The organism is Nocardioides sp. GY 10127 (assembly GCF_004919085.1).
Lineage (GTDB): Bacteria > Actinomycetota > Actinomycetes > Propionibacteriales > Nocardioidaceae > Nocardioides.
Window position 1 is genome coordinate 1 of sequence record NZ_STGL01000013.1, and the last position, 57,671, is coordinate 57,671.

Consider the following 57,671-nt stretch of genomic DNA (forward strand, 5'->3'; position numbering starts at 1 on the left):
CATGGCTGACATTGATCACCTCAGAAGGCTTGATGAGCGTGTCGGCCCCCTTATTACAAGTAAGGCGCTCTACCAACTGAGCTACACCGGCGAGCCCGACCGGCTCGCACCGGACGGGTCGCGGAGCAGGATAGCCAGGACCGTCCGGTGATCGAGCACTCACCCACGCGGTGACCCGCACGACACACTCGTTCGGCACAGTGGCCCCATGACCGACCAGCCCTCGCCCGATCTGCTCCGCGAGCCGCACCACGACGGGTCCCCGCTGTACTGCGACGCCGAGACCCCGACGATCGGCTGGGCCGTCAAGGTCCGCGTCCGCACCGACCCCGCGGACCCCACCACACAGATGTGGATCCGCACCACCTACGACGCCGAGCCGGTCTACCACCAGTGCGTCCAGGTGCACCGCGACGACCTGCCCGCGGGCTCGTCGTGGTGGGAGGGCGAGCTGCCGGTGCACAACCCGGTCACGCACTACCGCTTCCTCCTCGCGGACGACGCGGGCGCGCAGCGCTGGCTGACGGCGGCCGGGCTGGTCGAGCACGACTGCTCCGACACCTTCGACTTCCGGCTCTCCACCCACCCCGAGGCACCGGCGTGGGGCCGCGACGCTGTCGTCTACCAGATCTTCCCGGACCGGTTCGCCCGCTCGGCGGCCGCCGACGAGCGTCCCACCCCGTCCTGGGCCGTGCCGGCCGCCTGGGACGACACGGTGGTCTTCGAGGGCACCGACCCGCGCACGCCGCTGCAGCTCTTCGGCGGCGACCTGGACGGGGTGGTGGAGCACCTCGACCACGTCGCCGACCTGGGCGTGACCGTGCTCTACACGACGCCGGTCTTCCCCGGTGAGTCCAACCACCGCTACAACGCCTCCACCTTCGACGGGGTCGACGAGCTGCTCGGCGGGGACGCCGCCTACGAGCGGCTCTCCGCCGCCGTCCACGAGCGTGGGCTGCGCCTGCTGGGCGACCTCACCACCAACCACACCGGGGACACGCACGAGTGGTTCCGGGCGGCCGCGGCCGACGAGGACGCCCCCACCCGGGACTGGTACTGCTTCCGCCCCCAGGGCGGCTACGAGACGTGGATGGGCCACCACACGCTGCCCAAGCTCAACCACACGAACGCCGACATGCGCGCGGCGATGGTCGAGGGGCCGGACTCCGTGGTGGCGAAGTGGCTGCGGCCGCCCTTCGACGTCGACGGCTGGCGCATCGACGTCGCGAACATGACGGGCCGACTGGGCGCGGTCGACGTCAACCACGAGATCTCGCGGGCGGTGCGCCGCACGGCCGAGGCCGAGCGCGAGGACGCCTGGGTCATCGGCGAGCACAACCACGACGCCTCGGGCGACCTCGACGGGGACGGCTGGCACGGCACGATGAACTACTCGGGCTTCTCCTGGCCGGTGTGGTCGTGGGTGCGTGACCCCGAGACCTCCGCCCGCCCCTTCGGCCGGCCGCTGGCGGTGCCCCGCCGCGGCGGCGCGGCGGTGCTCGCCACGCTGCGCGAGTGGGCCGCCCGGTACGGCTGGCGGGCCACCGCTCAGTCCTGGAACATCCTCGGCAGCCACGACTCCGCCCGCATCCGCACGCAGGTGGGCGGGGACGCCGCGGTGCACCGCGTCGCCGCGGGCCTGCAGTTCACGCTCCCCGGCGTGCCGATGCTCTTCGCCGGCGACGAGCTCGGCCTCGAGGGAGTCCTCGGCGAGGACTCGCGGCGCACCATGCCGTGGGACCGGCCCGACGCCTGGGACACCGCCACGCTCGCGGCCTACCGCGCGCTGGCCGCGCTGCGCACCTCCACCCCGGCGCTCACCCGCGGCAGCCTGCGCTGGGCCTTCGCGGACGACGACACGCTCGCGTTCGTCCGGGAGCACCCGGCCGGCTCGGTGCTGGTGGTGGCCCGGCGGGCCGCCGGGGGCGACGTGTCCCTGCCGGCCTCCGCGCTCCTTCCCACCGGCGCCGCGGGGCTGGACGGCTCGCTGCTGCTGGCCACCGAGGACGGGGCGGGCGACCTCGCTGTCGACGGCGACGCCCTGCGCGTGCCGGCCGCCGGGCCGGGGTTCGCGGTCTGGGCCCTCTGACGGCTCGCCCTCCGGGAGGGTGCTCCGAGACGCACTCGGCAGATGGGCCCACCCGGGGCCCACTACCGACTCCGCCACCGCTGCCCCACCGCACTCAGTAGATGGGCCCGCCCGGGCCCCACTACCGACCCCACCCCCCCTACCTCACCGCACTCGGTAGACGAGCCCACCCGGGCCCCACTACCGAGTGCATCACCCCTACCCGGCCGCACTCAGTAGATGAGCCCACCCGGGCCCCACTACCGACCCCACCACCACTACCCCACCGCACTCAGTAGACGGGCCCACCCGGGCCCCACTACCGACCCCACCACCGCAGCCGCACCGCACTCAGTAGACGAGCCCACCCGGGCCCCACTACCGACCCCACCACCGCAGCCGCACCGCACTCAGTAGACGGGCCCACCCGGGCCCCACTGCCGAGTGCGCGGGATGGCTGCCCCGGCACCACCCTGCGTAGGCTGCGCGGGTGGCACTGAGGATCGTCGCCGCCCGGCCGGACCCGGCCATCGTGCGGCTGCCGTGGTCGACCCCCCTCGAGGAGTGGGGCGAGGAGTTCGTCGTCCCCCTGCCCCGGGGCCTCTCCCGGCACGTCGTGCGCACCGTGCGGCTCGGCGAGCGGGTCTACGCGGTCAAGGAGACCCAGGAGCCGATCGCGTTCCGCGAGTACCAGATGCTCCGCGACCTCCAGCGCATCGGCCTGCCCTCGGTCCTGCCGCAGGGCGTGGTGACCGGGCGGGTGGACAAGGACGGCGAGCCGCTGCCGGCCGCCCTGCTGACCCAGCACCTGCAGTTCTCGCTGCCCTACCGCAGCCTGTTCACCCACGGCGCCCGGCGCACGAGCCTCCCGCAGCTCGTCGACGCCCTCGTCGTCCTGCTGGTCCGCCTGCATCTCACGGACTTCTACTGGGGCGACGTCTCGCTCTCCAACGTCCTGTTCCGCCGCAGCGCCGGCGAGCTCGCCGCCTACCTCGTGGACGCCGAGACGGGCGAGCTGAAGAGCACCCTCTCCCCCGCCCTGCGCGAGCACGACCTCACCGTGGCCTGCGAGAACGTCTTCGCCGAGCTGCTCGACCTCCAGGCCTCCCGCGCCATCGACGACGTCGACCCGTGGGAGGTCGTCGAGCTCCTGCGCACCCGCTACAGCGAGCTGTGGGACGAGCTGACCGGCAGCGAGTCCTTCTCCGCCGACGACATCTGGCGCATCGAGGCCCGCATCGAGCGGCTCAACGACCTGGGCTTCGACGTCGAGGAGCTCGACATCGTCACCGACATCGACGGCGACGAGGTGCGCATCCAGCCCCGGGTCGTCGAGCTCGGGCACCACCGCCGGGAGCTCCAGTCCCTCACCGGCCTGGACGTCGAGGACAACCAGGCCCGCCGGCTGCTCAACGACATCGCGGCCTTCCAGGCCAGCCGCGACCTCGGCCGCGAGGACCGCACCCTCGTCGCCGCCCGCTGGATGAGCGAGGTCTACGAGCCGGTGATCGCGATGGTCCCCCTGGACCAGCGCGGCAAGCTCGAGCCCCCGGAGTTCTTCCACGAGGTGCTCGAGCACCGCTGGTACCTCTCCGAGCAGGCGGGGCACCACGTCCGCATCAAGGTCGCGGCCGAGGACTACATCGTCACCCAGCTGCACGCCCGGCGCGACGAGGCCATCGCCGTCGACCCCGAGGCCGACGACCTCGAGGCCTGAGCCGCCCGGCCTCAACGACCGGAGGAGCGGGACGCGACCTTTCCCGGCGAGGCCGACGACGACCCGCGCGACGTGGGCACCGTGGACGTCGAGACCGACCCCGGTTCCCCGCCGGTCGCCTCGGCCGCGGCCTGCGCCGCCTCCTCGGCTGCGTCGACGTCCGCGTCGAGCCCGGTGAGGGCGACGTAGTCCTCCACGTCCCACGTGCCGTCGGTCTGGAGCAGCACGCCCTGGAGGCCCACCGGCACGCCGTCGCGGTACGTCAGCAGCGTCATCTGCGCCTCCCGCCGCGGTTTGGAGCCGAGCGCGAAGGCGTACGCCGCGCCGCCGGTGGTGCCGGTCGTGAAGGAGTAGCCGAGCTCCCCGTTCTCCCCGGTCACGGCCGTCGGGCCCTCCTGGACGTGGGTGTGCCCGCCGACCACGAGGTCGACGCAGCCGCGCTCCAGCGCCGGGTCGCCGAGGTTCGCGTCGTGCACGAGCATGGTGGTGATCCGCTCGTCGCTGTCGCAGGCGGCGTCCGCCAGCCGGTCGGCCACCTCCGCGAACGTCAGCCCCGTCTCGTCGCGCCAGTTCCCCAGCCCGGAGGCGCGGGGGTCCGCGGTGCCGAGCAGCGTGCTGCCCGCCGGGCCGTCGATCACCTGCCCGTCGAGCTCGGTCCACCCCCGGTCGGCCAGGTAGGAGCTCACGAAGGTGCCGTTGTCGTGGTTGCCGGAGACGGCGAAGCGCGGCAGGTCGGAGAACGCGGCCTGGAGGGAGTCCAGCGAGAACGCCTCCCAGGTGGAGCCCGTGGACGTGTCGTCCCCGGCGTCCATCACCGCGACGGCGCCGCCGGCGTCGCCGACCGCCCGCGCCACGGCGTCCATCCCGATGTTGTCGTGCCGGTCCGAGACGAGCAGCACCACCTGCTCGCCCTCCAGCGGCGTGCGCACGTCGAGGTCGGCCGCCTCCTCGGCGGCCGCGGAGTAGAACTCCTTGGACGTGTCGTAGGTGTCGATCGCGGACTCGATGAGCCGCTGGGTCTGGTTCGTCGTGACGTCGCCGCGCACCTCCACGCCCGCCAGCTCCGCGGCCACCGACGACGGCAGCATCACGTCGTCGCCGAGGAAGTCCGCCAGGGACGTCCAAGACCGCTCGTCGTCGGTCTGGTCGTCGTCGGACTCCCACGGCTGCCAGAACGCGACCACGAGCGCCAGCCCGGTCGCCGCGGCCACCGCGCCCCGGCGGGTCGGCAGGGCCGCCCGCAGCTCCGCGCGCCGGCGGCGCCCCAGCAGGAGCACCGCCGCCACCGGCAGCGCCCCCAGGACGGCACCGCGCAGCGCGGCCGCCCGGGCCATGGAGACCAGCTCGCGGCGCAGCTTCTCCTCGACGCCGTCGGGGGCGGAGGCCAGGTACGCGTAGCGCTTGACCAGCTCGGCCGTGCTGGACGCCTCCGTCTTGCCCAGCTGGACGTCGAGGCCGACGAGGCTGCCCGTGTCGACCCGCAGGTCCGGCAGGACCGGCCCGGTGCGCAGCACCGCGTGACCGGTGAGCGTCGGCCGCAGGACCGCGTCGTGGCTGGCCAGCGTCACGTCCCGCGAGGAGCCCAGGAAGAGCAGCACGGCCGCCGGCGCCGCGACCAGCAGCCACAGGCCCGCGAGCGCCCCCACGGCCGCGACCAGTCGCCGTCGGCTGTACGGCCGGATCCCGCCCGGCTCGGAGGCGGGCCCGGGGGCCGGCTCGGGTGCGTGCTGGTCGGGGTCGGTCATCGGTCCTTCCGGGGTGGACGGGGACGCGCCGGACACGGCCCGCCCGTGGTCGTCATCGACCGCGGCGGGCGGCTCCTGAGTCAGCCCCGCAGGCGGGCGACCTCGTAGAGCGCCACGGACGCGGCCACGCCGGCGTTGAGCGACTCCACCTGGTTGGCCATCGGGATGGAGACGAGCTGGTCGCAGGTCTCGGCCACCAGCCGGGACAGGCCGTTGCCCTCCGAGCCGACCACCACGACGAGCGGTCCGTCCGCGAGCTCGAGACCGGTCACGCCGACCTCGCCGTCCGCGGCCAGGCCGATCACCATGCAGCCCGCGTCCTGGTACTCCTTGAGCTGGCGGGTCAGGTTCACCGTCTGGGCCACCGGGATGCGGGCGGCCGCGCCGGCGGAGGTCTTCCACGCGCTGGCGGTCATGCCGGCGGCCCGGCGCTCGGGGATGACCACGCCGTGGGCGCCGAACGCGGCGGCGGACCGGACGACGGCGCCGAGGTTGCGCGGGTCGGTGACCGAGTCCAGCGCGACGATGAGCGGCGGGCGGCCCTCGTCCTTGGCGCGGTCGAGCAGGTCGTCCGGGTGGGCGTACTCGTACGCCGGGATGCGGGCGGCCAGGCCCTGGTGGACGGCGCCGAAGGTGAGTCGGTCGAGCTCGGTGCGGCTGACCTCCATCAGCGCGATGCCGCGGTCGGCGGCCATCTCGAACGCCTCGCGGAGCCGCGCGTCCCGCTCGGCACCCTCGGCGACGAAGACGGCGTTGACCGGGACGCCCTCGCGCAGCGCCTCGACGACGGGGTTGCGCCCGGCGATCCACTCGACGTCGCTGGTCTTGCGGCCGCGCTGCGGACGCTTGCTCGCGTCCCGCTGCTTGGCCTGCTCGGCCTTGAACGCCTTGTGGTACGGGCGGTCCTTGGCCTTGGGGGTGGGGCCCTTGCCCTCCAGGCCGCGCTTCACGCGCCCGCCGGAGCCGGCGGTGGGGTTGCCCTTGCCCGTCTTCTTGATGGCGCCTCGGCGCTGGGAGTTACCGGCCATGTCGTCACACGCTCCACTTCGGGCCGTCGGGGGTGTCGGTGACCTCGATGCCGGCCGCCTTGATCTGGTCGCGGATCGCGTCCGCGGTGGCGAAGTCCTTCGCCGCGCGCGCCGCCGCGCGCTGGTCGAGCAGGCCGGCGACGAGCGCGTCGACCGCGGAGGTGAGCGCCTCGTCCGCCCCCGCGGAGGCCTGCGGGCCCCACGCCTCGTCGGCCGGGTCGAGGCCCAGCACGCCGAGCATCGCACGGACGGCCGCCACCTGCGCGGACACGTCGGTGCCCTCGCCGAGCAGGCGGTTGCCCTCGCGCACGGTGTCGAAGAGGACGGCCACGGCCGCCGGCGTCCCGAGGTCGTCGTCCATGGCCGCGGCGAACGCGTCGGGCACCTCGCCCGCCGCGGTCGCGGCGCCGAGGGCGGCGTCCGCCCGCTCGAGGAAGGCCTCGATGCGCTGGTAGCCCTTGGCGGCCTCCTCCAGCGCCTCGAAGGAGAACTCGACGTGGCTGCGGTAGTGCGCGGCCACCACGTAGTAGCGCAGCTCGGCGCCGCGGAAGCGCTGGAGCACCGCCGGGATGGTGAGGCTGTTGCCGAGCGACTTGCTCATCTTCTCGCCGGCGGTGGTGATCCACGCGTTGTGCATCCAGAAGGACGCGAAGCCGTGCCCGGCCGCACGGGACTGGGCCAGCTCGTTCTCGTGGTGGGGGAAGCGCAGGTCGAGACCGCCGCCGTGGATGTCGAAGGCGGTCCCGAGGTACTTCCCGGCCATCGCCGAGCACTCGATGTGCCAGCCCGGCCGACCGCGGCCCCACGGGCTGGGCCAGGACGCGGTGCGCGGCTCGGTCGCGGACTTCCAGCCCTTCCAGAGGGCGAAGTCGCGCGGGTCCCGCTTGCCCCGCGGATCGGCGTCCTCGGCGGCCTCCATGTCCTCGACGCCCTGCCGGGTCAGCTCCCCGTAGGCGCCCCACGAGCGGACGTCGAAGTACACGTCGCCGGAGCCGTCGGGAGCCGGGTAGGCGTGCCCGCGCTCGATCAGCTGCTCGATGAGCTCGAGCATCTCCGGGACGTGACCGGTCGCCAGCGGCTCGTAGGTCGGCGGGGCGACGTTGAGCAGCGCGTAGGCCCGGTCGAGCTCGCGCTTCATGGCCGCCGCGTGGGCGTACCAGGGCACGCCCGCCGCCTCGGCCTTGGTGAGGATCTTGTCGTCGATGTCGGTGACGTTGCGGACGAAGTCGACCGCGTACCCGCGGTGCGCCAACCAGCGGCGCAGCACGTCGAAGTTCACAGCGGAGCGGACGTGGCCCACGTGCGGCTCGCTCTGCACGGTGAGACCGCAGACGTAGACCCCCACCCGACCCTCGACGAGGGGGGTGAAGTCGCGGACGTCGCGGGTCGCGGTGTCGTACAGGCGCAGGCTCACGGCGGCCAGTCTAGGAGCGCGGTGGGGTCGCGGTCCCATCCTCGCGCGGGAGGGGCCTGACGCGCGTGCCCGTGGGGCTTGCGTGAAGCCAGGGGCGGAGGGGACGGCTGTGACGTACCGTGCTGCGATGCGCCCTCCCCGACGCACCTCCCCCCGCCGCCGGTCCGCCGCCCCCGGGACCCGCCTGCTGGCCGCCGGCACGCTGCTGGCCACGGCCCTGGTCCCCTCCCTGGTCACCTCCTCGGGGGCGAGCCCGGCGACCGCCTCCACCCCGACCACCTCGGCCGCCCGCGCCACCGCCACCCGGCACGTCCTCCACCGCTCCTTCGACGGCGCCACTGCGCTGCGCCGCGGCACCACCACGGGCGCGACGGTCGTCGGCGGGGCGGGCGGCGGAGCCGTCGTCCTGGCCGAGGACGGCACGGGCACCCGGACGCTCGGCGGCACCCGCTACGACGTGGGCCGCTGGGTCTCGCCGTGGCGCCGGTCCACGTTCGGGTTCACCGAGCTCGTCGCGTCCTGGCGGGCGACGACCCCCGGCGACAGCCTGCTCGTCGTCCAGGTCCGCGGGCGCGACGCGGACGGCACGACGTCCTCGTGGGACACCCTCGCCCGCTGGACGTCGGGCGACGCCCACACCCAGCGCACCACGCTCTCGAGCCAGTCCGACGACCTCGCCTCGGTGAACGTCGACACCTGGGTGGCGGACGACGCCGCGGGGCTGCGCCAGTGGCAGCTGCGCGTCAGCCTCCTGCGCCGGCACGGCGCCACGTCCGCCTCGCCGCGGCTGCAGTCCGTCGGCGCGGTCGTCAGCCGGCTCCCTGCGGGCACGCCGGCCACCTCGGCCCCGGGCGTCGTGGCCCAGGCGGGCGGGACGGTCCTGGCGGTGCCGCGGTACAGCCAGATGATCCACGCCGGCGACTACCCGGAGTACGGCGGCGGCGGGGAGTCCTGGTGCTCCCCGACCTCGCTGTCGATGGTGCTGGCCTACTACGACGCCCTGCCCCCGGCCCGGCACTGGGCCTGGGTCACGGCCGGGCACCGCGACCCCTGGGTGGACGACACCGCGCGCCGCGTCTACGACCACGGCTACGACGGCGCCGGCAACTGGCCGTTCAACACCGCCTACGCCGCGGGGCTGACCGGCACCGCGTACGTGACCCGGCTCAAGAACCTGCGCGCGGCCGAGCGGCTCGTCGCCGCGGGCATCCCCGTGGTGATCAGCATCGCGTTCGCCGCGGGTGAGCTCACCGGCGCGCCCATCAGCGCGAGCAACGGGCACCTGCTGGTGGTCGTGGGGTTCCGGGCGAACGGGGACGTCGTGGTCAACGACCCGGCCGCCCAGCGCAACCGCGGCGTCCGCCGCACCTACGACCGGGGGCAGCTCGAGGCCGCGTGGCTGGACGCCTCCGGCGGGACGGCGTACGTCGTGGCCGACGCCGAGCACCCCGTGCCGGCGGGCGAGAGCTTCGGCTGAGCCGAGGACGAGGGAGGGGGCGCGCGCCCGGTCAGGACGCGGTGAAGCTCACCGAGTCGTAGCCGGTGGCGCCGTTCGGGACGACGTCGTGGACCGTCGCGTCCTGCACGGTGCCGTCGGCGTCGGTCGCGCGGACCTGGACGGTGTGGTCGCCGGCGTCCACCTCGACCGTGGCGCTCCACTGGACCCAGGTGTCGGCGTCGGGCACCGTGCCGAGGTCGCAGGGCTGCCAGGCCCCGCCGTCCACGGACACCTCCACCGCCCGCACGCCGGTGTGCTGGCGCCAGGCGACCCCGCCGAGGGCGACGGTGCCCGCGGACACCGACGCACCGTCGCGCGGCACGTCGATCCGGGAGGCGAGCTTGATCGGGCCCTTGGCCGACCAGCCCCGGTCGGTCCAGTAGGCGGTGAAGTCGGCGAACCGGGTGACCTCGAGGTCGGTGACCCACTTGGTGGCCGAGACGTAGCCGTAGAGGCCGGGCACGACCATCCGGACGGGGAAGCCGTGCTCGATCGGCAGCGGCTTGCCGTTCATCGCCACCGCCAGGAGGGCGTCGCGGCCGTCGGTGAGGGCCTCGAGCGGGGTGCCGCAGGTCCAGCCGTCGGCGGAGGTCTGCTTGACGGCGTCCGCCGTGTCCTGGACCCCCGCCTCGGCCAGCAGGTCCGCGACCCGCACGCCGCTCCACCAGGCGTTGCCGATGAGCGAGCCGCCCACCTCGTTGGAGACGCAGGTGAGCGTCACCCAGGACTCGGTGAGCGCGCGCGCCACGAGGTCGTCGTAGGTGAGGGTGAGCTCGGTGTCGACGAGCCCGTGGATGCGCAGGCTCCACTCGTCGGGGCTCACGGTCGGCACCGAGATGGCGGTGTCGATCCGGTAGAACTCGTCGTTCGGCGTCTGCCAGGGGCCCAGGCCGTCGACGTCGAGGGTGGAGCCGGACGGCGGGTCCGGCTGCGTCACGCCGGCAATCTTGAGCGCGCTGCGGGCCGCCTCGACCGTCCGACGGCCGGCCCCGAGGACCGTCCCGCCGACGCCGACCACCACCGACGCCACCCCCACCAGCCCGGCGCGCACGAGGAACGTGCGGCGGCCCGACGCCAGCGCCGACGCGCCGGGCTGCTGCGTGCCGGCCTGTGGGGCGCCCGACTGCTCGGCGTCCGCCAGCCCCTCGGCCAGCGCCGCGCTCGCCCGCAGCGGCGCGGTGAGGACCGGCAGGAGGAACACCCACGTGGCCGCGCCGACGGCGACGGGCACGACCGCGCCCACGCCGTCCGTGCGGTAGAGGACGGCGGCCAGGCCGATCGCCGCCAGCAGGCCGAACCCGACCTGCGCGGAGCCGTCGGAGGACTCGCGGGCCACCCGCCCGGCGAAGGCGGAGAAGGCGAGGACGAACGCGACGACCCCGATCACGAGCACCGGCTTGTCCCAGGTGCCGAGGGCCTCGATCGCCGGGTGGATCACCTGCTGCGGCGCGAGGTGGATGACCGCCTCCGCGACGGCGCCCACCGGCGAGACCCGGACGGAGAGCAGGCTGGCGGCGGCCAGGGCCGTGAGCATCCCCGCGACGCCGGTGAGCATGCCGGCCAGCGGCCACAGGAGACGGTGCGGGTCGGGGGCGTCCGTCGCCGGCGCGGGCGGGGCGGACTGCTCGGTGCTCACCGGGCCAGTATCCGTGCCGCGCCAACCGTGGGCTCGCCGCGACGCCTCGCCGCGACGCCTCGTCCAGGGCGCCCCCTCATTGAACAAATGTCAATAAAACCCGCCGCGGCTGTTCCGGCCGGGGCCCCGCTGCGGCAGGATGCTCGCGTGAGCAGCCCGCAGCAGCCCCTCCCCCGCACCGGGATCGGCACCGACGTCCACCGCCTCGTCGACGGGGTGCCCATGCACCTGGGCGGGCTCGCCTGGCCCGACGAGCCGCAGGGCCTCGAGGGGCACTCGGACGCCGACGTGGCGGCCCACGCCGCCTGCGACGCCCTGCTCTCGGCCGCCGCCCTCGGCGACCTCGGCTCGAACTTCGGCACCGCCGAGCCCGAGTGGGCCGGCGCGTCCGGGGCCGCCCTGCTCGGCGAGACCGCCCGCCGCGTCCGCGCCGCGGGGTTCGAGATCGGCAACGTCGCGGTGCAGGTCATCGGCAACCGCCCCCGGCTCGGTCCGCGCCGGGCCGAGGCCGCCGCCGCCCTCAGCGAGGCCGCCGGGGCCCCCGTCACCGTCTCGGCCACCACCACCGACGGCCTCGGGCTCACCGGCCGCGGGGAGGGCGTGGCCGCGATCGCCACCGCGCTCGTCGTCCCCACCGGGACCGCGGCCCGGCCGTAGCAGCCGTCCCGCGCCCGCCGCCCCCACCACCGCACAGCCCCCCCACCGCAGACCACCGACACCTCCGCCCCCAGGGAGCCCCGATGCCCACGGTCCTCACCCCCGACGGCGTGCGCCTGCACGCCACCGCCTACGGGCCCGCCGACGCGGACCTCACCGTGCTCCTCGCCCACTGCTGGACCGCGGACGAGGAGCTGTGGCACTACCAGGTGCGCGACCTGCTCTCCCGCCCCGAGGACGGCCTGCGGCTGCGGGTCGTCACCTGGGACGCCCGGGCCCACGGCCGCTCGGAGGTGACCGACGAGGAGACCTGCACGATCGACCACCTGGCCCGCGACCTCGGCGCGGTGGCCGACGCGCTCGCCCCGACCGGCCCGCTCGTCCTCGCCGGCCACTCCATCGGCGGCATGACGCTCATGGCCCTGCCGGAGCACCGGCCCGACCTGGTCGCCCGCACGACGGGGCTGCTCCTGGTCGCCACCTCCGCGGGCGGCCTGGACGCCGGCATCCAGCGGCTGGCGGCGCGACTGCCCCGCGGCGCCTCGCTGACCGACCGCGTGCCCGGCCTGCTCGCGCTCCGGGCCCGCCGGCTCGGCGCCCGTAGGCCCGAGGCCCGGGCACGGCGACGCACCCCCGCCGTGGAGCGGCTGCTCACCGACCGGATGCTCCTCGGCACGCCCGTGCGCCCCCGCGACGCCGCCCTCGTCGCCGACCAGCTCGCCGCGGCCGCCCCGGCGACGATGGCCGGCTTCGTGCGCGACCTGCGCCGGCACGACCGGGCGCACCTGCTGGGGGCGTGGGACGGCGTCCCGACCGTCGTCGTGGCCGGGACGGCGGACCGCCTCACCCCGCTCTCGCACGCGCGGCGGCTGGCGGCGGGCATCCGCGGCGCCCGGCTGCTCGTGCTGCCCGACGCGGGGCACTACCTCCCGCTGGAGCGCGACGCGGTGGTCAGCGAGCACCTGCTGGCCCTGGTGGCCGCGGGGGCACCCACCCGGGCCTGAGTCCCGCGGGCCGGAAGGGTCGGTCGGCCCGGCTCAGGCGGGGACGTGCTTGCGCGCCCCGACGAGCACGACGCCGCCGTCCACCCGGACCTCGAAGGCGGGCACCTGGACGCCCGGCTGGTCCAGGCAGACCCCGGTGCGCAGGTCGAAGGCGTGCCGGTGGGTCGGCAGGGCCACGAAGGGCACGCCGTCGCGGACGCCCACGATGCCGCGGGCGAGCGTGGAGGAGCGGCCGAAGGGGTCGTGGTTGCCGAGGGCGTGGACGACGTCGTCGGCCATCCGGAACAGGGCCACGGCCTGGCCGTGCACGAGCGCGGTCGCCCCGCGCTCGACCTCGAGGTCCTCGAGCCGGCACACCGACTGCCACGCGTCGTCGCCGACGGTGCGACGGGCGCTCATCCGCCTGGCCGCGAGCAGCGGTCCGCGTCAAGCATCTCTGGCATCGGGCCCTCCTTCCGAGGCGAAACTAGGGCCCCGCGTGTACCCGGGACGTTTCGCAGTGTTACGAGCGTGCAAACCCTCGCTCTCGACCCGCACCGCCTGTTCACCGAGTCCGGCGGTAGCGTTCCGCGCATGCCGGACGCAGCCGCCGACCCCGCCCCCGGAGCAGCCACGTCCGCGGGGGCCGGGCCTCACGCCGGCGTGGCCGTCGTCGTCCTGGGCGCCGGCTCCGGCAGCCGCGTGGGCGCCGACCGCAACAAGGTCCTGCTGCCCCTCGGCGACCGACCACTCCTGGCCTGGTCCGTGGGCGCCGCCCTCGGGGTGGCCGGGGCGCGCTGCGTCGTCGTCGTGGCCGCCCCCGGCGAGGCCGGCGAGGTGGCCCGCGCCCTCGAGCCGTGGCTGCCCGTCACCGGCCCGGAGGTCCGACTCGTAGAGGGCGGCGCCACCCGGCACGAGTCCGAGGCCGCCGCGCTCGCCGCACTCGCCGCCGACGTCCGAGCCGGCCTGGTCGACGTCGTCGCCGTCCACGACGGAGCGCGTCCGCTGGCCACCACGGCGCTGTTCGACGCCACCGTCGCCCGTGCCCGCGAGGTCGGCGGGGCGCTCCCGGCCGCGCCGGTCACCGGGCTGGTGGCGCGCGACCTGCGGGGCGCCGACGCGGGCCCGCTCGTCGGAGTGCAGACCCCCCAGTCCTTCCGGGCCGCGCCCCTGCTGGCGGCCTACGCCGAGGCCGACGCGGCCGGTTTCGCCGGCACCGACACCGCCGTCACCTTCACGCGCTTCGCCGGGCTCCCCGTGGCCGTCGTGCCGAGCGGCGCCCGCAACCTCAAGGTCACCTGGCCCGAGGACGTCGAGCTCGCGCAGCGCCTGCTCGCGCGCTGACCTCCGGCCACGCACGGGCCGCCCAGGCGGGGGCCGGACGCGTCAGAGCCCGGCGCGCTCGCCGCGGGTCAGGGCCTCGAGGACGGCGACGTCGTCCAGGTCGGCGACCCGGCGACCCTGCGTCGGGGCCGCGACGGTGAGCACCGGCCACCGCGCCGCCAGGAGCGGCACGAGGGCAGCCAGGTCGTCGGTGGGCAGCCCGTCCGCCAGGGCGGCGACCACGGCCGGGGGCAGCACGACCGGGGAGGTGACGGTGAGCAGGCCGTCGCGGTCGACGGTCTCGCCGAGCAGGCCCGCCGCGTCCACCTGCTTGACCGTGTCCGTGACGGCGCGGACGGCCACCACCACCGCCGAGCGCTCCTGCGAGGTGCGCACGCAGTCGGCGAGAAAGGCCGGCGGCGTCATCGGGCACAGGGAGTCGTGCAGGACGACGGTCTCGCCGGCCGCGACGACGCCGGCCCACTCGGTGCCCTCGTCGACCTGGACCACGCCGGTCTCGCCCAGCGCCCACGCCGCGCACGCGACGAGGGCCTCGCCGTGCAGCAGCGCGAACGGCAGCGACCCGCGGTGGTCGGTGAGCAGGACGCCGAGCGCCTCGAGCGGCTCGTCGTCCTCGTCCCAGTCCCAGACACCCGCCGCGGGGGTGGGCTCGTCGAGCGGCTCGTCGAACGGCTGGTCGGGCGACTCCGCGGCGGCCTCGGCCGGCGGCTCGGCGTCCGCCTCCAGGTCCCGCTCGTCACCGGGCACGTCGAAGGAGAGGTCGAACCGGACGTCGTCGTCGCGCTCGTCCCCCTGCTCGTACTGGCTCACAGTGGTCACCGTAGCGACACACGACGAAGGCCCCGGACCAGCGGTCCGGGGCCTTCGTCGGCGCGGTGGATCAGGAGGCCAGCACCTCGTCGAGGAGGGCCTCGGCCTTGTCCTCGTTGGTGGACTCGGCGAGCGCGAGCTCGGAGACCAGGATCTGACGCGCCTTGGCGAGCATGCGCTTCTCGCCGGCGGACAGGCCGCGGTCACGCTCCCGGCGCCACAGGTCGCGGACGACCTCGGCCACCTTCATGACGTCGCCGCTGTGCAGCTTCTCCAGGTTGGCCTTGTAGCGACGCGACCAGTTGGTCGGCTCCTCGACCTGCTGCGCACGCAGGATGTCGAACACCCGGTCCAGCCCGTCCTTGTCGACGACGTCGCGGACGCCGACCAGGTCGAGGTTGCAGGCCGGGACGCGAACCACCAGGTCCTGCTGGGCCACGATGCGGAGGACCAGGTACTGCCTGTCCTCACCCTTGATCTTGCGCATCTCGATGTCTTCGATGACGGCAGCCCCGTGATTGGGGTAGACGACGGTCTCGCCGACAGTGAAAGTCATGTGCCAGGTTCCCCTTCCTCGGACCGCAACCATAGCACGAGATCGTTGCCATGTGGAACTGTTTGCGCAGGTCAGAGGCTTGAACTGGGCTTGACAAGGACTTTCTGACCGTGCTCACGCTCGCGCGTAGCAAGATCTGGGGGGCCCGACAACCCTCCGGACGGCGACACCGGGGCCCACTACCAGGGCCCCATGACCAGGGGAGCACGAGCACTCCGGCAGGTCGCCGTGATACTGGTCACCATGCCCTCACCGCGCCGCCGGCCGACGCCCGTGCTGCTGGTCCTGGCCGCGCACCCGGCCCGCACCGTCCTCCTGGCCGCCGTGCTCCCCGTCGCCGCGGCCCTCGCCGGACGTCCCGCCCGCGAGGTCTGGCTGGTCGCCGCCACCGCCCTGTGCGGCCAGGTCCTGCTCGCCTGGGCGGGCGACGCCGCGGACGCGGCCCGCCCCGGGTCCTCCGCTCGCCCGGGCCGGCCCGTCGCCGACGGACGGCTCGACCTCGGCACCGCCTGGTTCGCGGCCGCCGTCGCCGGCCTCGTCCTCGTGCCGCTCGCGGTGGCCAACGGCTGGCCGGCGGGCTGCTGCTACCTGGCGTCCGTCGCCGTCGGGCTGCTCGGCACCCGCCTCGGCCGCACCGGCCCCTTCTCCTGGTGGTCGTGGGCGCTCGGGTGGGCGCTGTACCCGGCCTTCCTCTCCCTCGGCGGCTGGGGCGGGCTCCACCGGGGCGACCCGCCCGAGCCGGTGCTCGTGGGGCTGGCCGCCCTGGCCGGGGTCGGCGTCCACGTCCTCGTCTCCACCTGGGAGCTCGTGGAGCAGCGCGAGGACGGGTGGGACACCCTGCCGCTGCGGCTCGGGCTCGCCCTCGGCGCCAACCGGCTGCTCCTGGCCTGCCTCGTCTACCTGGCGCTGGTCGCCGCCGCCACGGCGTGGGCGGGGACGCAGCTGGGACTGGCGGCGGGCGGCTCCTGACGCGCCGGCCCGGCGCACACCCGTGCGGACCCGGCCCTCCCGCAGCCGAACGGGCCGGGCAGCGGTACGCTTCTCCCCGCCGGCACCACGTCGACCAGAAGGCACCGAAACATGTCCCTGCGCCGCAACCTCGCGCTCCTCACCAGCGCGGTCGCGATCGCCACGACGTTCTCGTCGTGCGGCTTCGACCTCGCCACCGACCGGGTGTACACCCCGGCCGCCGGAACCAACGACCGCGAGACGGAGGTGAACGTCCTCTCCGCGATGGTGGTCTCGAGCCGCGACGGCGCCGGCACGTTCATCGCCGGCCTGGCCAACACGGGCACCAGCGAGGACTCGCTGAAGACCGTCGCCCCCACCGACACGGGCATCACGGCCGACGACTTCGACCCGATCGCCGTCACCGCCAACGGCTACACGCACGTCGGCAGCGACGACGCCGCCGGCATCGGCCTGGTCGGCGACTTCTCGGCCGGCCAGACGCTGGAGATCAGCTTCACCTTCTCCAACGGCGAGACCACCACGATGAACGTCCCCGTGGTCCCCGCCTGCCGTGAGTTCACCGGCTACGACACGGCCTCCGACGGCCGCGGCACCGGCGACCTCTACGACTGCCAGGCCCTCGAGCCCGTGACCGAGCCCGGCGGCAACACCGCCGAGGAGGAGACGGCCACCAACGAAGAGGGCGAGGGCTGAGCCGCGTGTCGACCCTCGTGCTGCTCCGCCACGGCGAGAGCGAGTGGAACGCCAAGAACCTGTTCACCGGCTGGGTGGACGTGGACCTCAACGACAAGGGCCGCGCCGAGGCCGTCCGCGGCGGCGCGCTGCTCAAGGAGTCGGGCGTCCTCCCGGACGTCGTCCACACCTCCCTGCTGCGCCGCGCGATCAACACCTCCGCGCTGGCGCTGAGCGAGGCCGACCGTCACTGGATCCCGGTGAAGCGCTCCTGGCGCCTCAACGAGCGTCACTACGGCGGCCTGCAGGGCAAGAACAAGAAGCAGACCCTCGACGAGTTCGGCGAGGAGCAGTTCATGCTCTGGCGCCGCTCGTTCGACGTCCCGCCGCCGCCGCTGGCCGACGACGACGAGTTCTCGCAGGTGGGGCTCCCGCAGTACGCGGACCTCGGCGACGACATGCCCCGCACCGAGTGCCTCAAGGACGTCATCGCCCGGCTGCTCCCCTACTGGGAGTCGGAGATCACCGCCGACCTCGCGGCCGGCAAGGTCGTCCTGGTCGCGGCCCACGGCAACTCGCTGCGCGCGATCGTCAAGCACCTCGACGGGATCAGCGACGAGGACATCGCCGAGCTGAACATCCCGACCGGCCAGCCGCTGGTCTACGAGCTCGACGAGAGCTTCGCCCCCACCGTCAAGGGCGGCCGCTACCTCGACCCGGAGGCCGCTGCCGCGGCCGCCGCCGCGGTGGCGAACCAGGGTCGCTGACCCACCGCACCCAGCAGACGCACGAAGGCGCCGGCACCCCACGGGGTGCCGGCGCCTTCGCCGTTCTCTTCGCTGCTCGGTGCGCCGGATCTGCGCCGATCGGGGCCGCTCCGCCCTGCCGGGCGGGGACGCGGCCTCAGGCCAGGCGGGTGTCGGTCTCGCCGGTCACGACGAAGACGATGCGCTGGGCGATGGAGACCGCGTGGTCGGCGATCCGCTCGTAGTAGCGGCCGAGCAGCGCGAGGTCGACGGCCGCCTCGACGCCGTGCGACCAGTCGTCGGAGAGCAGCTCGACGAAGCTGGCCCGGCGCAGGCCGTCCATGATCTCGTCGTCGCGGCCCAGCTCGATGGCCGCGCGGACGTCGCGGTCGGCGATGATCTGGCTGACCCGGACCACCATGTCCTCCGCCACCTCGGCCATCTTGCGGATGGTGGGGGCGACCTCGTCCGGGATGGCCAGGTTCGGCACGCGCATCCGGGCGATCTTGGCGACGTGGACGGACAGGTCGCCCATCCGCTCCAGCTCGGTGACCATCCGCAGGGCGGCCACCACCGAGCGCAGGTCGCGGGCGACCGGCGCCTGGAGCGTGAGGAGCTCGATCGCGTTCTCCTCGACGTCCTCGCGGGCGAGGTCGATCTCCCGGTCCGCCGAGATGACCTTCTCGGCCATGGTGATGTCGCCGGTGAGCAGCGCCTGGGTGGCGTCGGTGACGGCCACGCGGACCTGGCCGCAGATGCCGACGAGGTCCGTGAAGACCTGACCGAGCTGCTCGTCGAAGGAATCACGCATGCGGACAACCCTAGGCCCAGCGCGGACGCCGGGGCGCCGGGCGGCGCGGATGCGGGATGAATCCCTGGTGAACAGCGCGTACGTCGCTCGTCCGTGGCCATCGGCAGGGGCAGGCTTGCGTACGATCACGCCGTGGACCCGACGACGCAGGCGCTGCTCTCTGCCCTCGTCGGGGCGCTCGTGGCCGGAGGTGCGGTGCTCGCCTGGCACGTCTCCGACCGCCAGCAGCGACAGGTCACGGCCCCGGTGCAGCCCCTGCTCCCGGACGGCGTCGCGACCGTCCTCTCGGTCCTGCGCTCCAGCGCGGTCGTCGTCGACTCCTCCGAGGTCGTCCTCAAGGCGTCCGCGCCGGCCTACGCGCTCGGCCTGGTCCGCGGCACCCGGCTCGTCTCCGACGACCTCGCCGAGATGGTGCGCCAGGTGCGCCGGGACGGGCAGATCCGCGAGACCGAGCTCCAGCTGAACCGGCCCGGCGTGCCCGCCCGCTACGTCAGCGCCCGCGTCGCCCCGCTGGGCTCGCGGCTCGTGCTGGCCCTGGTGGAGGACCGCACCCGCGAGCGCCGCGTCGAGGAGGTCCGCCGCGACTTCGTGGCCAACGTGAGCCACGAGCTCAAGACCCCGGTCGGCGCCATCCGGCTCCTGGCCGACGCGATGGAGGACGCCGCCGACGACCCCGAGGCGGTCAAGCGGTTCGCCGCGCGGATGCTCACCGAGTCCGACCGGCTCGGCAAGCTCGTGCAGCAGATCATCCAGCTCTCGCGGCTGCAGACCGACGACCCGCTGGACGAGCCGGTGCCGGTCGACCTCGACGAGGTCATCGCCACCGCCGTCGACACCAGCGCCATGGCCGCCGAGGACCGGCGCATCCACGTCCTGGTCGGCGGCGTGCCCGGCGTCCAGGTGTACGGCAACGAGAAGCAGGTGACGGCCGCCGTCAGCAACCTGGTCTCCAACGCCGTCTCGTACTCCGAGCCGGACTCGACCGTGGTGGTCACCACCCGCGTCGACGACGGCTCGGTCGACATCTCGGTGGTCGACCAGGGCATCGGCATCCCCGCCGAGGAGCTGGACCGCATCTTCGAGCGGTTCTACCGGGTGGACCCCGCCCGGCACCGCTCCACGGGCGGGACCGGCCTGGGCCTGTCCATCGTCAAGCACGTCGCCGCCACCCACGGCGGCGAGGTCCGGGTCTGGTCCGCGGAGGGCCAGGGCTCGACGTTCACCCTCACGCTGCCGCAGCACTTCGGCGAGGAGACGTCACCGGAGGGCCCCGGGACCACGGAGCCGTCGACACCGACGGCGACGACATCGACGGAGGGCGCCACCGTGGCGCCCCTCGAGCAGGAGGAGGGCCCGTGACGCGGGTACTGGTGGTCGAGGACGAGGAGAGCTACAGCGAGGCGCTCTCCTACATGCTGCGCAAGGAGGGCTTCGAGGTCTCCATCGCCGCGGACGGCAACACCGCGCTGTCCGACTTCGAGCGCAACGGCGCCGACATCGTCCTGCTCGACCTGATGCTCCCCGGCATCCCGGGCACCGAGGTCTGCCGGGTCATCCGACAGACCTCCAACGTGCCCGTGATCATGGTGAGCGCGAAGGACGACGAGATCGACAAGATCGTCGGCCTCGAGCTGGGCGCGGACGACTACGTCACCAAGCCGTACTCCCCGCGCGAGCTCACCGCCCGCATCCGGGCCGTGCTGCGCCGCGGCGTGGAGCCCGAGCTCGCGCCGGCCGCCCTCGAGGCCGGCCCCGTGCGCATGGACGTCGAGCGGCACGTCGTGACCGTGGACGGCACCGAGCAGCGGCTGCCGCTCAAGGAGTTCGAGCTGCTGGAGATGTTCCTGCGCAACCCCGGCCGCGTGCTGACCCGCGGCCAGCTCATCGACCGGGTCTGGGGCTCCGACTACGTCGGCGACACCAAGACCCTCGACGTCCACGTGAAGCGCCTGCGCGCGAAGCTCGAGCCCGACCCCAGTGAGCCCAAGTACCTCGTCACCGTGCGCGGCCTGGGCTACAAGCTCGACCTCTGACGCACGTCCGCGGCCCGGCCGGGGAGGAGACCGGCCGGGCCGTGGTGGACGCGTCCGGAACCCGCGAGACCGCCGTCGGCGCCGGGGCCTACGGTGCTCCGGTGAGCACCCCCCGCCCCGCCGCGTCCCCCAGCTGGCTCCCGCTGCTCGCGGTGGCGGTGACGCTGCTGCTGTGGGCCAGCGCCTTCGTGGCGATCCGCTACCTGCGGGAGGACTTCTCCCCCGGGGCGCTGTCGCTGGGTCGGCTGCTCGTCGCGGCCGTGGCCCTGGCGGCCGCCTCGCAGGTGATGGCCCGCGGCCGCGGCCTGCGCGCGCCCACCCGGCGCGAGTGGGTGCCGCTGGTCGCGGTGGGGGTGCTGTGGTTCGGCATCTACAACCTGGCGCTCAACGAGGGCGAGCGGCGGGTGGACGCCGGGACGGCCGCCATGCTGATCCAGCTCTCCCCCGTCCTCGTCGCGGTGCTCGCGGCCCTGTTCCTCGGCGAGCGGTTCACCCGCTGGCTGGGGCTCGGCCTGGCGGTCGCGTTCGCCGGCGTCGTCCTCATCTCGTTCTCCACGAGCACGAGCAGCGACCACGACGTCCTGGGCGTGGTGCTCTGCCTCGTCGCGGCGGTGGCGTACTCGGTGAGCCTGGTGCTGCAGAAGCCGCTGGTCGGCGCGCTGCCCGCGGTCGAGGTGACCTGGCTGGCGTGCACCGTCGGCGCCGTGGTCTGCCTCCCGTTCGCGCCGCAGCTCGTGCGGGAGGTCGCGGCCGCCCCGCCGGCGTCCACCGCCTGGGTCGTGTACCTCGGGCTCTTCCCCACCGCCATCGCGTTCACCACCTACGCCTACGCGCTGCGCCACCTCTCGGCGTCCTCGCTGGCGGTGACGACGTACCTCGTGCCGCCGCTGACGATCGTGATGGGCTGGGTCGCGCTCGGCGAGGTCCCGCCGACCCTGGCCTACGCCGGCGGCGTGCTCGCGCTCGTCGGCGTCGCGCTGGCCCGCCGGAAGCCGCGCCCCGCTCCTGCTGCCGCCTAGCCGGGACGGCCGCCTAGTCCGGGGCGGGTTGCCCGGAAATGGCGCGACGCGGCGCCGCCCGAAGGGGAGGGGGCGGCGCCGCGTGCGGAGGGGGGAGGCTGTCAGGGCCCCGTGGGGTCGTGTCGGGCCGATCAGCAGATGCCGTCGAGGAGGCCGCCGGCGTCGGAGTCGTAGTGGAACTTGGCGTCGCTAGCGGTGTTGGTGCCGTCCAGGCAGTAGCCGGTGGCGGTCGCGGACGTGACAACAACACTCACGTTCGTGCTGTGCTGCATGTCGTTGAGCTGGTCGCCGGGATTGGTGGCCACGTAGGACTGGTTGTCGACGAACCAGGTCTCCATGAGGGTCGCGGCGTTCTTGAGGTCGGACTGGGTCGCGGCGTCCGCGGCCTTCTGACGCTGGTTCAGGAAGACCGGGATGGCGATGGCGGCGAGGACGCCGATGATGATGACGACGACCAGGAGCTCGATGAGCGTGAAGCCCTGGTCCTTTCGCTGCGGGGTAGTGGTCGGCATGAGGGGATCTCGTTCCGTGAGGGGACTCCGCTGGGCTCCGCCCAGCGACTTGGCAGCCCGGCACGCCGACCGCCCGAGCGGTGGGCCAGCGATCCGGTAAGGCAGTGGATCGGCCGTGCCCACGGGGGCATGAGGAAATCGTGTGGAACTGGTCCGGCTCAGTTGTCCGGACCGGCCGCCGATGGAAGAGGACCGCCTGATCGACCCCGCCTCATCGACCAGCCTCTCGGAGCTGTCCCGTGCCCCTCCGCCACCCCGCCCGCCCCGCGTGCCGCCCGTCCGCGGCCGAGCGCGCGTGCGCGGGCGAGCGGGCGGGCGATCGCGGCTTCACCCTCGTCGAGCTGCTCGCCACCATCGTCGTCGGGAGCATCCTCACCACCCTCGCTATCGCCGGCTGGGTGCAGTGGTGGCGCGCGCAGGCGCAGGTCACCGTGGCCGAGGAGGTCCGCGCCGTCCTGCGGACCACCCAGCAGCGGGCCGTGACCGAGGGCCGCTCGCTCTGCGTCCAGCTCGACGCGCACTCGTGGTCGCTGTGGTCCGGGAGGTGCGAGGACGCCGGTCGCACGCTGCTCTCCGGCCCGACCGCGCTGGACGACGACCACGTCGAGCTCACCGAGGCCGCGTTCACCACGGCCGACGGCGGCTCGCTGGCTGCCGTCACCTTCTCCTCGCGCGGGACAGCGAGCCCGGGCCAGGTCGTCGTCGTCCGGGACGGCGACGCCGTCTCGACCGGCACCGTCATCGCCGTGGAAGGGCTGACCGGCCGTGTCTCGATGCGCTGACCAGGGCGCCCCGGAGGCGCAGCCCCGCACCCGCCCCGCCGACGGCGGCTTCTCGCTGGTCGAGGTGCTCGTCGCCCTGGCCATCCTCGTCGTCCTGCTGGTGGCCTCGCTGCCCGTCGTCCTCGGCGGCATCCGCGCCAACGCGACCGCGCGCAGCCTCACGCAGGGCAAGTCCATGGCGCTGGCCGAGCTGGAGCGGATGCGCAACCTGCCGTGGCACGTCGCGCCCGCCGCGGGTGACTTCATCGACGTCCTCGACCGCTACCACCCCGACCTCGTCGCCCCCGCCGCCGCGCCCACGTGCACCGACGCGAGCGGGGACGTCGTGGAGCCCACCGCCGCCAACGAGGGCTGGGTCTCCGCCACCGCCGGGCGCTGCGACTGGGAGCCGGCGGGGCCCTTCTACCGGACCGTCCTCACCGGCGCCGACCGCGACGACCTCGACGGCTGGGTGCTGGTGCTCTCCACCCAGTTCCTGAACGACTCCACCCCGCCCTCGCCCGTCACCCCGCCGGCCGGCTGGGACAGCGGCGTCGTCGGGCACGACACCCCGCCGTCGGCCCAGGTCGGCGTGGTCGTGGCGGCGCTGGAGGTCGGCGCCCACACGACGCACCCCGTCGTGAGCGCCACCCAGATCGGCCGCGCACGCCGGGCCAGCACCCGGGCCCGCGCCACCGCGGACGCCACCACCCTGGCGATCGGCACGACCACGACGCTCGGCACGGACGAGGCGGCGGAGCTCTCCGTGCAGGCCGGCATCCTCCACCTGTCCGCGGGCCTGTCCTACACCTCCACCGCCTCGGCCGCCCTGACCTCGCTCAACGCCGGCGTCTCCGGCGGCTCGCAGGCCGACGGCGCCTCCGTCAACCTGGCCTCCCCGCCCTCGGTGAGCGCCGCGGCCGGCACCGCCTCCGCCGGACAGCTCACGACGGCCGGCTGCTCGCTGGTGTGCTGGGGCAGCACCTCCACCTCGGCGGTCTCGGTCAACGCGGACGCCGCGGCGCCGTCCGTCGGCTCCCCCGGCGCCCCGGTGAACGTCGCGATCGGCCACGACGGGTCCGGCGCCACGGCGCTCAAGGTCGGCGCGGGCTCGGGAGCGCTGATCGACCCGGCACTGCTGCTCTCCGGGCCGCTGGTGAGCGTGGTCGACCCGGTGTCCGGCTCGGGCACCGGCTCCGACTGCAGCGTCACCACCTCCGGCACCACGATCCGCGTCGGCGCCTCGGGCTGGGCGCAGGTGACGCCGTCGGGCACGGACGCGGCCGCGCTCGGCCTGCCGGCGGACGTGGTCCGCTCCTGCGCGACCGCCCGCGCCGGGCGCATCGCGATCCTGCCCACGCTGTTCGCGCCCAACGGGCTGCTCCAGGTCGACCTGGCCAGTGCGGTCGCCCGCTGCCAGGTCACGGGCGCCGCGCACACGCCGAGCGCCTCGGCGTCCTGGTCCGGCAGCGTGCGCCGCTGGACCCCCCTGGGCTACACAAGCATCGGCACGCTGAGCAGCAGCAACGTCACCGACCCGCTGGCCGCGCTGAACCTCGACAGCCTCGGCCTGGGCGCGCTGTACGGCGACCTCGGCGACTACGTGGAGTCGATCGCCTCGGCCTCCTCCGGCGGCGCCACGATCGAGACCGAGACGGGTCGGGCGAGCGCGTCGCTGCCCGGCGTCCTCACCCTGCGCACCGCACCGGTCCGGCTCGCCGTGGGCGGTTCGACGCTGGCGTCCTCGACGGTGTCGGTGACCGTGGGGGCGGTCGCCTGCTCGGCGGAGGACGCGCGATGAGCGGGGACGCCGGGGGCCGTGTGCACGCAGAGGACGCCGGCAAGGACGCCGGGTACACCCTCGTCGAGCTGCTGGTGGCGATGGGGCTCCTCACCGTCGTGACGACGCTGCTCCTCGGGCTGGTGCTGGCGGCGAGCCAGGCGACGGAGGACGTCTCGGACTCGGCGGACGTGACCCAGGAGTCCCGGCTGGCGATCGAGCGGCTCTCCCGCGAGCTGCGGCAGACCGCGGCGATCGACGCCGTGGAGCTCACCGACCTCGGCGACGCGACCACGGCCCTGACGATCTGGACCGACTTCGACGGCGACGGCCTGCGCGACACGACCATGGCCGACCCCGAGGTGCTCACCTACCGGTGGGACCCGGCGGTCGGCCGGCTGACGCTCACCGCGGACGACGCCTCCGGTGGCGCGATCACCCGGCCCGTCCTCGCCGAGGTCGTGAGCCGGTTCGACCTCGTCCTGCTCAGCTCGGCCTTCGAGGCCGACGCGAACGGCGACGGCGAGACGACGTGGCAGGAGATCGACGCGTCGTCGGCGTTCGGGGGCAACAGCGACGGCCGTCCCGACGGCGCGGAGCTGGCCTGGCTCGACCTCGTCCGCGTCGAGCTCACCGTCACCGACGGGGACGTGGCCCGCGACTTCAGCCTCGCCGTCGACCTGCGCAACCAGGGAGGTTCCTGATGCCCGGACCCAGCGGAACCACCTGCCCGCCCCGTGACCAGGGCGTCGCGCTCGTCATCACGATGATGGTCGCGGCGCTGGTCGTGGTGCTCGGCACCACCGTGCTGCGGGTGAGCGTCGGCAACCTCTCCGCCGCGGACGACTCGCGCGACGCCGCGGCCGCCCTCGACGCCGCCGACGCGGGCGTCACCCAGGCGATCGCCCGGATGCGCTCCGGCGGTCTCGGCGCGCTGGCCTGCTCGCCGTCCTGCACGAGCGAGCCCTGGGGGAACAGCGCCTCCCCCGCGGGCTACGACCTGGGCGGCTGGGCCCCCTCCGGCGGGACGGTGCAGAGCTTCCGCGCCTGGATCCAGCCGATCCTGCCGTGGCCCGCCAACGACCCCGCCGTCTACCGGGTGCACAGCACCGGACGCGCCGGCGACGGCGTCCGCTCGATCGAGGTCGACGTGAGCGTCCGCAAGAACCCGGACCTGCCGATCGCCATGTTCGGCCGCTCCGTCAGCGGCGGCGGCGCGTACGCGGTGACGCGGATCAGCGTGCTCTCGACCGGCTGCGTGTACCGGCGCGACAAGATCTCGGTGATCAGCAGCATCGACCCCGCCTACGGCATCCCGGCCGGTGTCCACTCCTCGCAGGCCATCACCACCGCGAACGGCAACAGCACCTACTGCTCCGACGCGGTGAGCGGCAGCGGCGGCGGGAAGGACCGGGCCATCCACGCCGGCGGCGCGTGCGCGAAGGTCTACCCGTTCGACCAGGACGTGCGGGGCGGCTCGCTCACCGGCCTGTCGGACTGCGCCGCGGCCACCGGCTACCCGGACTTCTACGGGTCCGTCGACACCGACGGCGACGGCGTGGCCGACGTCATCGGCTCGAAGATCACCAGCGAGGCCGCCCTGCGGGCGCTCTTCGGCATCGGCGAGGACCCGTTCGACTCCGAGGAGCTCGACGACCTGCGCGCCCTGGCCCGCAGCCAGGGGACCTACTACACCTCGACGTCGTTCGGGTCCGGGCCGAGCCCGACCGTCCAGCCGCACGCCGTGATGTTCTTCGACCTCCTGGGCACCGCGTCCGAGGGCGGCGTCGTCGACCTCAAGGACCTCTCCACCGCCTGGAACCGGCCCGCCGACGGCACCTGCCCCGACCGGTCCCTGCTCATCGTCGTCGACGGTGGCAACCTGCGGCTCAACGGCAACGCCGGCTCCTCCCCCGGCCTGGCGGCCAGCATCGTCCTCACCTCCCGCGCGCCCTACGGCCAGGTGATGAAGAACAACGGCACGGCCAACCTCATCGGCACCATCTACGCCGACAGCCTCGACCTCACCGGCACCGGCGACGTGTCGCTCGACGAGTGCTTCATGAACAACCTGAGCCCCGCGCTCCTCCGGTTCTCCACCGGGCGGTACGTCGAGGTCGACCGGTAGGACTGGCGGCCTTCGGCCGCGTGTTCGCGCGGCCTACGCAGGGTGGTGCCGGGACAGACCTCCCGTGCACTCGGCAGTGGGGCCCAGACGGGCCCATCTACCGAGTGCGGCGGGGCAGGGGTCGTGAGCTCGGTAGTGGGGCCCGGGCGGGCCCATCTACTGAGTGCGGCCCGGGCACCTCCCCATCTGCACGGCGGAACAGGCGACGCGCGCGAACTGTCTGGGGCCGGGCTGGCGGCCGCAGGCCGGCCGGCGCCGTCACTTGATCAGGTCGAAGACCGAGAAGATCGGCAGGTAGAGGGCCACGATCATGCCGCCGACGACCATGCCGAGGCCGGCGATCATGAGCGGCTCGATGAGGCTGGTGAGCGCCTCGGTGGTCGTCTCGACCTGTTCGTCGTAGGACGCGGCGACGCGGGCGAGCATGTCGTCCAGCGCGCCGGCTTCCTCGCCGGAGGCGATCATCTGCACGACCATCGACGGGAAGACCGGGTGCTTGGCCAGCGGGCCGGCGACGGACGAGCCGGAGGCCACCGAGCGGCGCACGTCGGCCACGGCCTTCGCGATGACGGTCGAGCCGGACGTGTCGCCGACGATGTCGAGCGCGGAGAGCACCGGCACGCCGGCGCCGAGCAGGGTGCCCAGGTTGCGGGTGAACCGAGCCAGGGCGATCTTGCCGATCAGCCCGCCGAAGACCGGCAGCCGCAGCATCAGCGGGTCGACGACCTCCCGCACCCGGCGCTCGTGGCCCCAACGGCGCCAGGCGACGACGAAGCCGATGGCGAGCACGACGACGACCGGCACGATCCACACCATCGCGTGGCTCAGCACGACGAGGATGCGCGTGGGCAGCGGCAGCGTGCCGCCGAGGTCGCTGAACATCTTCTCGAAGATCGGCACGATGAACAGCAGCATGCCGGTGCACATGAGGATCGCCATGATGAGGACGACGGTCGGGTAGGTCATCGCGGAGCGCACCTTGGCCCGCAGCCGCACCTCGGCCTCGAACGTCTCGGCGATCTGGGTGAGCGACTCCTCGAGGAAGCCGCCGGTCTCGCCGGCCCGCACCATGTCGACCATGAGCGGGTTGAAGACCCGCGGCTCGCCGGCGAACGCGGTCGAGAGCGGGTGGCCCGACTCGACCTGCGAGCGCACCACCCCCAGCACACGCCGCAGCTCGGGGTTCTCGGCCTGCTCGGCGACGATCCGCAGGCCGCGCAGCAGCGGCAGCCCGGCCGAGACCATGGTCGCCAGCTGCCGGACGGAGACCGCCAGCTCCCCCAGCTTCACGTGCTTGGCCCAGGGCAGGCTGATCTCCTTGTTCAGCCCCTGGCCGGACTCGCCGATCGCCAGCGGGGTGAACCCGAGCTCGCGCAGCCGCTCGGCCACCGCGGCCTCCGAGGCCGCGCGGACCTTGCCCTCGCGCAGCGCGCCGCCGGCGTCCCGCGCCTGGTAGGTGTAGGTGCTCACGACGCCGCCCCGCTCTCGGGCCCCGAGACCGCGGAGACCGGGGAGACCGGCTCGGGGGCGCCGGGCCGGCTCGGCGCGGGGTCGGACCAGCCGCCGGACCGCAGGCCGCCGGAGGCGATGAGGGCGAGCAGGTCGTCCTTGTGGACGGCGTGCTCGAGGGCCGCGTCGCGGGTGATCCGGCCCTGCTTGACCAGGTCGGCGAGGTGGCCGTCGAGGGTCTGCATGCCGTGGGCGACACCCGCCTGGAGCGCGCCGGGGATCTGCGGCAGCTTGTTCTCCCGGATCATCGCCCGCACGCCGGAGGTACAGATCATCACCTCGAGCGCGGCGACCCGGCCCTTGCCGTCCGTGGTCGGGACGAGGGCCTGGCAGACCACCGCCTGGAGGGCGGCGGCCAGCTGGGTGCGGATCTGCTGCTGCTGCTCGGCGGGGAAGACGTCCACGACCCGGCTCACGGTGTCCTGCGCGGACGAGGTGTGCAGCGTGGCGAGCACGAGGTGGCCGGTCTCGGCGGCGGTGAGGGCAACCGAGATGGTCTCCAGGTCGCGCAGCTCGCCGACGAGGATGACGTCGGGGTCCTGGCGCAGCGCCTGGCGCAGCGCCTGCCGGAACCCGCGGGTGTCGCCGCCGACCTCGCGCTGGTTGACGACGCACGAGCGGTGCTCGTGGAGGAACTCGATCGGGTCCTCGATCGTGACGATGTGCCCGGCGCGGGTGCGGTTCACCTGGTCGACGATCGCGGCGAGCGTCGTGGACTTGCCCGAGCCGGTCGGGCCGGTGACGAGCACCAGCCCGCGCTTGAGGTCGGAGAGGCCGGAGACCACCTGCGGCAGGCCGAGCTCGGCCACCGTCTTGATCTCCCACGGGATCAGCCGCAGCACCGCCGCGACCGCCCCGCGCTGCCAGAACACGTTCACGCGGAACCGCGCGCGGCCCGGGACGGCGTGCGCGAGGTCGAGCTCGCGGTCCTCCTCCAGCGTCCGGCGCTGCTTCTCGGTGAGGATCGCGTAGACGGCCTCCTGGAGCTCGTCCTCGTCCAGCGGCGCGTAGCCCGGGAGCGGGACCATCTCGCCGCGCACGCGGACGGTGGGCGGCACGCCGACCGTGAGGTGCAGGTCGGAGCCGCCGCGCTCGACCACCGCGTCGAGCAGGGCGTCGAGGTCGAGGGACTTCCCCGGGGCCGGGGCGGCCGGCCGCGGCGCCTCGACCCGGACCGGAGCAGGTGCGGGGGCGAGGCCGGGCGCCGGGGCGGGAGCGGTGGCGAGGACGGGTGCGGGGGCCGCGACGGCCACGGGAGGCGCAGGACGCAGCGGGTCGTCGTCCACCGGCACGGCGGCGCGGCGGCGGCCGCCGCCGGTGCCCACGGGCACGTCGGACGCAGGAGCCACCGGCTCCGGCTCGGTGGCGCCGCCCCAGTCGGCCCAGGACGTGTCCCAGGTCGGGCTGCCGGTCGAGTGGCCGGTCGAGTGGTCGTCGTGGTGCTCAGCCTGCGACACGGAGTACCTCCTCCACGGATGTGCGCCCGTCGAGCACCTTCGCCCAACCGTCCTGGCGCAGCGTCGTCATGCCCTCGTTGCGGGCGGTGTGACCGATCTCGTCGCTCGAGGCGCGCTCGACGGCGAGCCGCTCGATCGACTCGGTCACCGGCATCACCTCGTGCAGCGCGCTGCGACCGCGGTAGCCGGTGCGCGAGCAGTCCGGGCAGCCCACGGGCCGGTAGAGCGTCCCGTGGTGCCCCGGCGGCAGCGCGAAGCCGACCGCGGCGAGCTCGTCGTGGTCCACCTCGTACGGCTCGCGGCAGCGCGGGCACAGCGAGCGGCACAACCGCTGGGCCACGATGCAGGAGAGCGCCGAGCCCACGAGGAACGGCTCGATGCCCATCTCCACCAGCCGCGTCACGGCCGAGGGGGCGTCGTTGGTGTGCAGCGTGGAGAGCACGAGGTGGCCCGTGAGGGAGGCCTCGATGGCGATGGAGGCGGTCTCGCGGTCGCGGATCTCGCCGACGAGGACGACGTCCGGGTCGGAGCGCAGGATCGAGCGCAGCGCGGAGGCGAACGTCAGCCCCGCCTTCGGGTTCGTCTGCACCTGGTTGATGCCGGGCAGCCGGTACTCCACGGGGTCCTCGACCGTGATCACGTTGACCGCGGGCGTGGAGAGGATGTTGAGCGTCGAGTACAGGGTCGTGGACTTCCCCGACCCGGTCGGCCCGGTCACCAGCACCATGCCGTGCGGCTTCGACCACGCCTGCGAGAACACCGCGAGGTTGCCCGGCGAGAACCCGAGGTCGTCCAGGCCGAGGCGGGTGGCCCCGTTGTCGAGGACGCGGGCGACGACCTTCTCCCCCCACACGGTCGGCAGGGTGGCGACGCGCAGGTCGACCGTGCCGTGCTCGTGGGTGACCGAGAGTCGGCCGTCCTGGGGGACGCGCCGCTCGGCGATGTCCATCCCCGCCATGATCTTGAACCGGCTCACGACGCCGCCGGTGATGGTGCGTGGGGCCCGGTGCGCCTCGACCAGCACGCCGTCGATCCGGTAGCGCACCCGCAGGTCGTCCTGCGTGGGCTCGAGGTGGATGTCGCTGGCGCGGTCGGCGATCGCCTGGCTGATGAGGAGGTTGACGAACCGCACGACCGGCGCGTCGTCCACGATCTCGGTGAGCGCCTCGGGGTCCGGCTCGTCGTCGGCGACCAGGCCCATGGAGAGGCCGGCGAGCTCGTCCTCGACCCGGTAGGTCTCGTTGGTGCGGGCCTCGATGTCGCCGCGCCAGGCGAGCACGAAGCGCACCCGCTGGCCGGTGAGCCGGCCCAGGTCGTCCTTGAGCTCGAGGTCGCCGAGGCGGCGCACCGGCACCGCGACCAGCAGCTCCCCGTCGCGCCGTGCGTACGGCAGGACGCCGGAGCGGCGGGCGAACTCGCCGGGCAGCAGCGCGGCGGCGCCGGCGTCGACGCCGGTCTCGGCGAGGTCGACGAGCTCCACGCCCGCGACGCCCGCGGTGACGGCGAGGACCCGCGCCCGGTCCACCGGCAGGCTGAGGATCGCCTCGATGACGGAGCCGTGGTGCTCCCCGGCGCACACCTGCGCGGCGGCGAGCTGCTCCTCGTTCACGACGTGGCTGGCCAGGAGCGCCTGGGTGGTCGCCTCGGCCGTGGTGTGCAGCCGGGTGTCCTCCGGCTGCCACAGGTCGGTGCGACGGCGTCCGCCGCCGGGGACGACAGCGAGGTCGGCCCGCTCGGGGTCGGTCCAGGCGGCGTGCCCGGAGGCGCCCGGGTGCTCGGGGTAGTCGTCGAGGTGGTCCCAGTCGGCGTGCGGGGAGCTGGTCATCCGCCCTCACCCCGCCAGCCGGTGCGCCGCAACGCCACCGAGAAGTCGTGCGGGGTGGAGGCCGCCCCGCGCGCCGTCGCCTCGTCGAGGACGCCCTCGAGCACGAGCCGCACGAGGTGCTGGTCGAACGTCTGCATGCCCGAGTAGCCGCCCTCGGCGACGACGTCGGGCAGCTCGAGCGTCCGGTCCGGGTCGGCGACGACCTCCGCGAGCCGCACGTCGGCGACCGCGATCTCCAGGACGGGCAGGCGGCCGCCGTCCGGCGTGGCCACGAGCCGCTGGCAGATGATCCCCTGCAGCGAGGCGGCCAGGGCGGAGCGCACCCGCGGCTGCTCGTGGGGCGGGAAGAAGTCGATGACGCGCTGGACCGTCTCGAGCGCGTCCGTGGTGTGCAGCGTGGAGAGCACGAGGTGGCCGGTCTCCGCCGCGGAGAGCGCCGCGTGCACGGTCTCGGCGTCGCGCATCTCGCCGACGAGGATGACGTCGGGGTCCTGCCGCATCGCCGCGCGCAGCGCCGCGCCCCACGAGCGGGAGTCGCTGCCGAGCTCGCGCTGGGTGACGGTGGCGGTGCGGGAGGTGTGGACGATCTCGATGGGGTCCTCGAGCGTGAGGACGTGGACGGGCCGCTCGTCGTTGATCGCGTCGATCATCGCCGCGAGCGTCGTGGTCTTGCCCGAGCCGGTCGGCCCCGTGACCAGCACCAGCCCGCGGCGGCGCAGCGCGAGGTCGCGGATGACCGGCGGCATGCCGAGGGAGTCCAGCCGCTGGGGGGCGTCCGCGACGCGGCGCAGGACCGCGGCGTCGTGCCCGCGGCTGCGGAACGCGTTCACGCGGAACCGGCCGACGCCGCTCATGGTGAGCGCCAGGTCGGCCTCGAGGTCGCGGTCGTAGGCCGCCAGGACGTCGGGCTCCATCATCGCCCGCACGACGGCGCTGAGCAGGTCCGGCGGCACGGCGCGACCCAGCGGCACCAGGTCGCCGCGGACCCGGACCCGCGGCGGCTCGCCGGCGCGCAGGTGCAGGTCGGAGCCGTCGCGACGGACCGTCTCGGCCAGCAGCGAGCGCAGCACGGACGCCGCGTCGACCCCGCCGGCCGGCGGCTCCGGCGGCTCCGGCGCGCCGGCCACCCGACGCCCCGGCGCGGCGGACGCGAGCACGGCTCCGGGTGCTGCTCCGGGCGCTGCTCCGGGCGCGGCGGCCGGGCCGGACGACCCGTGCGGGTCGTGCAGCGGGTCGTGCAGCGGGTCGCTGAGGGGGGAGGCGGTCACAGGGGTCTCCGAGAGGTGCTGCGAGGGGTGCGCCAGCGGGGGCCGGCGCGTGGCGGTGCCCTGCTCGGATCGGCCGGACGCCCGGCGTCCTGAGCCGTCGGGCCGCGTCCTGCCTGCTCAGGGCCCCACCGTCGCCGGCGGCGGCCCCTCATGAACCCGCGCCCGCTGCCGATGGGAGCCACCAGGTGCGTGAGTGGGCGCACGCCGCGGGGCTCCGCCGCCCCGGGGGACGACGGGCGCCAGGACGGCGCCCGGACCGCAGGACACGACCGCCTCGCCCGGGGCGGCACGGACGACGTGGAGGTGACGGCGGTGGCTCGGACCGTGGTCGGCCTGGAGATCGGGACGGACGCCGTGCGCGCCGTCGAGGTGCGCCGCTCGCGGCGCGGAGCCACGGTGCGCCGCAGCGGCCGGGTGCCGCTGCCCCGCGGCGCCGTGGACGCGGGGCAGGTGCGCGAGCCGGCCCCCGTCGTGGCCGCGCTGCGCCAGCTGTGGGCCGAGCAGAAGTTCGGCACGCGCGACGTGCGGCTGGCCGTGGGCTCCGCCTCCGTGCTGGTGCGCCGCCTCGAGCTCGACTGGATGAGCGAGGAGGACCTGCGCCGCTCGCTGCGCTTCCAGGTCGCCGACCTGCTGCCGGTGCCCGTGGACGACGCCAACCTCGACCACGTGCCGCTCGGCGAGGGCGAGGTGGTCGACGAGGTCGGCCGGGCCCGCCGGGTCTCCCGCATCCTGCTCGTCGCCACCGCGAAGGAGTCGGTGGACGGCCTCGTCCGCTGCGCCCACGCGGCCCGGCTGAGCCCGGTCGCCGCCGACCTGAGCGCCTTCGCCGCCCTCCGCGCGCTGCGCGACCCCGTGGCCGGCACGCCGGCCGAGGCGGGGAGCACGACCCCGCCGTCCGTCCCCACCCTCGCGGTGGTGGACGTCGGCGCCAACACCGTCACGGTCACCGTGGGAGCGCCCGCGGGCCCGCGGTTCGTCCGCGTGGCCGCCGGGCTGGGCGGCGACCTCGTCACCCGGGCCCTGGTGGAGCACACCGGACGCTCCTGGGCGGAGGCCGAGGAGGTGAAGGCCGAGCCGGGGCTGCTGCCGCCGGTGGGCGCCCACCCGACCGGCCGCGACCAGACCGTCGCGCTGGAGGCGGTGACCCGGATGGTCGGCGAGGTCCGCGCCACCCTCGACTTCTCGCTCCAGAACGACCCGGCCCACACGCCGGCGTCGCTGCTCCTCACCGGCGGCGGCTCCCGGATGCCCGGGCTCGCCGACCACCTCGCCGCGGCACTGCGCGTGCCGGTCGCCGTCCGCGGCGCCGACCCCGGCAGCCGCGACGGCGTCCCCGACCACCTCCTCGCCCCGCTGGGGCTCTGCCTCGGGAGCGCCGCATGAGCCGCCTCTCCCTCGTCCGCCGCCGCGGCGACGAGCCCGCCACGTCCGAGCCCACCCCGGGCGCCGCCCTCCCGTCCGCAGGGACCGGCCCGACGTCCGCCTCGACGGCCTCGTCCCCCGCTGCGGCAGCGCCCGCCCGCGACGGCGTCGACCTGCTCTCGGACTGGGTCCGCGTGCGCCTGCGGGTGCTCGCCCTGCGGCGACGCTTCGTCATCGCGGTGGTGGCGCTGGTGGTGCTGGTCGCGCTCGTGGTGACCGCCCAGCGCTTCGCGCTCGTCCAGGCCCGCCACGAGCTCGACGGCGAGCGGGCCGTCGGCGACGGGCTGCAGACCCGCCTGGAGGCCATGGCCCCCGTCGCGGCCTACCTGGCCGGCGTCCGCCTGCGGGCGCAGGTCGGCACCGGCCTCATGGCCGCCCAGCTCGACTCCGAGGCGATCGCGAAGGCGCTCGACGACGCGCTGCCCCGCGGCGCCGTCCTCGACGGCACGACCCTCACCCTGGGCGAGCGCACCACCCCCGCCACGCTCACCGACGTCCCCGTCGACCTCGCCGCCGGCACCCGCGGGCTGGTCACCACCTGCCCCGGCCCCGACCCCTTCGAGGTGCTCGACCTCGTCGCCTGCGTGAACGTGTCGGGCACGGCGCCGAACCGGGTCGCCGTCGCCCGGATGGTCGAGGCGCTGGACGCCTCCCCGCTCTTCGCCGAGCCCTTCATCGACACCACGACCACCGGCTCGGGCGGCGCGGGCAGCGACGGGGGCGGGAAGGACGACGGCGCGGTCACCTTCACCGGGAGCGTCGGCGTCACCGCCGCCACCTTCACCGGACGCTTCGACGGGCTCGTCGACCGGCTGGCCGGGGAGCCCGCGGACGCCGCCGCGACCGGCTCGGCGACGGGCACCGCGACCGGCGCCGACACCGGGACCGATGCCGGGACCGACACCGGGACCGACACCGGGACCGACTCGGGCGCGGGCTCGACGGACGGGGCGCAGCCGTGAGCGGCCGGCTGAGCCGCCGGTCGGTCGCGAAGGCGGCCCGGCGAGCGAGCGACCCGGCGCCGCGGCTGCGCACCGGGAATCCGGGCGTGACGATCCTGCTCGGCAGCCTCGCGCTGCTCGTGGTGCTCCTGGGCGCCTGGTTCGGGCTCGTCGGGCCCACCCTCTCCGCGACGTCCCAGGCGCACGCCGAGCGGGACGCGGTCGCGGCGGAGAACGCCGTGCTCTCGGTGCGCCTGCACGCCCTCGAGGCGCAGGCCGAGCACCTCGACAGCGTGGACGCGCTCGCCGCGGACCTCGACGCCTCCTTCCCCGAGACCGCCGACCAGCCCGGCCTGTTCAGCCAGGTCGACGAGGCGGCCCGCGCCGCGGGCATCCCGCTGCGCTCGGTCACGGTGCTCTCCCCCGCGCTGCCGGTCACCGCGGAGCCGATCACCCTGCCGGTCGGCGTCCCCGGCGGCTCGGCCGTCGCCACCCAGGTGGTCACCATCGCGGTGGAGGCCTCCCCCGCCCGCCTGCGGCGCTTCCTCGACGAGCTCACCGGCCTCGAGCGGTCCCTGCTCGTCACCAGCGCCGTCACCACGCGGGACGACGAGTCCTCCTCGACCCTCGTCGTCACGGCCACCACGTTCCTCACGCAGGGCGTCCCGGACCCGGACGAGGCCGCGTCCGCCGACGCGTCCGCCGAGGCCACCACGGACGCCGCGGCCACGCCCTCCTCGGACGCCGAGTGACATGACCACCCTCGACCCGCTCCCCTCCCTCGTCCCCCTGGCCGCGCTGCTGGCGGGGCTGCTCGGGCTCGCGATGGGGTCGTTCGGCACGGTGGTGGCGCACCGGGTACCGGCGGGGCGGTCGGTCGTGCGACCGCGGTCGGCGTGCCCGGCCTGCGGCCACGAGGTGCGGGAGCGCGACAACGTCCCGGTCCTGTCCTGGGTGCTGCTGCACGGCCGCTGCCGCGACTGCGCCGCGCCCATCCCGTGGCGCTACCCCGCCCTGGAGGCCGGCACCGCGGTGCTGTTCGTCCTCCTCGTGGTGGCGCTGCTGCCCGCGCTCCCCACGCCCTGGGACGCCGGCCGCCTGCTGGCCTGGCTGGCGGTGGTCGCCGGCGGGGTGCCGCTGGTGGCGGTCGACCTCGCCGAGCACCGGCTGCCCTTCGCGGTGACCGGCTGGACCGCGGTCTTCGTGACCGCCGGGCTGGTCGGCGGCGCGCTGGCCGAGGGCGACCGCGCCCTGCTCGCCGACCCGCTCGCGGGGGCGGCCGCCTGGTTCATCGTGGTCGGCGGGCTGCACGTGCTCACCCGCGGCCGCGGCATGGGGCTGGGCGACGTGGCGCTCGCCCCCGTGCTCGGCGCGGCCGCCGGCTCCCTCGGGGTCGGCGCGGCGCTCGTCGGCCTGGCCGGCGCGTTCGTCGCCGGTGCGCTGGTGGGCACGGCGCTCATCGTGGCGGGGCGTGCCCGCCGGCGTCCTGCTCCCCGGATGCTGCCGTTCGGGCCCTTCCTCGTCGGCGCCGCCCTCCTCGCCGTCCCGTGCGGGCAGCCCCTCGCCGACGCCTACCTGCGCCTCGTCGGTCTCTGACCGCCTCGCCGCCCCCGCGGCCGCCGTCCCCCGGCTGGCCTCCCACGACCCTGTGACGACTCTCGCCGCGCCCGGGGCTGGTGCTCGACACCTGTCGCACAGGAAAGTAGCCCTCGTCAACCATGCGACGACGAGGAGAGCCCCCGCGTGACCGAGCAGCACACCGTGGACCAGGACGACCTGGGCCGGCACGCCCGAGCGCGGACGGCCGAGGGCCACGTGCCCGCCGGGGTGCCGCGCCGCGGGCTCGCGGACGCGGTGGAGCCCGACCCGTCGCGGACGCGCCGGCACCGGCCGGTGCTGGGGTTCGTGGCCGCGGCGGTGGCGCTGGTCGCGGTGTTCACGGCGTCCGGTTCCCCGATCCCGCTCTACGAGACCTACCGGACGCAGGACGGGCTGAGCACCTCCGACCTCGCCCTGGCCACGGTGGTCTACCTGGCCTCGGTGCTGGTCTCCCTGCTCGTGCTCGGGCGCGTCTCCGACCACCTCGGCCGCCGACCCGTCGCGCTGGCCTCGGTGACGCTCGCCGCGCTCGGCTGCCTCGCGCTGCTCGACGTCCAGACCCTCGGCGACCTCGCCCTCGGACGGCTCCTCCAGGGCCTGGCCTGCGGATTCTCCACCTCGGCCGTGGCGGCCTACCTGCTCGACCTCTCCCCGCGCGGGCGCGCGTGGATCGCCCCGGCCCTCGTCGCGGGCGGCCCGCAGGTGGGGATCACGCTCGGCGCGCTGCTCACCGGACTCTTCGCGAGCTACTCGCCGTGGCCGGAGACCGGCTCCTACGTCCTCGTGGTCGTGCTGCTCGTGGCGTGCCTGCCGCTGCTGGCGCTGGCGCCCCTGGGCGAGACCCGCCCCGGGGTGTGGCGCTCGCTGCGCCCGCGCGTCGCGCTGCCCCACGCGGTCCGGCCGCTGCTGCCCGCCGCGGTGGCGGTGTTCCTCGGCACCTGGGCGCTGGGCGGCTTCTACCAGGCGTTCAGCCCCACCATCTCGGCCACGTACCTGGGCACCGAGGACCCGTTCGTCGGCAGCCTCGTCTTCGCCTCATTCATGATCACCTACGGCCTCGGCGTGCCCCTGACCGCGCGGCTGAGCCCGGTGCGGGCCCAGCGCGTCGGCATCGTCGTGTTCACCGTCGCGGTGGCGGGCATCGTCGTCGGCCTGTACGTCGGCAGCGTGGTGGTGGTGCTGGTCGCCGGCGTCGTGGCCGGCACGGGCATGGGGACGGGGTTCACCGGCTCGGTCCAGACGCTGCTGCCGCACGTGGCGCCGCTCGAGCGCGCCGGCCTCATGGCGTCCGTGTACCTGTTCTCCTACGCCGGCGCGGCCGTGCCGAGCCTGGTCGTCGGGCGGCTCACGGGCCGCTTCGGCCTCGCCGAGCTCTCCTGGGCCTACCTGGGCTTCGCCGTGCTCGCCACGGCCGTGGTGCTCTGGCGCACCCGCTCGCGCGCCGGGGCCTGAGCGGGCCCGTCACGCCGTCTCCGGGCGGCCGTCCGCGGGCGGCCGTCAGGCGTCGGGCGCGGGCGGGGCCTCCCCCGCCTCGAGCCACCCGCGGAACGCCTCGAGGTTGGCGGTGGACTCACCCCGCAGCCGCCGCCACTCCCACTCCTTGCGGATGGAGGTGGCGAACCCGAGCTCGAGGATCGTGTTGAACGAGGAGTCGGCGTAGGTGAGGACCGAGCCGAGCAGCCGGTCGAGCTCGTCGGGCGCCGCCGCGGACAGCGGCAGCCGGCCGTCGAGGTAGACGTCCCCGAGCCGGTCGACGGCGAACGCGACCCCGAACATCCGCAGGTTGCGCTCCAGCAGCCACCGGTAGACGCCCTCGTGGTTCTCGTCGGGGGCGCGGCAGACGAACGCGTGGACCCCGAGCGCGTGCACGCCGACGTCGAGCCGCACCGCCGTGGAGAGCTTCTTCTCCCCGGGCAGGGCGAAGGAGAAGACGCCGGGCGATTGCTCCTCGGCCTCCAGGCCGACCTCGGCGAGGTGGGCCCGGACGGCGTCGGCCGCCGCGGCCTGGGCCGGGGTGAGGTCGTCGTCCACGGGGTCTCCAGGGATCAGGCGCGGGCGCCGAGGTCGTCGGGCAGCCCCGGCAGCGAGAACGGCGCGAGCCCGAGCCCGCTGACGTCGAGACCGGGGGCACGCAGCAGCGGGACGGCGAGGCCGTGCCCGCCGACGGCCCGCAGGGCGGGTCGCGGGGCGTCCCGGCTCAGGAGGGCGCGGGCCTTCTCGTAGCAGGCGACGGTCGCCTCGGCGGTCGCCTCCCAGGAGAACGCGCTCGCGTGCGGCCGGGCGCCGGCGGTGAGCCGGGCGCGCAGGTCGTCGTCGAGGAGCAGCCGGCCCAGGGCGTCCGCCCAGGCCGCCGGCGCGTGGCCCGGGACGAGGAGGCCGCTGCGCCCGTCCCGCACCACCGTGGGGAGGCCGCCCACGGCCGCCGCCACGACGGGGGTGCCGGAGGCCTGCGCCTCGGCGGCGACGAGGCCGAAGGACTCGTTGTAGGAGGGCACGGCCACCACGTCGGCGAGGCCGTACCAGCGGGCCAGGCGGTCCTGGTCGACGGGCGGCACGAAGCGGACGACGTCGCGCCGGCCCGGCACGCCCGTGAGGCCGAGCTCGGAGGCGAGGTCCGCCAGCGACTCGGGGTGCTCCAGGCCGCTGCCCGACGGGCCGCCGACCACCGGCACCAGCAGCCGCTCGCGCAGGCCGGGCTCCCGCTCGAGCAGCACCGCCACCGCCCGCAGCAGGACGTCCGGGGCCTTGAGCGGCTGGATGCGACCGGCGAACAGCACCACCAGGGCGTCCTCGTCGATCCCCTCGGCCGCGCGGGCGGCCCGCACCTGCGCCGCGTCGAGCGGGCGGAACCGCTCCAGGTCGACGCCGGGGTGGACGACCTGCACGCGGGCGGGGTCGGCGTCGTAGTGGTCGATGAGCTGGCGCGCCTCGAGCTCGGTGTTGGCGACGAGCAGGTCGGAGGCGGCCACCACCTGCTCCTCGCCGATCACCCGCGCGGCGGGCTCGGGCGTGTCGCCCTCGGCCAGCGACTCGTTCTTCACCTTGGCCATCGTGTGCATCGAGTGCACGAGCGGGACGCCCCAGCGGTCGCGCGCGAGGGCGCCGACCTGACCGGAGAGCCAGTAGTGGGAGTGGACGACGTCGTAGTGACCCAGCGGCTGGGCGGCCTCGGTCCGCAGGACCTCGCGGGCGAACACGCAGAGCTGGCCCGGGAGCTCGGCCTTCGTCAGCCCCTCGAACGGCCCGGCGGGCACGTGGTGCACGGCGATCCCGTCGTCCACCACGACCACCGGAGGCTGCGCGGAGGAGGTGGCCCGGGTGAACACGTCGACCTCGACGCCGCGCGCGGCCAGGCGGCGCGCCAGCTCGATCACGTACACGTTCATCCCGCCGGCGTCGCCGGTGCCCGGCTGGTCCAGCGGGGAGGTGTGGAGGCTGATCATCGCGGCACGGCGCACGCGCTCTGCGTCCCTCACCCGTCCTCCTCCGTCGCTGCTGGTCCACCGGCGGGCCCTCGGCCCCACCGGCGCGGCCCCTCGAGGAGCCTGGCCCAGCGCACAACCATGCCACCGCGCCTCCTGTTCCCGTGACCACCCCCGGGAAGTCTTCGTCACGCCCACCCGGACCAGGCGCGGGCGCCCATGCGGTGCTTCGATGGGCGCATGGAGCTCCCCGACGTCCCGTCCGCCGACACGACCTACACCGCCCCGGCCCCGCCGCGCGGCGGCACGCCCCTCGCGGTCGTCACCGGCGCGAGCAGCGGCATCGGCGCGGCGACCGCCCGCAAGCTGGCGGCCTCCGGGTACACCGTCGTGCTCGCGGCCCGCCGGGCCGAGCGGATCGAGCCGCTCGCCGCCGAGCTGGGCGGGCACGCGGTGGTCTGCGACGTCACGGACGCCGAGCAGGTCGCGGCCCTCGCGGACGCGGTGCGCGGGCTGGGCGCCGGCGCTCTCGACGTCCTCGTGAACAACGCGGGTGGCGCGTTCGGGTCCGATCCCGTGGCCGAGGCCGACGTGGACGCCTGGCGCGCCATGTACGAGACCAACGTGATCGGCACCCTCCAGGTGACGAAGGCGCTGCTGCCGCTGCTCGAGGCCTCGGGCGCCGGCGCCGTGCTCAACGTCGGCTCCACCGCCGGCCGGATCGTCTACGAGGGCGGCGGCGGCTACACCTCGGCCAAGCACGGCACCCAGGTGCTCACCGAGACCCTGCGGCTGGAGCTGTGGGACAAGCCGGTGCGGGTCATGACCGTCGAGCCCGGGATGGTGCAGACCGAGGAGTTCTCCCTCGTCCGCTTCGCCGGGGACTCCGAGCGGGCGGCGAAGGTCTACGAGGGCGTGAAGCAGCCGCTGGTCGCCGAGGACGTCGCGGACGCGATCGCCTGGATGGTCACCCGGCCCGCGCACGTGAACGTGGACTCCCTCATGGTGCGTCCGCGCGCGCAGGCCGCCCAGCACAAGGTGCACCGCGAGGCGTGAGCGCGGCGGGGACCGTCCACGGGCCCCACGGAACCGGCTGCGGTATGACCTGCGCCCCACGGAAGACCCTGGACGGGTGACCTGGGACACGGCAGGCTGCCCGTTCGTGAAGACCATCGGACTTGTCGGCGGCATGAGCTGGGAATCCAGCGCGGTGTACTACGAGCAGCTCAACAGCGGCGTGGAGAAGCGGGTCGGCCCGCTGTCGTCCGCGCGGCTGGTGATGGCCTCGGTCGACTTCGCGGAGGTGACCCGCCTCCAGGAGGCGGAGGACTGGGACGGCGTCGCGGCGGTGCTCGTGGCCGCGGCCCAGGGCGTGGAGCGGGCCGGGGCCGACGTCCTGCTGCTGTGCACCACCACGTTCCACCAGGTCGCCGAGCAGGTCGAGGCGGCGATCGGCATCCCGCTGCTGCACCTGGCCGACGTGGTGGCCGCGGCCGCCAAGGAGGCGGGCCTGGAGGAGGTGGGCTTCCTCGGCACGACGTTCGCGATGGAGCGCGACTTCTTCATCGACCGCCTCTCCTCGCACGGCCTGAAGGTGCACGTCCCGGACCCCGACCACCACGACACGGTCAACCGGATCATCTACGACGAGCTGGTGCACGGCCGCGTCGTCACGCGCTCGCGGCGCACCGTCACCGGCCTGATCGACGAGCTCTGGGACGCCGGCGCCGGCGGCGTGATCCTGGGCTGCACCGAGCTCGAGCTGTTGATCAGCCAGGCGGACGCGCAGATCCCGGTCCTCGGCTGCACCACGCTGCACGTCGAGGCTGCTCTCGACGCTGCGCTCGGCTGAGTCTGCCGCGCGCTCGCCCCGCCCGGCCCAGCGCCGCTGGTTTGGCCCGGGCCGGTGCTCCCCCGGGCCGGCTGCTGCGGGCCGGCTGCTGCGTTCGGTCCTCGTCGGCACGAGGACCGAACGCCCCCACGCCGACCGCCACCGGCACATCACCGCAGGTCACAGCCCCACGACCACAGCTGCCTGCGGCTTCGGTCCTCGTGTCCACGAGGACCGAAGCCAGCGGGCTGCCCCGATGCCGCTGCTGCGTGTCAGCTGCTCCGCAGCGGACCGCCCCGCAGCCGGCTGCTCCGTTCGGTCCTCGTCGGCACAAGGACCGAAGCCACCATCCCGTCACCCGCGAGGACCCAACGCCCCCACGCCGACCGCCACCACCACATCACCCCAGGTCACAGCCCCGCAAGCACAGCGGCCTGCGGGTTCGGTCCTCGTCGGCACGAGGACCGAAGCCAGCGGACCGCCCCGAAGCCGCAGCCGGCAGCAAAGCGCCGGGCTCGGGCGTGAGGACGCAGCGGGCGAGCGCCCCGTACAGCACGACGCCCCCGCACCCGGTCTGAGCCGGGGCGGGGGCGTCGTCGCGTCCTGGGCGGGGCGGTCAGGGACAGCCGGCAGTGACAGCCGGCGGAGACGGTCTGCTGGGAGAAGCCCGTCAGCCGCCGCAGCTGACGGAGGCCTTGGTCTTCACCTCGGTCCAGAAGCTGGTGTTGCCCGCGGCGTCCGTGGCCCGGACCCAGGTGAACACCGACCCGTCGTTGCTCTCGAGCACGTTCGCCCACTTCCGGGTCCGCTTCACGTGGCCCTTGGTCTTGGCGACCGAGACCGTCCTCAGGCCGGACTTCTTGTCCTTCGCCGCCAGGACGAGGCGCCAGGTGCTCTTCTTGTTCGACCAGCACTTCACCGCGGACTTGATGTCGGGCGCGACGGTGTCGACCACGATCGAGCTCTTCCAGACGTTGTCGCTGCTGCTCCCCGGGAACCGGACGAACACCCTGCCGTCGTTGCCCGTGTACCAGTCGTAGAGGCAGCTGTCCTTGACGTCCGTGATCCAGGAGTTGTCGAAGTCCTTGTTGTTCGCGATCTCGATCTCGGTGGCGCCACTCGGCGTCGAGACCCGGAGCATCACCTGGTGCGTGGTGGAGTACTTCGCCCCGCGGTTGATGGTGAGCCCGTTGGACGAGCAGGAGGTCGGCTCGGAGGAGTCGGGGTTGGTCTTGCCCGGCTTGGTCGCGGTCGCCCAGTACGAGCGGCCGGTGGTGGACCAGCGCTGGACCCGGCCGTTGCGGCTGTCGGCGATGTAGAGGTTGCCGGACATCTTGTGGCCGGTCTGCGGGTACTGCGCGAGCGCCGTGGGCAGGTCGAGCCAGCCCATCTTCGAGGACGCCTCGGTCGGGTGCCCCAGCGTCCGGTAGACCGAGTACTTGTTGGTCGAGTCCATCAGGTAGATGGCGTTGTTGGCGGTGTCGAGCACCGTCACCTGCGCGGTCTTGTCGGCCACCACGTCCGTGGGGACGGGGGTGACCCCGCCGGAGGCCTTCGGGACGGCGATGGTGGAGCGCGGCTTGTCGCCGTCGCTGAACGTCGCGAGGTCGTAGGCCGCGATCTCGGCCTTGGCCGGCAGCGCCACGAGGATCTCGGGGCCGCTGTTCTTCGCGCCGGGCTTGATCGTCACGCCACCGCCGGACTTGCCGCCGGGCAGCCGCACGGTCGCCTTGAGGACGCCGCCGAGGGTGTAGCTCTGGAGCGTCGCCTTGCAGCGGTTGGCCACGTAGACCGTGGACCCGCGCACGGTGATGCCGCCGTAGATCGCCGGGTCGTGACCGACGGTCGCGGGGCACCAGACCTCGGGGCGCACCAGCCAGTGCCGCAGGACGACGCCCTTGCGGTTGATCTGCGAGACGCTGCGGCCGTAGAGCACCCAGATGCTGTTCTTCGACCCGGCCGCGAGCGCGGTGACGGCGTCCGGCTGGTCGAGCACGAGCGGGGACAGCTTCTTCCCGCCCTTGCCGACCCGGCGCAGCGTCCCCCCGTTGCGGAAGCCCGCGTAGGTGATGCCGTTCTTGGTGACCGCGACCGCGGTCGGGTTGTTGGCGCCCGTCGTGAACGAGCCGGCGCGGGTCGTGGTGCCCGCCTCCGCCGTCACGGTCGCCAGGGGCCCCAGCGCGAGCGCCAGGGTCGTCGTCAGCGTGACGCCCAGGGCAAGCCCGAGCGCGGGGCGCGTGGCGCGGCGAGCACGCCGCGACGCCCCGAGATGAAAGGTCCCTCCCCAGAACACGGGAGCAGCCTAGGGTCGGCGTAGCCCTGTCGTGCACCGAATGGGCTAAACCGCTGGACCAGACCGCGAAATACCCCGGGGTGTTCCACCACCTGGGGATTCCTGAAATCGCCGAGCATCCCGGGCCGCCCGTGACACCGGGCCCGGAGCACGCGGCGCCTCACCGCCGCCGCGGTGACCGGGTGTGCGCCCGGAGGAGCAGCGGCGAGCAGCAGCGAGCGGCAGTGGCGCGCGGCCCGGGCTCAGGCCGGCGCGCGGTCCGGCGGGAAGCCACCGGTCGCGATCGGACCCCAGGACGTGGGGGTGATCCGGATCAGGCTCTTGCCCTGCCGGCGCATGGCGGCGCGATACTCCTCCCAGTCCGGGTGCTCCCCCGAGATGCAGCGGAAGTACTCGACCAGGCCGTCCTCGGCCTCGGCCGACGGCATGTCGAGCACCTCCGCCGTCCCGTCGACCTGCACGTAGGCGTCGTCCCAGTCGGCACCGTGGACCAGCACGGTGGCGCGGGGGTCGCGGCGCAGGTTCACCGCCTTCGCGCGGTCGGGGTAGGTGGAGACCACCAGGCAGCCGCCGGAGACGCCGCCGGTGACCGGGGAGAGCTGCAGCCCGCCGTCCCGCTTGCGGGTGACGAGGGTGAGGTGGTGCTTGTCGCGCACGAAGTCGAGCAGGGCGGGGAGGTCGACACGGGTGGTCGTCGCGATGCTGGGCACCGCCCCACCGTACGCATCCCGAGGACGCCGGGGGCCACCTCGCGGGACGGGTCAGCCCGGTCAGGCCGCCTTGCCGAGCACGTCGCGCGCGATCCCGGCGACCTCGGCGACCGAGGAGCAGGAGTAGGCGGTGAGGCCGTGACCGAGGGCCGCGCGGCCCCAGCGGTCGGCACCCATCTTGGTGATGGCGCTCGAGGGCAGGACGTTGACGATGGCGTCGTAGCCGGCGGCAGTGAGCAGGCCGGGGGTGTTCTGCTCCACCCAGGCGGCGTCGGCGGGGTCGAGGACGCCCCGGATCTGGCTGACGTCGACGACGCAGATCCGCGCGCCGCGGGTCTGCCCCTCGCGGATGTGGCGCCGCACGACGTCCTGCACGTCCGGCGTGCGGAACGACTCCCAGCGGATGATCGCGGCCCTGGTGGCGGCGTCGTAGGTGACGGCGCAGATGCCGGGCAGGTCGAAGACGGGGGTCTCGGGCACGGTCGCTCCTCGGGGGCGTCGGTACGGTACGAGCGGGCGATCGGCGGCGCGGAGCACGATCCGCGGCCTCCGTCCCGACCTGCACGGGTTCTTCACGACCGCGCAGCGAATCGGCGACAGGCGTCCCCGCAACTAGGATGTCCTGGGCCGGGCTGGGTGCCGGGCCACTCCCCGAGGCCCGCGCGTTCGAGCGGCGGGCCGCCCGAGCCGGAAGCGACGCCTGAGAGCCATGTCCGAGATCAAGTCCGCCAACCTGCGCAACGTCGCCATCGTCGCGCACGTCGACCACGGCAAGACCACCCTGGTCGACGCCATGCTGCGTCAGGGCGGCGCGTTCAGCGAGCACCAGGCCGAGTCCGTCGCGGACCGCGTCATGGACTCCGGTGACCTCGAGCGCGAGAAGGGCATCACCATCCTCGCGAAGAACACCGCCATCCACTACAACGGTCCGTCGGCCCCCGAGGGCATGACGATCAACATCATCGACACCCCGGGCCACGCCGACTTCGGTGGCGAGGTCGAGCGCGGCCTGTCGATGGTGGACGGCATCGTGCTCCTCGTCGACGCCTCCGAGGGCCCGCTCCCCCAGACCCGGTTCGTGCTCCGCAAGGCCCTCAACGCCGACATGCCCGTCGTGCTGGTGATCAACAAGGTCGACCGCGGCGACGCCCGCATCGACGAGGTCACCGACGAGGTCTACGAGCTCTTCATGGACCTCCTCGACGACTCCCACAGCCAGGACGCGCTCGACTTCCCCGTCGTCTACGCCTCCGGCAAGGCCGGCATCGCCTCGACCGACAAGCCCGAGAACGCCACGCTGCCCGACGGCGACAACCTCGAGCCGCTGTTCAAGACGATCCTCGAGACCATCCCCGCCCCGCAGTACACCGAGGGCGCGCCGCTCCAGGCCCACGTCACCAACCTGGACGCCTCGCCGTTCCTCGGCCGCCTCGCGCTGCTGCGCATCCACCAGGGCGAGCTCCGCAAGGGCCAGCAGGTCGCGTGGATGAAGGCCGACGGCACGGTCAAGAACGTCAAGATCACCGAGCTGCTCATCACCGAGGGCCTCACCCGCGTGCCCGGCGAGTACGCCGGCCCCGGCGACATCGTCGCCATCGCGGGCATCCCCGACATCATGATCGGCGAGACCATCGCGGACGCCGAGAACCCCATCGCGCTGCCGCTCATCACCGTCGACGAGCCCGCCATCTCGATGACGATCGGCACCAACACCTCGCCGCTGGTCGGCAAGGTCAAGGGCGCCAAGGTGACCGCCCGCATGGTCAAGGACCGCCTCGACAGCGAGCTCATCGGCAACGTGTCCCTCCGGGTCCTGCCGACCGAGCGTCCGGACGCCTGGGAGGTCCAGGGCCGAGGCGAGCTCGCCCTGGCGATCCTGGTCGAGCAGATGCGTCGCGAGGGCTACGAGCTCACCGTCGGCAAGCCGCAGGTGGTCACCCAGGAGATCGACGGCAAGGTGCACGAGCCCCTCGAGCGCCTCACCGTGGACGCTCCCGAGGAGTTCCTCGGCACGATCACCGAGCTCCTCGCGACCCGCAAGGGCCGCATGGAGAACATGACCAACCACGGCACCGGCTGGATCCGCATGGAGTTCGTGGTGCCGGCGCGTGGCCTCATCGGCTTCCGCACCGACTTCCTCACCGAGACCCGCGGCACCGGCATGTCGTCCTCGATCTCGGACGGCTTCACCCCGTGGGCCGGCGAGATCCGGGCCCGCAACAACGGCTCGCTGGTCGCCGACCGCTCCGGCGCCGCCACCGCGCACGCGATGACCTCGCTCCAGGAGCGCGGCACGATGTTCGTCAAGCCCGGCACCGAGGTGTACGAGGGCATGATCGTCGGCGAGAACTCCCGCGCCGACGACATGGACGTCAACATCACCAAGGAGAAGCAGCAGACCAACATCCGGTCCGCCACGGCCGACAACTTCGAGAAGCTCACGCCCCCGCGCGAGCTGTCCCTCGAGCAGTGCCTGGAGTTCTGCCGCGACGACGAGTGCGTCGAGGTGACCCCGGAGATGATCCGCATCCGCAAGGTCGTGCTCGACGCCAACGAGCGCGCCAAGACCGCCGCCCGCGCCCGCCGCGCGGCCTCCGGTCGCTGACGCAGCGCGTCACCCGCAGCACCGCACCACCCAGCAGCACCGCCGGACGCCGGCGGGCCCACCGGGCCCGCCGGCGTCCTGGCATTTCCCGGCACGAACTGTCCCCAGGGGCTGTGAGCGCCCAACTTCTCCACAGGCTTCGGGGCGGCCCCCTCCTGCGCCGCGGACCCCGCCAGCCTGAGAGGCATGACGCGACCCAGCTTCCGCAGCCGCCACCGACGCCGCAGCGGCGACCCTCGCTCACGCCTGCGCTCGAGGGAGCCTGCCGGCTACCGCTCGGTCGCCAGCCGGATGACGCTCGACGACGTCGAGGCCCTCGTCTCCTGCGAGGCGGCCGAGGTGAGCGGCGACTGGCGCGCTGCCGCGAAGCACTACTCGTCGATCCCCTTCTTCGGCGAGGCCACGCACGGCCACCACCTCGCCCTCCTCGCCCACCTGGCGGACTCGGGTCATGGAGTCCCCAGCTGGTTGCAGGGAAGAACCGCGAGCACGCTCGCGCACCGGCTCACCGACGCCCAGGTGGACCTCGGTCGGATCGTGTGGGAGATCGCACCCAGGGCGTACCCGAGCGGGCCGGACCTGGGCCTCCTCGGTTGCGCCTGGCCCGAGCAGGCTCTTGCCGTCCTGTGGGGTCGTGACTGGATGGTGCGGCAGTACAGCCTGTACGAGGCGCACGGCATCCACGCCCTCCTCGACCAGCTGCCGGATGCCCGGACGCTGGCAGGGCCCGCGGCGGAATGGGCCGACGCCCCCATGGGTGGCTGGCGCGTGGAGACGCGTCGCGACGGGCTGGTCCTCCATCCCGCAGGGGCCGGTCCCGCTCGGAGGGTGCTCGACCTGGGTCTTGCCGAGGAGGTGGGGAACGATGCCCATGTGCTGGGCCGGCTGGTCCGGGTGGACGAGGAACCCGGCTGGGCGCTGGACTGGCGGCCGCTGCTGGTGGACCAGCTCACGGCAGCGGCCGTGTCGCGTGAGCCGGAGCGCTGGATCGAGATTCTGGGAGGTCGCCTCCGCAGCGGAGCGCTCGTCGAGGGCAGCACCCTGCAGAGCGACTCCACCCACGTCGCCGACCTGCCGCACCGGCACTGGCTGAGGCTCTCGCCGGGCAGCCAGGAGTCCGACGCGTGGTCCGACGCAGCGGCCCGCCCGCACGTGCTCGTCGCCGCCCGGGCGGCGCTGGCCCTGGCGAGCGAGGGCCCGGATTCAGTGAGGCTCCAGCGACACAGCATCGGGCTGTTGCTGCACGACAGGCTCGCCACCCGGCAGCGGCTCGCGCCACTCCTGTCCGAGGACCACCACGACGCCTGGCAGACGATCCGCCGACACCTACCGACCCACGCCCTGGGGCGCCTGGACGCGCTGCTGGGAGACCCCTCCCCGGGCCGCCGAACGTGGTGAGGCCTCAGACCAGGTCGAACATCCGCCGCGCCCGCGACGTGGCGGTGGGGCGGTACGCCTGCGCGACCTCGCCGCTGCCCCGGACGCTGACGGTCCCGTCCTCGGGGCCGGCGTAGAGCACGGCACCCCGGGTCAGGCGCAGGGCCTGGCCGTGCTCGTTGCGCACCTCGACCTCGCCGCCGGTGCACACGAGGATGCGCTGGCCGGTCTCGGGCAGCGCGACGCCGTCGACGTCCGCCGCGGAGGTCTGGGTGACCGCGAGGCCGAAGCCGCCACCACCGGGCTCGAACACGTCCGTGCTGGCCCCCACGAGGTCCGGGTTGACCCGCGCGAGACGGGACATCTCGGCGTCCACGCTGGCCACGACCGCCTGCGGCGCGAGGTGCTTGGGCGTGAGCCCGGCGCGCAGGACGTTGTCGGAGTTCACCATCACCTCGACGCACATGCCGTGCAGGTGGGCGTGCAGGATGCCGGCGCCGAGGTAGGCGGCCTCGCCGGGCTGGAGGGTGAGCCGGTTGAGCAGCAGCGAGACGACGACGCCGACGTCGCCGGGGTAGTGCGGGGCGATCTCGGTGGCCGAGGCGTAGGCCCGCTTGATGTCGAGGCCCAGCGCGAGGCGCCCGTGGCACAGGGCGACGATCTCGTGCACCTCGTGCACGGTCGGAGGCTCCTCGAGCAGCCGCTCCAGCACGCGGACGATGCCGCGGAAGCCGGGGCGCTCGGTGAGCTGGGCGACCATCTTCTGCACGACCGGGTGCTCGAGCGGGGAGAGGATGCGCAGGATCTCGGCGGTCGGCCGGAAGCCCACGAGCGTGTCGAACGTGGTGAGCGCGTAGACCATCTCGGGCTTGGGGTTCGGGTCCTTGAAGAGGCGCTCGGGCGAGTCCAGCGGGACGCCGCGGGCCTCCTCGTCCGCGAAGCCCTCCCGCGCCAGCGAGGCGTTCGGGTGCACCTGGATCGACAGCGGCCGGGCGGCCGAGAGGATCTTCATCATGAAGGGCACCTGGCCGGCGACCTCGCTCAGCGGCCTGCGGCCGCCGTCCCCCTGCACCATCGCCTCGCCGAGCGGGTGGGTGCCCATCCAGACCTCGGCCATCGGCTGCCCGGTCGCGGCGCGCCCCAGGAACGAGGGGATGTCGTAGGCCGTGCCCCAGGCGTAGTCCTGGGAGGGGCAGTCGAGGAGGTGCATGCAGCGAACCTAGGCGCACCCCTCCCGGAATCGGCAACACCCGGCCCGTGAGGTCCTGCACGTCGCAGTAGGGGCCTCCCGCGACACGCGCATCCCCAGAATGGATTGTGGCGACCGTCACACGTCAGTGGCAGTCTGACGCCCGCGGCCGCGCAGTGGCGGCCCGGACCGGAAGGTGTCACGCATGTCCTCAGCCCGCTCGTCGTCTCGGGAGACGCGCCGGCGGACGCGGCTCGCCGCGCTCCTCCTCGCCATCGCGGCCCCCGTGGTGGCACTCCTCCCCGCGCTCACGGCGACCCCGTCCGTGGCCGCAGCCTCCCCCGCCCGCACCGTGGCCGCCGTGGCGGCCGCCCCCGCCCTGGGCTCCCACGTCCTCGTCTTCGACCCCTCCATGCCCGTGGCCGACATCGAGGCCCGCGCGCAGGCCATCGCCGCGCAGCAGACGGACGACGAGATGGGCACCGGACGCTGGAGCCTGCTCTTCCTCCCCGGCACGTACGGCACGGACACCGACCCGCTGCAGATCACCGTCGGCTACGGCACCGAGGTCGCCGGGCTCGGCGCCTCCCCGGAGGACACGGTGATCAACGGCAAGGTCGAGGTGTACAACCGCTGCCTCACCGACGGCCCCACCCAGCCCTACTGCGTGGCCCTCAACAACTTCTGGCGCTCGCTGTCCAACCTCACCATCCACGTCAACGGCACGGGCCAGGACGGCTGCCGCGCCTCGGCGAACTTCTGGGCCACCTCGCAGGCCAGCTCGCTGCGCCGCGTCGAGGTCACCGGCGGCAACCTGTCGCTGATGGACTACTGCACCGACAGCCCGCAGTACGCCAGCGGCGGGTACCTCGCCGACGCCAAGGCCGACCTGGTCATCAACGGCTCGCAGCAGCAGTGGCTGACCCGCAACTCCGAGGTCGGCGTCTGGACCAACGGCGTGTGGAACCAGGTGTTCGCCGGCACGGTCGGCGCGCCGTCCGAGGCCACCTTCCCCACCGACCCCTACACCACGCTCGACACGACGCCGCTGAGCCGCGAGAAGCCCTTCCTCTACGTGGACGACGCGGGCAGCTGGCAGGTCCGGGTGCCGGACGCGCGGAGCGACTCGCGCGGCACCGACTGGTCCGACGGCACCCTCGCCGCGGGGCGGAACATCCCGCTCTCGGACTTCTACGTGGCGAGCCCCTCGGACTCCGCGAAGACGATCAACAGCCAGCTCGCCCGCGGCAAGAACCTGCTGCTCACGCCCGGCTTCTACGACGTCGGCACGACGCTGGACATCAAGCGTGACCACACCGTCGTGCTCGGCCTCGGCATGGCCACCCTCACCTCGGTGGGCGGCGCGACGCCCGTCGTCGTCGGCGACCACGCCGAGGACGTCGTCCTCGCCGGGATCACGATCGACGCCGGCACCACGACCTCGGCCGCGCTGCTGCGGATCGGCAGCGCCGCGGTCGGCCAGGACAAGCGGGCCGACACCGGTGTCTCGGGCAGCGAACCGTCCACGACCCTCAACGACGTGTACTTCCGCGTCGGCGGGCCGCACGTCGGGCGCACCAAGGCGGCGATGGTCGTCAACAGCGACGACGTGCTCATCGACCACACGTGGGTCTGGCGCGCCGACCACGGCGTCGAGGGCTTCACCGCCGGGCAGGTGGGCGACACCGACCGGTGGGCCACCAACACCGCCCCGAACGGCGTCATCGTCAACGGCGACGACGTCATCGCCACCGGCCTCTTCGTCGAGCACTTCCAGCAGCACAACACCATCTGGAACGGCGAGGGCGGCATCGTGGTGCTCTACCAGAACGAGCTGCCCTACGACCCGCCCACGCAGGCGGACTGGACGCGCCCCGACGGCACCCTCGGGTGGACCGGCTACAAGGTCGCGGACGACGTGACGACCCACCACCTCTACGGCGGCGGCGTGTACGTCTACAACCGGAACAACCACTCGATCGTCACCGCGCGCGGCTTCGAGGTGCCGAGCACCCCGGGCGTCCGGCTGCACCACCTGCTCACCGTCAACCTCGGGGCCGGCACCGTCCGGCACGTCGTGAACGACACCGGCGCCCAGGTGGACGACTCGGCCGTCGGCGTCCCGAGCTACGTGACGGACTACCCGGGCTGAGTCGCATGAGCAGCCGGCCAGCCGGCTGAGCAGCCCTTCGAGGGGGCGTGGGTGAGTGAGCCCACGCCCCCTCACCCGTTCTCTCAGGTGTCTCCCAGCCTGCGTTCACCCTGTGCTGTGGTGGGCCGGGTGAGGTGCGCGTGCGGCGCACGCGCCGCGGGACCGCCACCCCCGCCGCCAGAGCGGTCCACGACCGCCAGGGACACCCATGCACCTCCGCGCGCCCCGCTCCGCCCGCGCTGCCCACGCTGCTCGCACCGCCCGTCCGGGCAGGCTGCTCGCCCTCACGACCGCCGCCGCGCTGGCTGCCGCGGGGCTCACCGCCGTGGCGAGCACGCCGGCTGACGCCGCCGGCAGCACCAGCACGGCGTCGGGCTCGGGCACGCAGTCGGTGACCGTCTTCCTCACCTCGCCGGACGCCGAGGGGCTCGCCGACCTGGCCGCGACCCCGCTCACGGGCACCCACCTCGCCCGGCAGCGGGCCGCGCGGCTCGCGGAGCTGGCCGCGCTCGTGCCCAGCGACGCCGACCGCGCCGCGGTGGTGAGCGAGCTGGAGGACCGCGGGTACACCGTCGAGTCGGAGACGACGTGGTCGGTGACGGCCACGGCCCCGCAGACCCAGGTGAGCGACGACTTCGGCGACCTGGACGACAGCACGGGCACGGGCACCGGCAGCGCGGGAGGCACCAGCGCGGGCGCGGCGGTGGCCGAGCAGCGCGCGGCGACCACGGCGCTGCCCGACGTCCCGCACGCCCTGGACGACCTGGTCTCGGCGGCGTTCCTCACCACGGACACCGACCAGGCGGTGGCACCGAGCACGACGACGACGCTCGACGGCGACGACGTCCGCAACGCCGACACCCCGGCGAACGTGGCGGCCGCGACCGGCGAGGAGGGAGCGGGCCTCACAGTGGCGACCCTCCAGTTCTCCGACTGGGACTCCTCCGACCTGACGGCCTACGCCGCCGAGCACGACCTGGAGGACCCGGTGGCCGCCGGCCGCTACACCGAGGTCGACGTGGACGGCGGCCCCTCGGCCACCGACACCACCGACGACGGGTCGGTCGAGGTCGCGCTCGACCAGGAGTCGATCCTCTCCACCGCCCCCGGCGCCTCGCAGCAGGCCTACTTCGCCCCCAACACCGACGCCGGGTTCGGCGACGCGTTCGCGGCGGTCTACGACGACGTCACCGGTGCCTCCACCGCCACCTCCCCGGACGCCGGCATCGCCGCGCTGTCCCTCTCGTGGGGCGCCTGCGAGTCGGCGTGGGGCACCTCCTCGATCGACGCGCTCGAGCCGGTGATGGAGTCGGTGGTCGCCGCGGGCGTCACGATCTTCGCGGCCTCCGGCGACAACGGCATCTACGACTGCGGCACCTACTACGGCCGCACCAGCAGCACCGCGGACGTCGAGTTCCCGGCGTCCTCCCCCGCCGTGGTGGCGGTCGGCGGCACGAACCTCAGCTCGGACGACGCGACCGCCAACGACGGCACGAACTGGACCGAGACCGCGTGGTCCTGCACCAGCACCTACACCTGCGCCACCACCACCGGCGGCTCGGGCGGCGGGGCCAGCGGCTCGGGCTACGGGGCGTCCTGGACCGCCGGTGACTTCGTGGGCTTCGCCGCCCCGCTGTGGCAGACCGCCACGCTCACCGGCGACTACGCCGACGCCGACACGCGGCTGGTGCCCGACATCGCCGCCGACGCCGACCCGAACACCGGGTTCGTCCTCTACACCTCCGCGAGCACCTACACGACCGCCTACGGCAGCAACGACCTCCAGGTCGGCGGGACGTCGCTGGCCTCCCCGCTCTCGGCCGCGCAGCTGGTCACCACGCTCGGCGCCGCGGGCTTCACCGCAGGCGTCGGCGACCTCCACCCCGCGCTGTACTCGGCGTACGCGAAGACCCGCAGGAAGGCCACGACCAGCAGCGCGAAGGCGTTCCGCGACGTCACCTCGGGCAGCAACGGCGCGGCGGCCGATGCCGGCGACGACCCGTCGGTGACGGCCGCGAGCGGCTACGACACCGTGACGGGCCTCGGCGGCGTCCTGTGGTCGGCCCTCGTGCCCTACCTGGACGCCGACGCGCCGACCGTCACCACCGCGCTGGCCGCGAAGAAGAAGACCGGGGCCCGCACGCGCCGTCTCGCGGTGACGTGGACGGCGACCTCGACCCTCACACTGGCGTCCACCACCGCGCGGCTGGTCCGCGTCACCAGCAGCGGCACCACGCCCGTGCGGCACTGGAGCACCGCCGCCGGGGCGCACACGATCGCGCTGCGCACCGGGCGCACCTACCGGCTCGTCGTCACCAGCACCGACCTCGGCGGGGCGACCACCACGCAGCGGCGCGTCCTGCGGCTGACGCGGGGCTGAGGCAGGGGTCGGCGGGGGCGGCGCGGGGTTGGCGCGGGGGCGGCGCGGGGTTGGCGCGGGGGCGGCGCGGTGTCGGCGCGGGGCCGGTACGGCCGTCCTCGTGCGCTCGGGCGTCCGTGCGTGAATGATGCAGGGGTGCCCACCTCCGCGCTGTCCTCCCGCCTGCCCGCGGAGCGGGTGGGCCGCGCCCCCTGGGTGCTCGTCGGCCTCGTCGCGGTCGTGACCGCGCTGGTGCTGGTCAACGCCCAGCACCCGCTCGGCCAGAACGCCGGCTTCCTCCCGGCGTTCTTGGCGCTGGTGGTGCTGAGCGACGCGATGACGGGCGTCGTCCTCATCGCCCTCTACGCGACGGGCGGCAACCCCCGCTACCTGGCCCTGTCCTGGGCGTACGCGTACTCCAGCGGGGTCGTGGTGGTGCACGCGGCGGTGTTCCCGAACGTCTTCGCGCCCGCCGGGGCGCTGGGCTCCACCCCGGACAGCGCGCCGTGGCTGTGGACCGCCTGGCACGTCGGGTTCCCGCTCCTGCTGCTCGCCGGCATCGTGCCCTGGCCGGGCCGGTTCGCCGCCTGGGCCAGCGGTCGGCGACGGCTGCGCAAGGTCGTGCTCACCCACCTCGGTGTCGCCGTGCTGGTGGTGGGGGTGGCGGTGACGTGCACGGCCTTCGCGGACCGTCTGCCCGTGATCATCGACGAGACCGGCAGCTACCACCGGCTCACGGTCGACTACGGCCCCGCGGTGCTCGCCGTCCAGGCGGCCGCGATCGTGGCGGCGGTGGTGAGCCTGCGGGGGCGCACCGGATTGGAGCGGTGGGCACTCGTCGCGCTCGTCGCGACGGGCGGGGACGCGCTCGTCGTCCTGCTCGCCGAGGGCCGGTGGACGGTCGGCTGGTACGGCGCCCGGATCATGGCGCTCACCGCCTCGTTCGTGGTGCTGGTCGCGCTGGCCACCGAGTCGATCCGGCAGGCGCGGGCCGTGCGCGAGTACGCCCAGCGCATGCTCGAGCGCAACGCGGAGCTCCGCGAGGCCCAGGCCCTGCGCGACCACATGATCGCCGTGGTCAGCCACGACATGAGGACGCCGCTGGGCGGCGTCTCGGGGTACCTGGAGCTCCTCGAGGCCGGTGACCTCGGCCCGCTGCGCGAGGACGGGCAGATGGCCGTCGCCCGCGCCCGGACCCTGATCAAGCGGGTCTCGCTGCTCAGTGAGGACCTGCTCACCGCCGCCAGCGGCGGGGTGCAGCACCTCACGATCTCGCCGCGCGTGCTCGACCTCGGCCGCGAGGCCGAGCAGGCCGTGGCGGGCTTCCCCGACCTCGACGTCCAGCTGGACGTCGTCCACGACCCCCGCGTGCGGGCCGACTCGCTGCGCGTCCAGCAGGTCCTCGCCAACCTGCTCGTCAACGCCGCCAAGTACGGCGCGGAGCCGGTGCGGGTCGTCGTCGACACCGATGGTCGGGACGCGCTCGTCTCCGTCAGCGACGCCGGCCCCGGTGTGCCCGAGGACTTCGTGCCGCACCTCTTCGAGCGCTACAGCCGGGCGCCCGGGGTGCAGGCGAACGGCTCCGGACTGGGGCTCTCCGTCGTCGCCGACATCCTGGACGCGCAGGGCGGGTCCGTCGCCTACCGGCCTGAGGGCAACGCGTTCGAGGTGCGGCTGCCGCTGCTGGGGGGCTGAGCCCGTCCGTGGGGCGGGTCAGTCCGTGAAGCGGGGAGGACGCTTCGCGGTGAACGCGTCGACGCCCTCGGCGAAGTCCGCGCCGGTGTAGACGCGCAGCATCCGCTCCTCGTCGTCCGCGGGCGCCGCCTCGAGCCGCAGGGCCCGGTCGAGCAGCTGCTCCTTGGTGGCGCGCAGGGTCGCCATGGACGCCGCACCGAGCCCCTCGAGCAGGTCCGCGACCGCGACGTCGAGCGCCGCACCGTCGGGCACCACGTCCATGACGGCGCCCACCGCGTGCGCGCGGTCGGCGCCGACGAGTCGGGACGCCAGCAGCATCTCGCGGGTGAGCGGCTCGCCGAAGACGGAGGCACAGCGGTGGACGACCGGCGCCGCCAGCGCGTTGCCGAGCGTCCGCGCGATCGGGTACCCGAACCGGGAGCCGCGGGTGGCCAGACGCAGGTCGCAGTGCGTCGCGACCGCCAGCCCGCCCCCGACGCAGACCCCGTCGACCGCCGCGATCGTCACCACCGGCGCGGCCAGCAGGGCCGCGAGCATCCCGCGGATCTCCTCCTCGTAGGCCACGGCCAGCCCGCCGTCCTCGCCGGTGCGGCCGAGGAAGTCGGCGATGTCGTTGCCCGCCGCGAACGCCTTGCCGCCCGCGCCGCGCAGGACCAGGGCCCGCGCCCCCGCGCCGAGGCCGGTCCCGGCTGCCAGGTCGTCGCACAGCGCGCGCAGGCCGAGGTACATCGCGCGGGTGAAGGCGTTGCGCCGGTGCGGCCGGTCGAACGCCACGTGGAGGACGTCGCCGTGCCGCTCGACCGTCATGTCCTGGGCGGTGTCCTGCGCGGTGTCCTGCGCGGTGTCCTGGGCCGTGTCCTGCTGCTCGTCGCTCACGGGTCTGTCCTACCCCACCGTCTGGGCACTCGGCAGTAGGGCCCGGCTGGGCCCATCTACCGAGCGCACCCGCGACTCCTCAGCGCCATCAGTAGTCGCCCCCGACCGGGCCCATCTACCGACTGCACCCGCGACTCCTCAGCGCCATCAGTAGTCGCCCCCGACCGGGCCCATCTGCCGAGTGGACGCCAGGCGCAGCAGGGCGAGGCGCACCAGGACCCGACTCACCAGCAAAGACTCACCAGGCGGGG

At 74.4% G+C, this 57,671-nt stretch carries 49 protein-coding genes (1 of these 49 running past the window's edge); 28 read left to right on the forward strand and 21 right to left on the reverse strand.

From position 1 onward, the window contains the following. Positions 1-208 precede the first annotated feature (208 nt). Positions 209-2,089, forward strand: a complete 1,881-nt coding sequence (locus tag E8D37_RS18590) for a glycoside hydrolase family 13 protein (RefSeq protein ID WP_136571336.1) — start codon at positions 209-211, stop codon at positions 2,087-2,089. 469 nt (positions 2,090-2,558) lie between these two features. Further along, on the forward strand, positions 2,559-3,785 hold the full coding sequence (locus tag E8D37_RS18595) for a DUF4032 domain-containing protein (RefSeq protein ID WP_136571337.1): 1,227 nt from the start codon (positions 2,559-2,561) through the stop codon (positions 3,783-3,785). Positions 3,786-3,796: 11 nt separating this feature from the next. On the opposite strand, the gene E8D37_RS18600 is transcribed toward E8D37_RS18595, so the two are convergent. The 3 genes from E8D37_RS18600 to cysS form a co-directional block, all read right to left on the reverse strand. Then, complete coding sequence (locus E8D37_RS18600) at positions 3,797-5,530, reverse strand: metallophosphoesterase (RefSeq protein WP_206055858.1); 1,734 nt, start codon at positions 5,528-5,530, stop codon at positions 3,797-3,799. An 80-nt stretch (positions 5,531-5,610) separates the two neighbouring features. Then, on the reverse strand, positions 5,611-6,558 hold the full coding sequence (gene rlmB, locus E8D37_RS18605; protein WP_136571338.1) for a 23S rRNA (guanosine(2251)-2'-O)-methyltransferase RlmB: 948 nt from the start codon (positions 6,556-6,558) through the stop codon (positions 5,611-5,613). Between the two features lie 4 nt (positions 6,559-6,562). Beyond that, positions 6,563-8,011 (reverse strand): cysteine--tRNA ligase, encoded by a 1,449-nt coding sequence (cysS, locus tag E8D37_RS18610; RefSeq protein WP_206055859.1) that lies wholly within the window; start codon positions 8,009-8,011, stop codon positions 6,563-6,565. Positions 8,012-8,099: 88 nt separating this feature from the next. Between cysS and E8D37_RS18615 the strand changes: the two genes are divergently transcribed. Beyond that, positions 8,100-9,449 (forward strand): C39 family peptidase, encoded by a 1,350-nt coding sequence (locus E8D37_RS18615; protein ID WP_136571340.1) that lies wholly within the window; start codon positions 8,100-8,102, stop codon positions 9,447-9,449. Between the two features lie 31 nt (positions 9,450-9,480). Here E8D37_RS18615 and E8D37_RS18620 read toward each other — a convergent pair whose 3' ends face one another. Then, positions 9,481-11,106, reverse strand: a complete 1,626-nt coding sequence (locus tag E8D37_RS18620) for a molybdopterin-dependent oxidoreductase (protein ID WP_240770562.1) — start codon at positions 11,104-11,106, stop codon at positions 9,481-9,483. 147 nt (positions 11,107-11,253) lie between these two features. On the opposite strand from E8D37_RS18620, the gene ispF reads away from it, so the two are divergent. Together ispF and E8D37_RS18630 are read left to right on the forward strand one after the other, a co-directional pair. Beyond that, positions 11,254-11,763: a 2-C-methyl-D-erythritol 2,4-cyclodiphosphate synthase gene (ispF, locus tag E8D37_RS18625; RefSeq protein WP_276606516.1), complete on the forward strand. Its 510-nt coding sequence runs from the start codon at positions 11,254-11,256 to the stop codon at positions 11,761-11,763. 83 nt (positions 11,764-11,846) lie between these two features. After that, entirely contained in the window at positions 11,847-12,767 is a 921-nt protein-coding gene (locus E8D37_RS18630) for an alpha/beta fold hydrolase (protein WP_136571342.1), read from the forward strand. A 33-nt stretch (positions 12,768-12,800) separates the two neighbouring features. On the opposite strand, the gene nirD is transcribed toward E8D37_RS18630, so the two are convergent. Continuing rightward, positions 12,801-13,166: a nitrite reductase small subunit NirD gene (gene nirD, locus E8D37_RS18635; protein WP_136571343.1), complete on the reverse strand. Its 366-nt coding sequence runs from the start codon at positions 13,164-13,166 to the stop codon at positions 12,801-12,803. A gap of 174 nt (positions 13,167-13,340) precedes the next feature. On the opposite strand from nirD, the gene E8D37_RS18640 reads away from it, so the two are divergent. Beyond that, positions 13,341-14,090, forward strand: coding sequence for a 2-C-methyl-D-erythritol 4-phosphate cytidylyltransferase (locus E8D37_RS18640; protein WP_136571344.1), 750 nt, complete (start codon positions 13,341-13,343; stop codon positions 14,088-14,090). Between the two features lie 42 nt (positions 14,091-14,132). Here E8D37_RS18640 and E8D37_RS18645 read toward each other — a convergent pair whose 3' ends face one another. Together E8D37_RS18645 and E8D37_RS18650 are read right to left on the reverse strand one after the other, a co-directional pair. After that, positions 14,133-14,900, reverse strand: coding sequence for a 2-C-methyl-D-erythritol 4-phosphate cytidylyltransferase (locus tag E8D37_RS18645; protein WP_240770563.1), 768 nt, complete (start codon positions 14,898-14,900; stop codon positions 14,133-14,135). Positions 14,901-14,970: 70 nt separating this feature from the next. Next, entirely contained in the window at positions 14,971-15,456 is a 486-nt protein-coding gene (locus tag E8D37_RS18650; RefSeq protein WP_136571345.1) for a CarD family transcriptional regulator, read from the reverse strand. Positions 15,457-15,699: 243 nt separating this feature from the next. On the opposite strand from E8D37_RS18650, the gene E8D37_RS18655 reads away from it, so the two are divergent. The 3 genes from E8D37_RS18655 (at position 15,700) to E8D37_RS18665 (ending at position 17,867) form a co-directional block, all read left to right on the forward strand. Next, on the forward strand, positions 15,700-16,425 hold the full coding sequence (locus E8D37_RS18655; protein WP_136571346.1) for a UbiA family prenyltransferase: 726 nt from the start codon (positions 15,700-15,702) through the stop codon (positions 16,423-16,425). A 111-nt stretch (positions 16,426-16,536) separates the two neighbouring features. Then, positions 16,537-17,121 carry a hypothetical protein gene (locus E8D37_RS18660; protein WP_136571347.1) on the forward strand — a complete coding sequence of 195 codons (585 nt, stop codon included), beginning with the start codon at positions 16,537-16,539 and terminating at the stop codon, positions 17,119-17,121. Beyond that, the gene (locus tag E8D37_RS18665; protein WP_206055861.1) at positions 17,118-17,867 is read left to right on the forward strand and encodes a phosphoglyceromutase; all 750 of its coding nucleotides are present in this window, start codon (positions 17,118-17,120) and stop codon (positions 17,865-17,867) included. The genes E8D37_RS18660 and E8D37_RS18665 overlap by 4 nt, the downstream gene beginning before the upstream one ends. Positions 17,868-18,003: 136 nt before the next feature. Here the strand turns inward: E8D37_RS18665 and phoU are convergent, their stop codons facing one another. Further along, complete coding sequence (gene phoU, locus E8D37_RS18670; RefSeq protein WP_136571349.1) at positions 18,004-18,657, reverse strand: phosphate signaling complex protein PhoU; 654 nt, start codon at positions 18,655-18,657, stop codon at positions 18,004-18,006. Between the two features lie 132 nt (positions 18,658-18,789). Between phoU and E8D37_RS18675 the strand changes: the two genes are divergently transcribed. The 3 genes from E8D37_RS18675 to E8D37_RS18685 all read left to right on the forward strand — a co-directional run bounded on the left by E8D37_RS18675 (position 18,790) and on the right by E8D37_RS18685 (position 21,709). Then, positions 18,790-20,016 (forward strand): ATP-binding protein, encoded by a 1,227-nt coding sequence (locus E8D37_RS18675; protein ID WP_136571350.1) that lies wholly within the window; start codon positions 18,790-18,792, stop codon positions 20,014-20,016. Further along, positions 20,013-20,690, forward strand: a complete 678-nt coding sequence (locus E8D37_RS18680; RefSeq protein ID WP_136571351.1) for a response regulator transcription factor — start codon at positions 20,013-20,015, stop codon at positions 20,688-20,690. The genes E8D37_RS18675 and E8D37_RS18680 overlap by 4 nt, the downstream gene beginning before the upstream one ends. Positions 20,691-20,791: 101 nt before the next feature. After that, a complete protein-coding gene (locus E8D37_RS18685) occupies positions 20,792-21,709 on the forward strand; it encodes a DMT family transporter (RefSeq protein WP_240770564.1) in 918 nt (305 codons plus the stop codon). Positions 21,710-21,840: 131 nt separating this feature from the next. Here E8D37_RS18685 and E8D37_RS20660 read toward each other — a convergent pair whose 3' ends face one another. Next, entirely contained in the window at positions 21,841-22,221 is a 381-nt protein-coding gene (locus E8D37_RS20660) for a prepilin-type N-terminal cleavage/methylation domain-containing protein (RefSeq protein WP_136571352.1), read from the reverse strand. 239 nt (positions 22,222-22,460) lie between these two features. Between E8D37_RS20660 and E8D37_RS18695 the strand changes: the two genes are divergently transcribed. Genes E8D37_RS18695 through E8D37_RS18710 form a run of 4 tightly spaced genes read left to right on the forward strand, consistent with a single transcriptional unit; the run spans position 22,461 to position 26,890 of the window. Then, complete coding sequence (locus E8D37_RS18695; protein WP_136571353.1) at positions 22,461-23,003, forward strand: GspH/FimT family pseudopilin; 543 nt, start codon at positions 22,461-22,463, stop codon at positions 23,001-23,003. After that, entirely contained in the window at positions 22,987-24,783 is a 1,797-nt protein-coding gene (locus E8D37_RS18700; protein WP_136571354.1) for a type II secretion system protein, read from the forward strand. Before E8D37_RS18695 ends, E8D37_RS18700 begins: the two co-directional genes overlap by 17 nt. Further along, on the forward strand, positions 24,780-25,466 hold the full coding sequence (locus tag E8D37_RS18705) for a prepilin-type N-terminal cleavage/methylation domain-containing protein (RefSeq protein WP_136571355.1): 687 nt from the start codon (positions 24,780-24,782) through the stop codon (positions 25,464-25,466). Before E8D37_RS18700 ends, E8D37_RS18705 begins: the two co-directional genes overlap by 4 nt. Further along, positions 25,466-26,890: a hypothetical protein gene (locus E8D37_RS18710; protein WP_136571356.1), complete on the forward strand. Its 1,425-nt coding sequence runs from the start codon at positions 25,466-25,468 to the stop codon at positions 26,888-26,890. The genes E8D37_RS18705 and E8D37_RS18710 overlap by 1 nt, the downstream gene beginning before the upstream one ends. 258 nt (positions 26,891-27,148) lie before the next feature. Here E8D37_RS18710 and E8D37_RS18715 read toward each other — a convergent pair whose 3' ends face one another. Genes E8D37_RS18715 through E8D37_RS18730 form a run of 4 tightly spaced genes read right to left on the reverse strand, consistent with a single transcriptional unit; the run spans position 27,149 to position 32,949 of the window. After that, complete coding sequence (locus tag E8D37_RS18715) at positions 27,149-28,360, reverse strand: type II secretion system F family protein (RefSeq protein WP_136571357.1); 1,212 nt, start codon at positions 28,358-28,360, stop codon at positions 27,149-27,151. Next, positions 28,357-29,856 carry a type IV pilus twitching motility protein PilT gene (locus tag E8D37_RS18720; RefSeq protein WP_276606517.1) on the reverse strand — a complete coding sequence of 500 codons (1,500 nt, stop codon included), beginning with the start codon at positions 29,854-29,856 and terminating at the stop codon, positions 28,357-28,359. The genes E8D37_RS18715 and E8D37_RS18720 overlap by 4 nt, the downstream gene beginning before the upstream one ends. Beyond that, positions 29,843-31,681: a GspE/PulE family protein gene (locus E8D37_RS18725; RefSeq protein ID WP_136571358.1), complete on the reverse strand. Its 1,839-nt coding sequence runs from the start codon at positions 31,679-31,681 to the stop codon at positions 29,843-29,845. Before E8D37_RS18725 ends, E8D37_RS18720 begins: the two co-directional genes overlap by 14 nt. Beyond that, positions 31,678-32,949 (reverse strand): PilT/PilU family type 4a pilus ATPase, encoded by a 1,272-nt coding sequence (locus E8D37_RS18730; protein ID WP_240770565.1) that lies wholly within the window; start codon positions 32,947-32,949, stop codon positions 31,678-31,680. Before E8D37_RS18730 ends, E8D37_RS18725 begins: the two co-directional genes overlap by 4 nt. A 189-nt stretch (positions 32,950-33,138) precedes the next feature. Between E8D37_RS18730 and pilM the strand changes: the two genes are divergently transcribed. The 5 genes from pilM (at position 33,139) to E8D37_RS18755 (ending at position 38,363) form a co-directional block, all read left to right on the forward strand. Further along, positions 33,139-34,332, forward strand: coding sequence for a pilus assembly protein PilM (pilM, locus tag E8D37_RS18735; protein ID WP_168929822.1), 1,194 nt, complete (start codon positions 33,139-33,141; stop codon positions 34,330-34,332). Continuing rightward, entirely contained in the window at positions 34,329-35,333 is a 1,005-nt protein-coding gene (locus tag E8D37_RS18740) for a hypothetical protein (protein ID WP_136571360.1), read from the forward strand. The genes pilM and E8D37_RS18740 overlap by 4 nt, the downstream gene beginning before the upstream one ends. Before the next feature lie 86 nt (positions 35,334-35,419). Next, positions 35,420-36,064 (forward strand): hypothetical protein, encoded by a 645-nt coding sequence (locus E8D37_RS18745; protein WP_136571361.1) that lies wholly within the window; start codon positions 35,420-35,422, stop codon positions 36,062-36,064. Position 36,065: 1 nt separating this feature from the next. Beyond that, on the forward strand, positions 36,066-36,908 hold the full coding sequence (locus tag E8D37_RS18750) for an A24 family peptidase (RefSeq protein WP_136571362.1): 843 nt from the start codon (positions 36,066-36,068) through the stop codon (positions 36,906-36,908). 147 nt (positions 36,909-37,055) lie between these two features. Further along, the gene (locus E8D37_RS18755) at positions 37,056-38,363 is read left to right on the forward strand and encodes an MFS transporter (protein ID WP_136571363.1); all 1,308 of its coding nucleotides are present in this window, start codon (positions 37,056-37,058) and stop codon (positions 38,361-38,363) included. Positions 38,364-38,408: 45 nt separating this feature from the next. Here the strand turns inward: E8D37_RS18755 and E8D37_RS18760 are convergent, their stop codons facing one another. Both E8D37_RS18760 and mshA read right to left on the reverse strand, forming a co-directional pair. Further along, positions 38,409-38,942: a YbjN domain-containing protein gene (locus E8D37_RS18760; RefSeq protein ID WP_136571364.1), complete on the reverse strand. Its 534-nt coding sequence runs from the start codon at positions 38,940-38,942 to the stop codon at positions 38,409-38,411. 14 nt (positions 38,943-38,956) lie between these two features. Continuing rightward, positions 38,957-40,354 (reverse strand): D-inositol-3-phosphate glycosyltransferase, encoded by a 1,398-nt coding sequence (gene mshA, locus E8D37_RS18765; protein ID WP_136571390.1) that lies wholly within the window; start codon positions 40,352-40,354, stop codon positions 38,957-38,959. A 219-nt stretch (positions 40,355-40,573) separates the two neighbouring features. On the opposite strand from mshA, the gene E8D37_RS18770 reads away from it, so the two are divergent. Further along, a complete protein-coding gene (locus E8D37_RS18770) occupies positions 40,574-41,389 on the forward strand; it encodes an SDR family NAD(P)-dependent oxidoreductase (RefSeq protein ID WP_136571365.1) in 816 nt (271 codons plus the stop codon). Between the two features lie 106 nt (positions 41,390-41,495). Then, positions 41,496-42,185 (forward strand): amino acid racemase, encoded by a 690-nt coding sequence (locus E8D37_RS18775; RefSeq protein ID WP_136571366.1) that lies wholly within the window; start codon positions 41,496-41,498, stop codon positions 42,183-42,185. 649 nt (positions 42,186-42,834) lie between these two features. Here E8D37_RS18775 and E8D37_RS18780 read toward each other — a convergent pair. From E8D37_RS18780 to E8D37_RS18790, 3 genes are all read right to left on the reverse strand, one after another. Further along, complete coding sequence (locus E8D37_RS18780; protein ID WP_136571367.1) at positions 42,835-44,457, reverse strand: hypothetical protein; 1,623 nt, start codon at positions 44,455-44,457, stop codon at positions 42,835-42,837. Positions 44,458-44,699: 242 nt separating this feature from the next. Further along, entirely contained in the window at positions 44,700-45,167 is a 468-nt protein-coding gene (locus tag E8D37_RS18785; protein WP_136571368.1) for a PPOX class F420-dependent oxidoreductase, read from the reverse strand. A 60-nt stretch (positions 45,168-45,227) separates the two neighbouring features. Further along, positions 45,228-45,647, reverse strand: coding sequence for a hypothetical protein (locus tag E8D37_RS18790; protein ID WP_136571369.1), 420 nt, complete (start codon positions 45,645-45,647; stop codon positions 45,228-45,230). A gap of 229 nt (positions 45,648-45,876) precedes the next feature. On the opposite strand from E8D37_RS18790, the gene typA reads away from it, so the two are divergent. Then, a complete protein-coding gene (gene typA / locus E8D37_RS18795; RefSeq protein WP_136571370.1) occupies positions 45,877-47,772 on the forward strand; it encodes a translational GTPase TypA in 1,896 nt (631 codons plus the stop codon). 186 nt (positions 47,773-47,958) lie between these two features. Next, on the forward strand, positions 47,959-49,170 hold the full coding sequence (locus tag E8D37_RS18800) for a hypothetical protein (protein ID WP_136571371.1): 1,212 nt from the start codon (positions 47,959-47,961) through the stop codon (positions 49,168-49,170). A 4-nt stretch (positions 49,171-49,174) separates the two neighbouring features. On the opposite strand, the gene manA is transcribed toward E8D37_RS18800, so the two are convergent. Continuing rightward, positions 49,175-50,359: a mannose-6-phosphate isomerase, class I gene (gene manA / locus E8D37_RS18805; RefSeq protein WP_136571372.1), complete on the reverse strand. Its 1,185-nt coding sequence runs from the start codon at positions 50,357-50,359 to the stop codon at positions 49,175-49,177. A 184-nt stretch (positions 50,360-50,543) separates the two neighbouring features. On the opposite strand from manA, the gene E8D37_RS18810 reads away from it, so the two are divergent. From E8D37_RS18810 to E8D37_RS18820, 3 genes are all read left to right on the forward strand, one after another. Beyond that, a complete protein-coding gene (locus E8D37_RS18810) occupies positions 50,544-52,490 on the forward strand; it encodes an adenylyl cyclase (protein ID WP_136571373.1) in 1,947 nt (648 codons plus the stop codon). 208 nt (positions 52,491-52,698) lie between these two features. Next, a complete protein-coding gene (locus E8D37_RS18815) occupies positions 52,699-54,870 on the forward strand; it encodes a S53 family peptidase (RefSeq protein ID WP_136571374.1) in 2,172 nt (723 codons plus the stop codon). A 135-nt stretch (positions 54,871-55,005) separates the two neighbouring features. Then, positions 55,006-56,544 (forward strand): MASE4 domain-containing protein, encoded by a 1,539-nt coding sequence (locus E8D37_RS18820; RefSeq protein WP_136571375.1) that lies wholly within the window; start codon positions 55,006-55,008, stop codon positions 56,542-56,544. 18 nt (positions 56,545-56,562) lie between these two features. Here the strand turns inward: E8D37_RS18820 and E8D37_RS18825 are convergent, their stop codons facing one another. After that, positions 56,563-57,420 carry an enoyl-CoA hydratase-related protein gene (locus E8D37_RS18825; RefSeq protein ID WP_240770566.1) on the reverse strand — a complete coding sequence of 286 codons (858 nt, stop codon included), beginning with the start codon at positions 57,418-57,420 and terminating at the stop codon, positions 56,563-56,565. A 238-nt stretch (positions 57,421-57,658) separates the two neighbouring features. Further along, a protein-coding gene (locus tag E8D37_RS18830; protein ID WP_136571376.1) for a hypothetical protein crosses the window boundary here: on the reverse strand, positions 57,659-57,671 show its final stretch. Its footprint extends 725 nt past the window's final position; the window shows 13 of its 738 coding nt (coding positions 726-738); its start codon lies off the right edge, out of view; it ends in the stop codon at positions 57,659-57,661.

What these genes read in the sequence shown, in the direction of transcription:
- E8D37_RS18650 (WP_136571345.1), bottom strand. Translation starts at nt 15,456, where the DNA reads ATGACTTTCACTGTCGGCGAGACCGTCGTCTACCCCAATCACGGGGCT.
- cysS (WP_206055859.1), bottom strand. Translation starts at nt 8,011, where the DNA reads ATGGGACCGCGACCCCACCGCGCTCCTAGACTGGCCGCCGTGAGCCTG.
- phoU (WP_136571349.1), bottom strand. Translation starts at nt 18,657, where the DNA reads ATGCGTGATTCCTTCGACGAGCAGCTCGGTCAGGTCTTCACGGACCTC.
- E8D37_RS18630 (WP_136571342.1), top strand. Translation starts at nt 11,847, where the DNA reads ATGCCCACGGTCCTCACCCCCGACGGCGTGCGCCTGCACGCCACCGCC.
- E8D37_RS18615 (WP_136571340.1), top strand. Translation starts at nt 8,100, where the DNA reads ATGCGCCCTCCCCGACGCACCTCCCCCCGCCGCCGGTCCGCCGCCCCC.
- E8D37_RS18740 (WP_136571360.1), top strand. Translation starts at nt 34,329, where the DNA reads ATGAGCCGCCTCTCCCTCGTCCGCCGCCGCGGCGACGAGCCCGCCACG.
- E8D37_RS18590 (WP_136571336.1), top strand. Translation starts at nt 209, where the DNA reads ATGACCGACCAGCCCTCGCCCGATCTGCTCCGCGAGCCGCACCACGAC.
- E8D37_RS18810 (WP_136571373.1), top strand. Translation starts at nt 50,544, where the DNA reads ATGTCCTCAGCCCGCTCGTCGTCTCGGGAGACGCGCCGGCGGACGCGG.
- E8D37_RS18660 (WP_136571347.1), top strand. Translation starts at nt 16,537, where the DNA reads ATGTCCCTGCGCCGCAACCTCGCGCTCCTCACCAGCGCGGTCGCGATC.
- E8D37_RS18655 (WP_136571346.1), top strand. Translation starts at nt 15,700, where the DNA reads ATGCCCTCACCGCGCCGCCGGCCGACGCCCGTGCTGCTGGTCCTGGCC.
- E8D37_RS18750 (WP_136571362.1), top strand. Translation starts at nt 36,066, where the DNA reads ATGACCACCCTCGACCCGCTCCCCTCCCTCGTCCCCCTGGCCGCGCTG.
- manA (WP_136571372.1), bottom strand. Translation starts at nt 50,359, where the DNA reads ATGCACCTCCTCGACTGCCCCTCCCAGGACTACGCCTGGGGCACGGCC.
- E8D37_RS18705 (WP_136571355.1), top strand. Translation starts at nt 24,780, where the DNA reads ATGAGCGGGGACGCCGGGGGCCGTGTGCACGCAGAGGACGCCGGCAAG.
- mshA (WP_136571390.1), bottom strand. Translation starts at nt 40,354, where the DNA reads ATGATCAGCCTCCACACCTCCCCGCTGGACCAGCCGGGCACCGGCGAC.
- nirD (WP_136571343.1), bottom strand. Translation starts at nt 13,166, where the DNA reads ATGAGCGCCCGTCGCACCGTCGGCGACGACGCGTGGCAGTCGGTGTGC.
- E8D37_RS18800 (WP_136571371.1), top strand. Translation starts at nt 47,959, where the DNA reads ATGACGCGACCCAGCTTCCGCAGCCGCCACCGACGCCGCAGCGGCGAC.
- E8D37_RS18600 (WP_206055858.1), bottom strand. Translation starts at nt 5,530, where the DNA reads ATGACCGACCCCGACCAGCACGCACCCGAGCCGGCCCCCGGGCCCGCC.
- rlmB (WP_136571338.1), bottom strand. Translation starts at nt 6,558, where the DNA reads ATGGCCGGTAACTCCCAGCGCCGAGGCGCCATCAAGAAGACGGGCAAG.
- E8D37_RS18710 (WP_136571356.1), top strand. Translation starts at nt 25,466, where the DNA reads ATGCCCGGACCCAGCGGAACCACCTGCCCGCCCCGTGACCAGGGCGTC.
- E8D37_RS18640 (WP_136571344.1), top strand. Translation starts at nt 13,341, where the DNA reads ATGCCGGACGCAGCCGCCGACCCCGCCCCCGGAGCAGCCACGTCCGCG.
- E8D37_RS20660 (WP_136571352.1), bottom strand. Translation starts at nt 22,221, where the DNA reads ATGCCGACCACTACCCCGCAGCGAAAGGACCAGGGCTTCACGCTCATC.
- typA (WP_136571370.1), top strand. Translation starts at nt 45,877, where the DNA reads ATGTCCGAGATCAAGTCCGCCAACCTGCGCAACGTCGCCATCGTCGCG.
- E8D37_RS18815 (WP_136571374.1), top strand. Translation starts at nt 52,699, where the DNA reads ATGCACCTCCGCGCGCCCCGCTCCGCCCGCGCTGCCCACGCTGCTCGC.
- E8D37_RS18770 (WP_136571365.1), top strand. Translation starts at nt 40,574, where the DNA reads ATGGAGCTCCCCGACGTCCCGTCCGCCGACACGACCTACACCGCCCCG.
- E8D37_RS18725 (WP_136571358.1), bottom strand. Translation starts at nt 31,681, where the DNA reads ATGACCAGCTCCCCGCACGCCGACTGGGACCACCTCGACGACTACCCC.